A 57,671-nucleotide genomic window follows, 5' to 3' on the forward strand; every position below is an offset into this window, starting at 1 on the left:
CGATCATCCGTGCGGCCACCCGGTCGAGGTCGAGCAGGTTCACGCCGACGTCGACGGTGTCGAGCAGTTCGTCGAGGACGTCGGCCACGAACCGACCGGCGGCGCGCAGGCCGTCCAGCTCGGCGGGGGTGCGGAGTTCGATCATGGGACCATCCTCGCGCGTTTTGCGGACGTGGGTTGCTGTGGCAAGATGGGTAGCCGTGCCCTGGCTGGACTCTGCCACGGGGGAGTCGCCGACACCGGGCACACACCTTCACTTACCGAATTCGATCCGCGGCGACCCGTGTGCGTCCGCAGAGAGTGACCCAATCATGAGCCAGCTCCTCGACCACGTCGACGCAGCGTCGCTGCGCACCGACGTCCCGGACTTCCGCCCCGGCGACACCATCAAGGTGCACGTCAACATCATCGAAGGCACGCGCTCGCGTGTCCAGGTGTTCCAGGGCGTCGTCATCGGACGCCAGGGTCACGGCCTCGGCGAGACCTTCAAGGTCCGCAAGGTGAGCTTCCAGGTCGGCGTCGAGCGCTGGTTCCCGGTGCACTCGCCGATCATCGACCACATCGAGATCGTCACCAAGGGTGACGTCCGTCGTGCGAAGCTCTACTACCTCCGCGAACTCCGCGGCAAGGCTGCCCGTCGCAAGATCAAGGAGAAGCGCGACTCCTGATCGCCTTCACAGTGAGCGTCCGCGAGCCGGACGCCGCTGTCGGCCCCTCGTCCATGTACGGTTGTGCATCGACGGGGGGCTTTCCCTTTTTCGTGGACTCCTGCGGTCCGCGACGGGATCCTGTGGTTGAACGAGAGCGGAAATGACGGACACGACTGACGAAACCGGGCGCCGGCCCCGTGTCGAGAAGAAGCGGAACGGTGTCCTCACCTTCCTCCGCGACCTCGTCATCATCTTCATCGCGGCGTTGCTCGTCTCGTTCCTCGTCAAGACCTTCCTGATCCGGTCGTTCTACATCCCGTCGGCGTCGATGGAGAACACCCTGCAGATCAACGACCGGGTGATCGTCAACGAGCTCGTGCCCGACGTGGTGTCCCTGAAGCGCGGCGACGTCGTCGTCTTCAAGGACCCGGGCGGGTGGCTCACCGGGTCCGAGGTGCCGAGCGTGACGCCGACGACCCAGCCGGCGAAGGCCATCGACTGGCTCCTCACCCAGGTCGGCCTCGGCACCGGCGACAGCGACGACCACCTCATCAAGCGCGTCATCGGCCTGCCCGGCGACAAGGTGTCCTGCTGCAACGACCTCGGGCAGATGTCCGTGAACGGCGTGCCGATCAAGGAGCCGTACCTCAAGCTGCCCACGGGGGAGACCCGCGCCTCGGGGACCGACTTCTCGGTGACCGTGCCGAAGGGCACCATCTGGGTGATGGGCGACAACCGCTACGACTCGAAGGACTCGCGGTACAACGGCGACACCCCGTCGAAGGGGTTCGTGCCGCTGTCCGACGTGACCGGCCGTGCCTTCGTCATCTCGTGGCCGTCGAGCCGGTGGACCTGGCTGGACGACCACCCCGAGGTGTTCGCGGGCGTGGAGGAGCGGGAGAAGTGACCGCCGTCCGGCCGTCGCTCCGGCTCGAGAAGAAGCTCCTGGCCGACGGCCGGGTGACCGTCATCGGGATGGACGAGGTCGGCCGCGGCGCGATCGCCGGGCCTGTCGCCGTCGGGGTCGCTGCCGTGACGCTCGACATCGGCCGGGTGCCGCAGGGGCTCGCCGACTCGAAGCTGCTCACCGCCGCTCGTCGCGAGGCCCTCGACCCCGTCGTCCGCCGGTGGACCCGGACCGCGGTGGGGATGGCGTCCGCCTCGGTGGTCGACGAGCAGGGCATCGTGCCGGCGTTGGGCCAGGCCGGGGCGTCGGCGATCGGGGCCCTCGTGGCGGATGGCCTCTCGCTCGACGGGGCCGTGGTCGTGCTCGACGGCTCGTTCGACTGGCTCACCCGGGCGGTCCCGGCGACGCTCCGGCTGCCGTCCGACCCGCTCGAGGTCGTCGTGCGGGTCAAGGCCGACCGGGACTGCGCCTCGGTGGCGGCGGCGTCGGTCGTCGCGAAGGTCGCCCGTGACGCGCTCATGACGGCCGCGCACGACGAGGCGCCGCACTACGCGTGGGCGTCGAACAAGGGGTACGGGTCGACGGCGCACTACGACGCGATCCGGTCGGTGGGGGCGCACGCGCTGCACCGGAAGAGCTGGTTGCACCAGGCGTCGAGCGTGGCGCTGGACGGGTTCGCCGAGTTGGACGCGCTGGCGGGCTGAGCGCGTTCGGTCGCGCGTCGGGCTGCGGGGCGGTCGCGCGTCGAGCTGCGGGGCGGTCGCGCGTTGTGGTGTGGGGTCGGTCGCGGTGTGTCGTCGGTGCTCCCGTCGCCGTAGACTGTGGGCGCGATGGATGACGACGAATTCGACGACTACGACCGCGAGGTCGAACTGGCCCTGTACCGCGAGTACCGCGACGTCGTGTCGCAGTTCCGGTACGTGGTCGAGACCGAGCGACGTTTCTACCTGGCCAACGAGGTGGAACTCGCCCGCCGTGACACCGAACACGATTTCTACTTCGAATTGACGATGAACGACGTCTGGGTGTGGGACGTCTACCGTTCCGACCGATTCGTGAAGTCCGTCCGGGTGCTGACGTTCAAGGACGTGAACGTCGAGGAACTCACTTCCCGCGAACTCGAACTGCCGAAAGAACTCGCGCTCGACGAGTGATCTTCACTTCTTTTCGGTGAATCTGAGAATCGCCGAGACAATTGTGCCGGAATGCATTCCGCCCGCTAATGTGAAGGGGATTTCCCGTCCCCTGCACAAGGAGCACGTCATGGCACAGAAGGTCACCGTTCAACTCGTCGACGATCTCGACGACACGCCCATCACCGCCGGCTCGGGTCGGACCGTCGAATTCGCCTTCGACGGATCGTCGTACGAGATCGACCTGACCGACGACAACGTCGACAAGTTCCGTGAGGCGATCTCCGACTACGTCGCCGCTGCGCGCAAGGTCTCCGGCCGCCGTTCCGGTGGGACTGCTCCGAAGGCGGCGCCGAAGCGCGGCAACTCGGAAGAGCTCGCCAAGATCCGTGAGTGGGCGAAGGAGAACGGGTACGAGGTCTCGACCCGCGGGCGTATCTCCACCCAGGTGCAGGAAGCGTACGCAGCCGCGCACTGAGTGCCCCTGCTGCAAGACCCCGGACGGCTTCGGCCGACCGGGGTCCTTCCTTGTCCTCCACAGGTCGTCGTCCGCCGATTCCCGTCCACAAATCGTCGAGGTGCGACGTGATGGCGCTTCAATTTCCGGGATCGTCGTGGCGGAGGCAACGACATGGAACGAACACCGCTGCGGAACAGCAGTCTCGGACGATTCGGCGAAGAACAGGCTGCGGAATGGCTCGAACGCCACGGGTTCCGCGTCGTCGAACGCAATTGGCGGTGCGCCCGCGGGGAGATCGACATCGTCGCGTGGCAGTCCTGCACGCTGTGCTTCATCGAGGTGAAGACCCGGTCGGGGAACGCGACCGGCCATCCGTTCGAGGCGATCACGGCCTCGAAGGTCACACGACTGCGCCGCCTCGTGCCGGCATGGTTCGCGGACCATCCCGAGGTCTCGGCGCGGATGATCCGCATCGATGCCGTCGCCGTGCACGTCGACGGTGACCGCGTCGGGGTCGAGCACGTGGCGGGTGTGCTGTGACGACGGACATCGGGCGCGCGTCGGCGATAGCGCTCGTCGGGGTCCAGGGTCGTGTGATCGAGGTCGAGGCGCACCTCACGAGCCAGCTGCCCGGCTTCAGCATCATCGGTCTGCCGGACGCGGCCCTGGGCGAAGCGCGTGAGCGGGTCCGGTCGGCCAGCGCCGTCGCCGGCTGTCCGCTCCCGGCGCGGCGGATCACCGTGAACCTCACCCCGGCGTCGATCCCGAAGCGTGGTTCCGGCTTCGACCTCGCCATCGCCATGGCGGTCCTCGGGGCCGAGGGCATCGCGCCGCAGGTCTCCCGCGACGTCGCGTACATCGGCGAGCTCGGACTCGACGGGCGGGTCCGGCCCGTGCCCGGGGTCATCCCGATGGTGATCGCCGCTCGGGACGCCGGCATCCACACGGTCGTCGTGCCGTTCGGCAACGTCGAGGAAGCCCGGATCGTGCCGGGCGTCGAGGTGATCGGCACACCGTCGCTCCGGGCGAGCGCGATCACCGCCGGTGCGCTCCTGCCGCCGGTCGAGACCGACCCCGTCCTGCAGCCCGCGGTGGCGGAGGTCCGTCCGGACGTGCACGACCTCGCAGACGTGATCGGCAACGCCGTCGGCGTCCGGGCGGTGATCGCGGCCGCGGCCGGAGGGCACCACGTGTTCCTGCTCGGCCCGCCCGGTGCCGGCAAGACGATGCTCGCCGAGCGGCTGCCGGGGCTCCTGCCGGACCTCGCCCCCGAGGCGGCGCTCGAGGTCGCGGCCGTCCGCTCCGTCAGCGGGCTCGGCAACCAGTCCTGGAGCGTGCGACCGCCGTGGGAAGCGCCGCACCACTCGTCGTCGGCGATGGCCCTGATCGGCGGGGGCTCGGGGCTCCTCCGCCCCGGTGCCGTGTCGCGTGCCACGCGCGGGGTGCTCTTCCTCGACGAGGCGACCGAGTTCCCCCGGGCGGTCCTCGACGCGCTCCGCCAGCCGCTCGAGTCCGGTCGGATCACGATCCACCGCAGCGTCGGCAGTGCTGAGTTCCCCGCACGGTGCCAGGTCGTGCTCGCGGCGAACCCCTGCCCGTGCGGCAACGCGGGGACCCGGGGTGGCCCACTGTGCTCGTGCAGCCCGAGCACGGTGCGGAAGTACCTCGGCCGTCTCTCCGGACCGCTCCTCGACCGGATCGACATCCGCGTGGCGGTGCCCCGGGTGACGACGGGCACGATCCGCTCGGCGGAGGGCACCGCGCCCACCACGGCCGAGGCGGCAGCGCGTGTGGCCGCAGCCCGACGTCGGATGGCCGATCGGCTGCACGGCACCGGCTGGGCCTGCAACGCCGAGGTCACCGGGCCGTGGCTCCGGTCGGAAGGTCGCGCGGAGCCGGGCGCGACGGCACCCCTCGACCGGGCACTCGACTTCGGCACGTTGACGATGCGGGGGTGGGACCGGGTCATGCGGTTGGCGTGGACGATGGCCGACCTCGACGACGTCGAGCGTCCGGGCTCCGCCGAGGTCCGGCGCGCGCTGACGCTGCGGAGCGCGCTGTGACCGCGCCGTCCGGCGACGACACCCTCGCCCGCGTCGTCTGGAGCGTCCTCGCCGAACCGGGCGACGCCGTCGCGGGAGAACTCGTCGCGGCGCTCGGACCGGACGAGTCCCTCGCACTGGTCCGTCGTGCGGCTGCGGGCGGCGCGAGCGAACTCCTCGAGCAGGTCGCTGCGGACGCATCGTTCGCCGACGGCCCCGACCGGGTCCGCGCGGCGCTCGAGTCGGCGTTCGACCGGTGGCGACCGCGCCTCGGGGGAGCGGACGACCGCGCCGTCGCGGCCATGGCGTCCGCCACCGCGGTCGGCGCGTGCCTCCTCGTCCCGGGCACGCCTGAGTGGCCGAGCGGGTTGGAGGACCTCGGGCCGCACGCGCCGTTCGTGCTGTGGAGTCGTTCGGAGCTGGACGACCCGGTCGGCGCAGCCGGCTGCCGCGGGGCGCTCGCGATCGTCGGGTGCCGGGCGAACACCGTCGCCGGTGCCGAGGCCACGGCGGAGATCGCCTCCGTCGCGGCGGACGACGGCGTCGAGATCGTGTCCGGCGGCGCGTACGGCATCGACGCGGTGGCCCACCGGGTCGCCGTCGCTGCCGGGACCCCCACGACGGCGGTGCTCGCCGGCGGTGTCGACCAGTTCTACCCGGCGGGCAACCACGACCTGCTGCGCAACGTGCTCGGACGGGGCCGGGTGCTGTCCGAGTCACCACCGGGGACCCGGCCGACGCGGTGGCGCTTCCTGCACCGCAACCGGCTGATCGCTGCCCTCTCCGGGGCGACAGTGGTCGTCGAGGCCGCTGCTCGGTCGGGGGCGCTCAACACCGCCCACCACGCGCTGCACCTCGGTCGTCCGGTGTTCGCCGTGCCCGGACCCTTCGCGTCGGCCGCCTCGGTCGGGTGCCACCGGTTGATCGCCGACGGCACCGCGCAGATCGTCGTCCAGCCCCGCGACCCGGTCGCAGCGGTGTCTGCGGTCGCCGCCCGCGACGCGCCGCCGGTGGCGGAGGTCCTCGTCCTCGGGACCCGGTCGGATCCGCACGTCACGCGGGCGCTCGACGCACTCGACCGGCGGCCGCTCCCGGTGGAGGAGATCGCCCGTCGGAGCGGGCTCTCCGTCGACGACACGGCGGACGCCCTCGCCCTGGCGCAGCTCGAGGGGCTGGTGGTGGCACTGGCCGAGGGATGGTGCCGTCGATGACGGACGTCGGACCTACGCTGGGCGGGTGACGGAACGCACCGGGGAACGGCTCGCAGTGGCGGTGGACGCGTTCCTCGCGCACGCCCGCCACGGCCGCGGACTCAGCGAGCAGACCGTCCGCGCCTACGCCAACGACCTCGAGCAGCTCGTCGCGTTCGCCACCGCCCGCGGAGTCGATCGGCTGTCGGACCTCGGCCTCGAGCTGCTGCGCGACTGGCTGTGGGACGCCGACCACCGGGGCCTGGCTCGGTCCACGATCGCTCGCCGGTCGTCGTCGGTCCGGGCGTTCACCCGGTGGGCGAGCGAGTCCGGGTGGATCGCGTCCGACCCGGGCGTGCGGCTCCGGGCGCCGAAGGGGGCGTCGCACCTCCCGCGCGTGGTGTCGTCCGACCAGGTCCGGACGATGCTCGACGGATTGGCCGCTCGGGCTGCGACCGACGATCCAGGCGCGCTGCGCGACCTCGCGGTCGTGGAACTCCTGTACGCGGCGGGGATCCGGGTGAGCGAACTCGTCGGCATCGACGTGCGGGACCTCGACCGGGGCCGGCTGACCGTCCGGGTGCTCGGCAAGGGCGGGAAGGAGCGCGTCGTGCCGTTCGGGGTGCCCGCACGCGACGCGCTCGAGGCGTGGCTCGACCGTGGTCGCCCGGCGTTGCTCGCCAGCGCGCAGGCGGGTGACGGCCACGCGACGGGCGGTGGCCGCGCGGCGGGCGGTGGCCGCGCGGCGGGCGACGGTGCCCGGAACGCCGCGCCGGCGGCGGACGCGCTGTTCCTCGGTGACCGCGGTGGTCGGCTCGGCGTCCGTGGCGCGTACCGGATCGTCGCTCGGCTCCTGCAGGACCTGCCGGGCGAGGGCCCGAGCGGTCCGCACACCTTCCGGCACACGGCGGCGACGCACCTGCTCGACGGGGGAGCGGACCTCCGTGCCGTGCAGGAGCTGCTCGGGCACGCCAGCCTGGGGACGACCCAGATCTACACGCACGTCTCCTCCGCACGGCTGCGCGAGGTCTACCGCACGGCACACCCCCGCGCCTGACCGGACTCACCCCGTGCAGGCGGTCTCGGGCAGCAGCACCGGCCACGCCGCCGCGGGCAGGTACGGCGTCGGATCGACGTACCGGTCGTCGAGCCGTGCGCCGAGGTGCAGGCACGGGTCCGCTGCCGGACAGTGGCCCTCCGACACCGTGCCCACCGCGTCACCCTGCGCCACGATGTCGCCCGTCGCGACCCCGGGCGCGACGGAGTCCACCGTGCTCCGGAGCCCGCCGCCGTGGTCGATCGTCACGACCCCGCGTCCGGCGACCTGCCCGGCGAACGTCACCGTCCCGTCGTCGACGGCCACCACCACGGTCCCGAGCGGCGCCCCGACGTCGATCCCGCGGTGGCCCGCTGCGTAGTCGTCCGCCGGGGCCTCCCACGGCCGGCCGACCACCCGGCTGCCGGTCGGCCACACCCACGGTGCCTCCGCCGTCGCAGGCGTCGGGCGGTCACGGGCGACGTCGTTCCGGACCGGCGATGACGTGGCGATGGGTGACCCGGTCGCACGGGAGTCGATCCCGTGCTGCAGTGGGCACAGGAGCAGCAGGAACACGACGACGACTGGACCCGGGTGACGGAACGACATCCGCCCAGCATCGCGGTGCGTGGCGTCGACCGCGCCGGAGGTGACCCGTCCTGTGGACGGCGATCCGCGCCTCCTGGACCGTGGAGGGGAAGCGCGAGCGATCCGGACGAGCAATGCGACACTCCACCAGCGGTTCGACGCGCGGAATGTCGAAAGACTCGTGGATCGCACCAACCGGCCACCCACCCCACCCGCGCGCCCGGTTGGCCCCCGCGCCCGATCCGGGAGTACAGTCGGGGCCGCTCCGGAACACGCAACGCCGCTCGGACGGCGAACCAGCCGACCGCCGGGGCACCGTGCAGCATCCCGCACGGCGGCGGGAAACCTGGAGCATCGTGTCGAACGCGACAACGCAGCACGGCGAAGACCGTGCCTTCAAGGGGAAGGTCACGCTGTTCGCCATCGCGGCAGCGGTCGGCGGCTTCCTCTTCGGATTCGACTCGTCCGTCATCAACGGTGCGGTCGAGGCAATCAAGGGCGAGTTCGGCCTGTCCGAGGCCGCGAGCGGCTTCGCCGTCGCCTCGGCACTCATCGGCTGCGCGTTCGGCGCCTACTTCGCCGGCCGCCTGGCGGACCGCTGGGGTCGCACGCGCGTCATGTTCTGGGCCGCCGTCCTGTTCTTCGTGAGCTCGATCGGCAGCGCGTTCGCGTTCGCCACGTGGGACCTCGTGATCTGGCGCCTCGTCGGCGGTCTGGGCATCGGCACCGCGTCGGTCATCGCGCCGGCGTACATCTCCGAGGTCTCGCCGAAGGCCATCCGCGGTCGCCTGGCCTCGTTCCAGCAGCTCGCGATCACGCTCGGTATCTTCGCCGCGCTCCTGTCCGACCAGCTCTTCGCGGTGACCGCCGGCGGCGCCTCGGAGCAGGTGCTCGGCCTCGCCGCGTGGCGCTGGATGTTCCTGGTCGGCGTGATCCCCTCGGTCGTGTACGGCGTCCTCGCCATCACGCTCCCCGAATCGCCACGCTTCCTCCTCGCCAAGGGCAGGACGGACGACGCGCGCGAGGTGATGGGCAAGATCGTGCCGCGCGACACGGTGAACACCAGCCTCGAGGAGATCCAGGACGGCATCAAGAAGGAGGCCAGCGAGAAGAAGGGCTCCATCCGGGGCAACCGCTTCGGGCTCCAGCCGATCGTCTGGGTCGGCATCATCCTCGCGGTGCTGCAGCAGTTCGTCGGCATCAACGTGATCTTCTACTACTCGACGACGCTCTGGCAGGCGGTCGGCTTCAAGGAGGACCAGTCCTTCCTGATCTCGACCATCACCTCGGTCGTGAACGTCGCCGTCACCTTCATCGCGATCTTCACGGTGGACAAGCTCGGTCGGAAGCCGCTGCTCATCGCGGGTTCGACGGGCATGTTCGTGTCGCTGCTCATGGTCGCGATCGCGTTCTCGCAGGCGACGATCGTGAACGGCGAGCCGAACCTCCCCGGTGCGTGGGGCGTCATCGCGCTGATCTTCGCGAACCTCTTCGTCGTGTCGTTCGGCGCCACGTGGGGTCCGCTCATGTGGGTCCTGCTCGGTGAGATGTTCCCGAACCGCATCCGTGCGACGGCACTCGGCATCGGGTCCGCGGCGAACTGGATCGCGAACTTCCTCGTCACCATCACGTTCCCCGTCCTGTCCGGCTTCAACCTGACCGTGACCTACGGCATCTACGCGCTGTTCGCCCTGCTCTCCCTCTTCTTCGTCATCGCGAAGATCCCGGAGACCAAGGGCCGCTCCCTCGAGGAGATGGGCATCACGGCCGAGGGTGACACGGTCGACGCCAAGGCCTGACGCACCAGCGTCACCACCGTCCAGGAGGCGCGGTGCGGGTCCGACCCGCACCGCGCCTCCTGTGCGTCCACCGTCTGCTAGCATCTCCTCAGCAGTGCGCTCCGGCGCGCTGACTTCGCGTGTCCACAGCGCCGTCACCGGCGCGGCACCCGACCATCGGTCTCGCTCTCACGAGCGGGCGGTCGCGTGCCAGGGCACCAGGGACCACGACCGACGGTCGTGATCGACACAACCGCAACAGGTCCGCAGCGACGTGCGAGAGCACGGCTGCGCGCCGAGAAGACAGAAGGAGGACGGCACATGGCCGTCGTCACCATCCGCCAGCTGCTCGACAGCGGCGTCCACTTCGGACACCAGACCCGTCGGTGGAACCCGAAGGTGAAGCGATTCATCCTCGCCGAGCGCTCCGGCATCCACATCATCGACCTGCAGCAGTCGCTGGCCTTCATCGACCGCGCGTACGACTTCGTCAAGGAGACGGTCGCGCACGGTGGCACGATCCTCTTCGTGGGCACCAAGAAGCAGGCCCAGGGCTCCATCGCCGAGCAGGCGACCCGCGTCGGCCAGCCCTACGTCAACCAGCGTTGGCTCGGCGGTCTGCTCACGAACTTCCAGACGGTCTCCAAGCGCCTCGCGCGCATGAAGGAGCTCGAGGAGATCGACTTCGACGACACGACGAAGGGCTTCACCAAGAAGGAGCTCCTCATCAAGAAGCGCGAGCTGGACAAGCTCCACAAGACCCTCGGTGGTATCCGCAACCTCACGCGGACCCCGAGCGCGCTCTGGATCGTCGACACCAAGAAGGAGCACCTCGCCGTCGACGAGGCGCAGAAGCTCGGTATCCCGATCATCGGCATCCTCGACACCAACTGCGACCCCGACGAGATCACGTACCCGATCCCGGGCAACGACGACGCGATCCGCTCCGTCGGTCTCCTCACCCGCATCGTCGCCGACGCCGCGGCCGAGGGCCTGAAGACCCGCCACAACGGTGGCGACGACGAGGCTGCGGCCGAGCCCCTCGCCGAGTGGGAGCAGGAGCTCCTCGGTGGCGAGACCGCCGCGCCGGCCGCTGCGACCGCGACGCCTGCCGCTGCCGAGGCCGAGACCCCGGTCGAAGAGAACGACGCTGACGCGCAGGTCGCCGCGAAGGAGATCGGCGAGCCGATCGCCGACGACGCGAAGAACGCAGAGCCGACGGCCGAGGCCGAGGCCGCTGCGGAGACCACCCCCGCCGAGTGACCATCGGGGGCGTCGGGCCGATCGGTCCGGCGCCCCTGCTCCACTCTCCACAAACGCTCAGTCCAGAAAGGACTCCAGTCAATGGCCAACTACAGCCTTGCTGACGTGAAGAAGCTCCGCGAGGAACTCGGGGCCGGCATGATGGACGCGAAGACCGCGCTCGTCGAGGCCGACGGCGACTACGACAAGGCCGTCGAGCTGCTCCGCATCAAGGGCGCGAAGGCCGTCGCCAAGCGCGACGACCGTGCGACCTCCGAGGGTGTCGTCGTCGCGTCGACCGACGGTGGCGCCGCGACCGTCGTCGAGCTCGCGAGCGAGACCGACTTCGTCGCGAAGAACGAGAAGTTCACCACCCTCGCCGACAAGGTCGTCGCCGCGGTCGCCGCCGCCGGTGCCGCCGACGTCGAGTCCGGCAACGCCGCGCCGCTGGACGGCAAGACGGTCGCCGAGGTCATCGACGAGGCTGCCGCCGCGCTCGGTGAGAAGCTCGCGCTCCGCACGGTCACCCGTGTCGAGGGCGACGCCTTCGAGGTCTACCTGCACAAGACCAGCCAGGACCTCCCGCCGCAGATCGCCGTCGTCATCGCCTACTCGGGCTCCGACGCGGCCGAGGCCCGTTCCATCGCGCAGCACGTCGCGTTCGCGAACCCGACCTACCTCACGCGGGACGAGATCCCGGCCGAGGCGATCGAGAAGGAGCGCGCGACCGTCGAGGCGATCACGCGCGAGGAGGGCAAGCCGGAGGCCGCCCTGCCGAAGATCGTCGAGGGTCGCCTCAACGCCTACCGCAAGCAGGTCGCGCTCCTCGACCAGGACTACGCGAAGGACAACAAGATCTCCGTCGCGAAGGCCGCTGAGAACGCCGGCATCACGATCCAGGGCTTCGCCCGCGTCAAGGTCGGCGCGTAACGAACCCGTGACGGGGCTCGGAACCACCAGGTTCCGGGCCCCGTTTTCGCGCGCCGACACGCGCGAGCACCGACTGGAGGCGCGACCCGCCTCCGCCGGACCGGCTGCGGCCGGGTAGATTCCCACGAGACATTCGACGAAGGGTGCGACCACATGACGAACGAGAAGACCGGACGCCGCCGGGTCCTGCTGAAGCTGTCGGGGGAGGCGTTCGGTGCCGGTTCGCTCGGTGTGAACCCGGACGTCATCAGCACGATCGCGAAGGAGATCGCGGTCGCCGCGCAGGAGGTCGAGGTCGCGATCGTCGTCGGCGGCGGGAACTTCTTCCGCGGCGCCGAGCTCTCCCAGCGGGGCATGGACCGCGGGCGCGCCGACTACATGGGCATGCTCGGGACGGTCATGAACGCCCTCGCGCTGCAGGACTTCCTCGAGCAGGCCGGAGCCGCCACGCGGGTGCAGTCGGCGATCAGCATGACCCAGGTCGCCGAGCCGTACATCCCGCGGCGGGCCGAGCGGCACCTCGAGAAGGGGCGCATCGTCATCTTCGGTGCCGGGGCGGGCCTGCCCTACTTCTCGACCGACACGGTCGCCGCGCAGCGTGCCCTCGAGATCGACGCGCAAGAGGTCCTCGTCGCCAAGAACGGCGTCGACGGCGTCTACACGGCAGACCCGAAGAAGGACGCCACGGCGGAGAAGCTCCACCACGTCACCTACCAGGACGCGCTCCTGAAGGGCCTCAAGGTCGTCGACGCCACCGCGTTCTCGCTCTGCATGGACAACGGCATGCCGATGCACGTCTTCGGCATGGAGGGCGACGGCAACGTCGCCGCCGCGATCCGGGGCGAGCGCATCGGCACGGTGGTCAGCAACTGACCCCGTCCGCTGACTAGACTCGACGCCAGTACCGAAGGAGTAACACCGTGATCAGTGATGTCCTGACCGAAGCCACCGAGAAGATGGCGAAGGCGGTCGAGGTCGCCAAGGACGACTTCTCGACCGTCCGAACCGGCCGCATCAACGCGGCGCTCTTCCAGAAGATCCCGGTCGAGTACTACGGCACGCCGACGCCGCTCGCGCAGCTCGCGTCGCTGCAGACCCCCGAGGCCCGCACGCTCATCGTGACGCCGTACGACAAGACGGCGCTCAAGGAGATCGAGCGCGCGATCGCGACGTTCCCGAACCTCGGCGCCAGCCCGACGAACGACGGTGACATCGTCCGCGTGACGATCCCGGAGCTCACGCAGGACCGCCGCAAGGAGTTCGTCAAGCTCGTCCGGAGCAAGGGCGAGGACCACAAGGTCGTCATCCGCAACATCCGCCGCAAGGCCAAGGACGACCTCGACGCGCTCAAGGGCGAGATCTCGGACGACGAGATCTCCCGTGGCGACAAGGACCTCGAAGCCCTGACGAAGAAGCACGTCGACCAGATCGACGACTCGCTGAAGAAGAAGGAAGCCGAACTCCTCGAGGTCTGATGCACCGTCCGGACCAGGGCGGTGACCGCCCCACAGCAGAGAAGCGTTCCGCCAAGGGGCTGCGTCAGGACTTCGACGCGCGCGCACGAGCCGCACGCACCGACTTCGAGGCGCAGCTCCGGCAGCGGAAGGCCGACTTCGGCGCCCGCAACGAGGCGCTGACGGCGCGCACCGGACGCAACCTGCCGGCCGCGATCGGGATCGCCCTGGCGTTCGCGGTCGTGATGCTCGGCTCGTTGCTCATCTGGAAGCCGTCGTTCATGGTCGTCGGGGCGTTCCTGCTCGGCGTCGGCGTCTACGAGCTCGCGAGCGCCATGCGGTTCGCTGGGCGCGACGTGCCGCGCATCCCGAGCGTCATCGTCAGTGTGGCGATCGTGCCGGCGGCGTTCATCGGCGGGCAGATCCCGGCGCTGTTCACGCTCCTCGGCGGCATCGTGTTCATCAGCCTCTGGCGCCTGGTCGAGGTCGCGATCGAGCGTCCGAAGCCGGCCGCGGGCAACGTGGTGCGGGACCTCACGAACGGCTTGTTCGTGCAGGCCTACATCACGCTCCTGGGCGCCTGCGTCGTGCTGCTGGCGGCACAGCCCAGCGGGCAGCTCTGGGTGATCGGCTTCATCCTCGTGGTCGTCGCGGTCGACACCGGCGCGTACGCCACCGGGCTCAACCTCGGCAAGCACCCGATGGCGCCCCGGATCAGCCCGAAGAAGACGTGGGAGGGCTTCGCCGGCTCGGTCGCCGCCAGCATCATCGTCGGCATCCTCGTCTCGTGGCTCATGCTCGGGCTGCCCTGGTGGACGGGCATCATCCTCGGTGTGCTCATCTCCGGGTCCGCCACGCTCGGCGACCTGACCGAGTCGATGATCAAGCGCGACCTCGGTATCAAGGACATCTCGTCGTTCCTGCCCGGGCACGGTGGACTCCTCGACCGCATCGACAGCATCCTGCCGTCCGCCGCCGTCGCCTACGTGCTGTACCTCGTCGTCAACCACTGAACGGACCCCTGGCCCACGCCCCAGCGCGTCCAGGTCACACCATGGTCCGGTCCTGGCAGAATGTCGCCGTGGCCACCACCTTCCCGAACGCAGACCGCTCCGCCCTCGGATACGACGTCGACGAGGTCGAGCGCTTCCTCGAGGACGCCCGCCGCGCCTACACGGCGAACGACACCGCTCCGGCGATCGAGGCCGCGAAGATCCGGGCCACCGCCTTCTCGATGCGCAAGGGCGGCTACTCCACCGCACACGTCGACGCCGCACTCGAACGGCTCGAGGACGCCTTCGCGGCTCGCGAGCGCGAGCGGGAGATCGCGGACATCGGGCAGAAGGCCTGGTACGCCGAAGCCCGGTCGAAGGCCTCCGACGTCGTGGCGCGTCTCGAGCGTCCGGACGGGCAGCGGTTCGGTCGTGTGAGCTTCCTCGGCACCGGGTACCACCCGAAGGACGTCGACGCCTTCGCGAAGCGGCTCGAGGGCTACTTCCGCGACGGCAAGCCGCTCAGCCTGACCGAGGTCCGCTCGATCGTCTTCCGACCGAAGCACGGCGGCTACCGCGAAGCGCAGGTCGACGCGCTGCTCGACGCCGTCGTCGAGGTCATGCTCGCTGTCCGCTGACGACGCGCTGGTGGCGGGTGCTTCGCTTTCCGTGATCGTTCCGTTATCCTGGTCGAACTCATGGGCAGGCACACGGCAGACATCAGCTCCGACCGCGATACCCGCGAGCACCTCGGCCTCACGGCCGCCGGTGAGCGCCGCGCGGCACTGAACCGAACCCGCACGGCGGAGAACTCGGTCCTCCCGGCGAACCCGACGGTGGTCACGGCATCGGTGCCGACCGCTCCGGCCGTCGCCCCCAAGTCGGTCGCGGCGAACCGCGTGTCGGACACGACGGACGCGCAGGCGTCGGTCGCCCACGCGGTGCCCGCCACCCCCGCCGACCCCCGCATCGTCAAGCAGCGTCGTGCCCGTGCCGTCGCCGCAGCCGCGAAGCCGTCGTCGTCCCCGCAGAGCATGAACACCTTCGTGCGCAAGCGTGCGGCAGTGCCGGTGCTGTCCTTCTTCGCGGTGTCCGGCATCGTCGTCGGTTCGCTGTTCAACCCGCTGCAGCCCGACGTGGCCCAGGCAGCGGTCTCCGCTCCGGTGCTCGTCAAGGCGCCGGCGGCCCCGCAGGAGTACACGGCGCACGGCACCTACGCCGCGTTCGACGTCTCCCGCGACGCGTACGGCGTGACGCTCCCGAAGCCCAAGGTCGTCGAGAAGCCGAAGACCGAGACCGACACCACGGATGCCGACGCGGACACCGCCACGGACGAGACCGCCTCGGTGAGCGCCTCGAACACCCTCGCGGCGACCGCTGCGACGCCGGACCCGGGCAGCGCCCAGGCCATCGCGCAGGAGATGGTGGCCGCGCGCGGCTGGGGGACCGACCAGTACAACTGCCTCGTCTCGCTCTGGAACAAGGAGTCGGGCTGGCGCGTGAACGCGTACAACCCGAGCGGTGCCTACGGCATCCCGCAGGCGCTCCCCGGCAGCAAGATGGCCACGGCCGGCGCTGACTGGCAGACGAACCCGGCGACGCAGATCACCTGGGGCCTCAACTACATCTCCGGCGTCTACGGCACGCCGTGCGGTGCCTGGGGCCACAGCGTCGCGAACAACTGGTACTGATCGGCTGAACGCAGGTGCCGCGGAGCAACCGGCCGCGACGCCCTCGGGGCCGCGGTCCCGAGCAGGACGACGAGCCGACCGGTCTCGACCGGATGATGAGCTCGTGGAAGCGCACCGAGGTGCGCCGCGGCCGTGAGTACCTCGTGCAGCCCATCTCCGCCGCGTCGGCGCAGAAGGAGTACATCTGCCCGGGCTGCGGCGGCACGGTGCTGCCCGGCGTGGCGCACGTCGTCGTCTGGCGTGCCGACGGTGTCCTCGGGGACGAGGCCGATCTGGCGTCCCGCCGCCACTGGCACAACCACTGCTGGAGCATCGCATGACCACCGAGATCCGGTCGAACACCGAGCTGCCGGCCCGACGCACCGACATCGAGCTCGTCACGGACGACCACCTCACCCTGGTCGGTGAGCTCGCCGAGCCGCTGGAGCACGCTGCTCGCGGGACGATCGTCACGCTGCACCCGCTGCCGATCGCGCACGGTTTCATGGACTCGCACGTGCTGAAGAAGGCGGCGGCCCGGCTCCCGGCCCTCGCGGACATCGCGGTGCTCCGGTTCAACTTCCGCTCGGTGACGTCCCCGCGCGGCACGTCCGAGGGCGTCTTCGGCGACGGCGTCTCCGAGGGGTTCGACCTGCGCGCCGCCGTCACGGACGTCGTTCACCGCGGTCTGCCGACACCGTGGCTCGTCGGGTGGTCGTTCGGCACCGAGGTGATCCTCAAGCATGCGCTCGAGCACGTCGAGGCCGGCCGGGTCGCCGGTGTCGTCCTGCTCTCGCCGCCACTGCACCGCGCCACCGACGACGAGATCGCCCGCTGGGCGGAGGTGTCCGTCCCCGTCGTGGCCCTCGTCCCCGAGCACGACGACTTCCTGCAGCCGGACGAGGCGGCGCGTCGGTTCGCCATCGCGCCGAACGTCCGTGTCGTCCCGGTCGAGGGGGCGAAGCACCTCTGGGTGGGGGAGAAGTACGTCCGGATCGTGCTCGACGCGATCGCGGACGTCGTCGTGCCGGGCAGTGCACCGCTGCCGACGCACGTCGCCGACTGACGGACGGGCAGTGTCGCGGGGAACGGGTCGCGTCGATGACGCGGGCCGGTCCGGGAGGCGCGGGTCGCGCCCCCTGGACCGGCCGACGCTCAGCGCGTGGTCGCGTCCTCGTCGTCGGTGACCGTCGCGTCGTCGGTGACCGACTCGTCGTCGGGCTCGATCACGAGCTCGGCCGGCTCCGCGGCGTCGACCGACGGTGCCGTGCCGAGCAGGCCGGTCGCGTTGGTCAGGACCCCGCGGAGGTTCTCGAGGTAGCCGGCGACGGCGTCGCGTTCGGTCCGGATGGCCGCGAGGCGGTCCTCGGACTCGGCGATGATGCCGGCGGTGCGCTCCTCGGCGTCGGCGATCATCTTGTGCACGCGGTCCTGGGCGTCCGCGACGATCGTGCGCGCGTGCTCCTGCGCGTCCGAGGTGCTGGAGCGCTCGAGGTCGTCGGCCTCCTGCTGGAGGCGCTCGGCCCGTTCGCGTGCCTCGGTCGCGCGGCGCGTCGCCTCGGCGAGCTGCAGGTTCGCCTCGTCGAGGTACTTCTGCGTCTCGGTGACGGTGTCGTGGTGCTTCTGCAGGTAGTCCTGCTCGGCGTCGTCGCGTCGGGCGGCGAGTTCCGACTCGAGGGTCGTGCGGGCCTCGTCGCGTTCGCGGGCGATCTCGGCACGGACCTCGTCGCGCTCGCGGGTGAGGTCGGCACGGGCCGTGTCGATCTCCTGCCGGAGCGCCGTGCGCTCGGCTTCGAGCGTGCCGAGCTCGGCGGTGCGGCGGTCGGCGATCTCGGTGTCGACCTCGGCGTGTTCGCGTTCGCGGCGGGCGGCGAGTTCGTTCTCGTGCTCGCGGGCGGCGCGTTCCGCGGTCGCCTCGGCCTCGGCGCGCTCCCGCTCGATGCGCGTCGCGTGCTCGTCGAGTTCGCGGGCGATGCGGTCCGCGGTCTCCTGCACCAGCCGGGCGTTCTCGGTGCGGGTCTGCTCCTCGTCGACGCGGAGCTGGGCGCGTGCGGCCTCGATCTCCTGCTCGAGCGCGGCGCGGGCCGAGGCGAGTTCGCGGTCCCACTCGGCGCGGGCGGCCGCGAGTTCCTCGTCGAGGACACGGCGGCGGTCGGCGAGCTCGGTGTCGAGGTCGGCGCGACGGCGGTCCACCTCGGCGGCGAGGTCGGCGCGTCCGGTCTCGAGCTCGAGCGCGTGGGCCTGCTGCTCGTCGTCGCGTTCGCGGTGCCAGGCGGCGCGACCCTCGGCGATCTCGCGCTCGAGTGCGTCGCGGCGGGTGGTCTCGTCGCGGTCGAGGTCCTCGACACGGCGGGCGTGGTCGGCCTCGAACACGCTGCGGCGGTGCTCGGTCTCGCGGTCGAGGTCGGCGGCGGCGCGACGGGCCTCGGCGGACTCGCGCTGGGTGATCTCACGGAGCTCGGCGACCTCGTGCTCGACCTGGGCGCGCAGCGCGTTCGTCTCGCGGATCGCGACCGAGCGGACCTCGGCCGCCTCGGTCACGGCGGCACCGCGGATCGCGGCGGCCTCGTTGCGGGCGTCCTGCGTCAGGAGCCCGGCCTCGGCGCGGGCACGTTCGACGGTGTCGGCCGACTCGGCGCGGGCACGGGTGAGCTCGTTCGTCGACCGGGTGCGGGCGTCCTCGAGCGTGTCACGGGCTTCGTCCTGCGCCTCGCGCAGGGTGCGGTCGGCCTCGGCACGGCTCGAGGCACGGAGTCGCTGCGCGTCGATGTCGGCCTGGCTGATGAGCCGCGTCGACTGTTCCTCGGCGACGCGGAGGGTCGACTCGAGACGGGTGCCGAGTCCGCTGTACGTGGGGGTGCCGGCCTCGTCGAGCTCGCCCTGCAGCTCGGAGACGCGCGCCTGCAGGAGGCGGATCTCCTTCGCGGCGTCGGCCCGGTCGTTGTTCGACTTGATGAGCTCGCGGCGCAGATCGTTCAGCGAGCGGTCCACGTCTTCGCGGCGGTACCCGCGCAGCTCGGTCCCGAACTCTGCCTCGTCGTTCGCCACGTGTTCGCTCCTGGGTGCTCGGCGGAGGGCACAGGGAAGGCCCGGCACGATTGTAGTGGCGTGCGGAGACGGTGGGCTGTGACCGCGGACAGCGGTGGGGGATGCGCCGTCCAGACTCCCTCGCTATCCTGGAGCGCTGATTCGCGCGCCGACACCCCCACCCCGGCGCGGTAGGGAGAAGATCCGTGCGATTCGTCCTGGCGATCGTCAGTTTCGTCATCGGGCTGCTGCTCGTCGCCCTCGCGGTCGGCCAGCGGACCGTGTTCGAGCCACCGTCGTCGCTCGTCGCGGCATCGTCCTCGAAGAGTTCCGCCCCGGTGACCGTGATCCCGGGGTCGACGCTCAACGCCAACCCCGGCTACCAGCGCATCAACGTCTCCGGCTCGGGCAAGGTGTTCGCGGCCTACGGCAAGACGAGCGACGTCGACGCCTGGATCGGCGACGCGAAGCACACGACGATGCGGTTCGACGCCGAGCAGGCGAAGCTCGTCGGCCGCACGACCGGGTCCGAGTCCACCGTGCCGGACCCCGCGGGAAGCGACCTCTGGTACCAGGAGTACGACAGTGCCGGACAGTTCACGGTCCGTCTGCCCGAGGACGTCAGCGTGATCATCGTCGGCGACGGCACGGCCGCGGCCCCGAGCGACGTCTCGGTCACGTGGCCGCGCGACACCGCGACGCCGTCGGTCGGTCCGCTCCTCGTCGCCGGTGGCGTGTTCCTGGTCGGAGGCATCGTCCTGCTCGTCTGGGCGTTCGTGCACCAGCGTCGTGGTCGCGGACCCCGCCGCCGCAGCGGGGGCTCCCGTCCGCCGCGCGTGCGTGCCTCGCGCCGTGCCGCGGCCGCCGGCGCCCAGGTACCGGTCCGCGGTCGTCGTGGCCGCCGGGCGTTCGTGGCGATCCCGGTCCTGCTCGTCGGGGCCCTCGGTCTCGCTGGCTGTTCGTCCGACTACTGGCCGCAGGGGGCGTCCGCGGCCAGCCCGACGCCCACCGCGACGGCGACCGGGACGGCTGCGCAGACCGAGCCGACCGCCGCCACCAAGCAGCAGATCACCCGGATCGTCCAGCGGGTCGCGTACGTGGCGAAGCGTGCCGACGACGCTCGCGACGCGAAGCTCGCCGAGCAGCGCTTCACCGGTGCGGCCCTCGACCTGCGCGCGGCGAACTACACGATCCGCGGCAAGGACTCGGACGTCGACGCCCCGCCGACGATCTCGGGGGAGCAGGTGTGCGTGGCGCTGCCGCAGCAGACCGACTCGTGGCCGCGCACCGTGTTCGCGGTCGTCGCCGAGGACTGCGACGCGAAGTCGGCCCCGCAGGCGCTGACGCTCGTGCAGGACTCCGCCCGCGACGACTACAAGGTCGCCTACGACGTCTCGCTCGAGGCCGCGGCGAAGATCCCGAGCCTCGCGCCCACGTCGATCGGTGCCGCCCTGCTCGCGTCGAACACGAAGCTGCTCGCCATCGCACCCGACGAGATCGCGAAGGCGTACGGCGACATCCTCTCGAAGGACAAGGACAGCTCGTACGCGTCGCTGTTCCAGGCGGACGGCGACGGCCTCCGGTCGACCATCGGCAAGGCCTACAAGGACAAGAAGTCCGAGTCGCTGCCGGACACCGCGAAGATCGAGTACTCGTCCGAGGTCCCCGACGACAGCGCCGTGGCGATCGCGACGGACGGCGCCGGAGCGCTCGTGTCCGCCGACCTGAACGAGGTCGAGAAGGTCACGCCGACCGCGGCCGGCGCCGAGGTGAACACCGAGGGTGCTGTGAAGGCGCTCTCCGGTGTCGACTCCAGCACGAAGGGCATCAGCGCGACCTACGGCGTGCAGCTGCTCTTCTACGTGCCCCCGGTGGGCACCGATGACAAAGTGGTCCTGCTCGGGTTCACGCAGGGCCTGACAGCAGCGAGTGAGGTGCAATGACCAACGTCCCCCCGACCCCGTCCGGTCTCCGCGGAGCCGTCGACCTGTCGTCCCTGGTGGACCGCGCCCAGCGGCCGCCCCAGCCCGGCGGTGCCGCTACCGGCGGCCCCGGGTCCGGCGTCGCCGCCGGTGCTCCCGGCAGCGAGACCGGTGCCGACCTGACCGTCCCGTCGCTCGTCCTCGACGTCACCGACCAGACCTTCCAGGACGTCCTGCAGCTCTCCACGATCGTCCCCGTGATCGTCGACATCTGGGCCGAGTGGTGCGGGCCGTGCAAGCAGCTCTCGCCGATCCTCGAGCAGCTCACCGCCGAGTACGACGGCCGCGTGCTGCTCGCCAAGGTCGACGCCGACACGAACCCGCAGCTCGTGCAGGCGTTCCAGGCGCAGTCGATCCCGACCGTGGCCGCGCTCATCGGCGGACGCCCCCTCGGGCTCTTCGTCGGTGCGCTGCCCGAGGCGCAGGTCCGCGATGTCTACGAGCAGGTCCTCGCAGCAGCCGCCGAGAACGGTGTCTCCGGCCGCGTCACGGTCGACGGAGCGGCCGCGGCCGACGCCGTCGAGCAGGGCGAGCCCGAGCCGGAGCCGCTGCCGCCGCACCACCAGGCCGCGTACGACGCGATCGAGCAGGGCGACTACGCGACCGCGATCCAGGAGTACAAGACCGCGATCGCGCAGGACCCGCACGACCAGATGGCCGTCGCCGGGCTCGCACAGGTGTCGCTGCTCGACCGGCTGAACGGCCGCACCGCGGACGACATCCGGGCTGCTGCGGCCGCCGGGCCCTCCGACGTCCAGGCGCAGCTCGCGGTCGCCGACCTCGACATCTCGGGTGGGCACGTCGACGACGCGTTCGGCCGGCTGCTCGACCTCGTCCCGACGGTGTTCGGGGACGAGCGCGAGGCGCTCCGCGTGCGGCTCGTCGAGTACTTCGAGCTGATCGGCACCGAGGACCCGCGCGTGGTCGCCGCGCGCCGGCGTCTGGCGAGCGCGCTGTACTGAGCGCCGACGCGTCGGCGCGGGACGCGCCTGACGCGCCAGGCGCGCCGGCGCAGGCGTCGAACCACGAAACCGACGTCGAACCACGGTCGCACCCTGGTTCGACGTCGGTTTCGTGGTTCCACACCGTGGTTCTGTACCGCGGTCGTGGTCGCGTCCGGGACGCGACCACGAAACGGACGGGAGGCACGGTGCCAGCGAGCACCGCGCCTCCCGTCCGTCGCGTGCGCGGGGCTAGCGCGCCAGCTTCAGCCAGACCGCGCCGAGCGGCGGCACCACGAGGTGCGCGGACGCCGGACGCCCCGCCCACGGGGTGTCCTCGGCCGTGACCACGCCGAGGTTGCCCACGCCCGACCCGCCGTACTCCGCGGCATCGGTGTTGAGGACCTCGTGCCAGGCACCGGCCGCCGGCAACCCGAAGCGTCGCTCGACCGGCACGCCGGAGAAGTTCACGAAGACCGCGAGCCGGTCGTCGCCGTCCTTCCGCAGGAACCCGAGCGTCGAGTGCGGTGCGTCGCCACCCTCGATCCACTCGAAGCCGTCGGCCGTGGCGTCGTGCGTCCAGAGCGCCGGCGTCTCGCGGTACACCCGGTTGAGCGAGGACACGAGGTCCTGCACACCGCGGTGCCCCGGGTCGTCGAGGAGCCACCAGTCCAGCCCGCGCGCCTCGGACCACTCGCTGGGCTGGGCGAACTCCTGCCCCATGAAGAGCAGCTGCTTGCCGGGGTGCGCCCACATGAACGCGAGGTACGCCCGCACGTTCGCGAGCTTCTGCCACTCGTCGCCGGGCATCTTGCCGTAGAGCGATCCCTTGCCGTGCACGACCTCGTCGTGGCTGATCGGCAGGGTGAACTGCTCGCTGAACGCGTACACGAACGAGAACGTGATCTCGTCGTGGTGGTAGCTGCGGTACGCCGGGTCGCGCTCGATGTACTGCAGGGTGTCGTGCATCCAGCCCATGTTCCACTTCTGGCCGAACCCGAGCCCGCCCGCGCTGGTCGGCTGCGTGACGCCCGGCCACGAGGTGCTCTCCTCGGCGATCATCACGATGCCCGGGTAGCGCTTGTACGCGGTGGCGTTCGTCTCCTGCAGGAAGGAGATCGCCTCGAGGTTCTCGCGTCCGCCGTGGATGTTCGGCAGCCACTCGGTGCGCGAGTAGTCGAGGTAGAGCATCGAGGCGACGGCGTCCACGCGGAGCCCGTCGATGTGGAACTCCTCGAGCCAGTAGAGCGCGTTCGCGACGAGGAAGTTGCGGACCTGCGGCTGCCCGAAGTCGAACACGTACGTGCCCCAGTCGAGCTGCTCGCCACGGCGGGGGTCCGGGTGCTCGAACAGCGCGTAGCCGTCGAACTTCGCCAGGGCCCACTCGTCCTTCGGGAAGTGCCCGGGGACCCAGTCCATGATCACGCCGATGCCGGCGGAGTGCAGCCGGTCGACGAGGTACCGGAGGTCGTCGGGGGAGCCGAACCGGGCCGTCGGGGCGTAGTAGCCCGTGACCTGGTAGCCCCACGATCCGCCGAAGGGGTGCTCGGCGAGCGGCAGGAACTGCACGTGGGTGAAGCCCGTGTACTGGACGTGGCCGATGAGCTGGTCGGCGACCTCGCGGTAGGACAGCCCCGGACGCCACGAACCGAGGTGGACCTCGTAGACGCTCATCGGACGGTCGTGCGTGGTCGTCCGTGCCCGGTGCTCCATCCACTGCGCGTCGCCGTCGGACCACTCGTGGTGCGACTCGTCGATCACGGAGGCGGTCAGCGGCGGGACCTCGGTCCGGCGGGCGAACGGGTCGGCCCGCTCCACCCAGCCGGAGTCGGTGAGGAGCTGGAACTTGTACCGCTGACCGACGAGGGCGCCGGGCCAGAACAGCTCCCAGACACCGAGGTCGGTCAGGCGACGCATCGCGGTGGTGCGGCCTTCCCAGCCCTCGAAGTCACCGATCACCCGGGCTGCGGTCGCCCGCGGGGCCCAGAGCGTGAACGAGACGCCGTCCACGCCGTCGACCGTGGTGACGTGCGCGCCGAGGTGGTGCCACAGCTGCTCGTCACGGCCCTCGCCGAAGAGGTGCAGGTCGAGCTCGCCGATCGTCGGGGGGAACCGGTACGCGTCGTCGGTCGTCCAGGTGATGTCGTCGCTGTCGGTCGACGGGTCCGGGTCGTAGTCGGCCTCGACCCGGTACCGTCCGAGCTCGCCGGGGGTCGCGCCGGCCCAGAGGCCGTCGCCCTCGTGCGTGAGCTCGACGTCGTCACCGTCCGGTCGGACGATCCGCACGGCGGTCGCGAGGTGGCGGACAACCCGGACGCTCGTGCCGCCGTCGACGGGGTGCGGTCCGAGGACGTCGTGGGGCTGGGACCAGCGGGCCTCGGCGACCTGCTGGCGGAGCCACTCCTCGACGGGGGCGGGACGCGGGCCGGTCGTCTCCGGCGTGGTGTCGGTCGGACGGGAGGCGCGGGTCGACCCCGCCTCGCTCGTCGCGGCGAGCGGGCTGCCGCCTTCGCTGGTCGGCGCGTCCGCCCCGTCGCCGGGGCCGTCCGTGTCGCCCGCGTCGGCCGACGTCGTGACGCCGGTCGCGCCTCCTGTGCCGTCACCGGCGGCCGCGGACCGCTCGACGGACTCGACCGCCTCGACCGTGACGTGGCGCGGGTGGGCCGCGTCGGACGCGTGTCCGGCGAGCGTGGCCGACTCGGCGACGTCGCGGTCCGGCGCTTCCCGTCGGGCCGGGGGTGCACCCGGCAGGTCCTCGCCGGGCGCCGAGACACGCGGCTCGTAGCGGGGGGTCGCAGGCTCCGGCGATGCCGACGGACGCAGTCCTCCGGCTGCCGGCGTCTCCGGTGCGACGTGCTGCGCCGGGTGCGTCGGGCGCGGGGTGTCGGCCGGCATGCGGCGGGGCAGCACGGGCGGCGGGGGCGGCGGCACCGGCGGAACGCTCGGCCCCTGCCCCCGGTCGTTCGGCGCTGCCGTCGGTGCGTCGTCCTCGGGGTGGGTGTCGGTCATCGGTGGGGTCCCTCCACGACGAGCAGGTGCACGGGTTCCTGGAACGCGTCCAGGCGGACGTAGTTCGACGATCCCCAGACCCAGCGCTGGCCGGTCACGACGTCGCGGACGTCGAACGCCTGCTCCGGGTCGAGGCCGAGGGCGGCGAGGTCGAGGTGGACCGTGGTCTCACGGGCCGAGTGGGGGTCGACGTTCGCAACGACGATCACGGTGTCGTCGCGCCCGGAGCGGATGAACCGTCCGGGCAGGTGCTTGGAGTACACGACGATCGCCGGGTCCTCGGCGTCGTGCACGTGCAGGTTCCGGAGCTGGCGGAGCGCCGGGTGCGCCTGCCGGAAGCGGTTGAGCATCGTCACGTACGGCGCCAGGCTCGCACCCTCGGCCTCGGCCAGGGCGAAGTCACGCGGCTTGTACTCGTACTTCTCGTTGTCGATGTTCTCTTCCGAGCCGGGGCGTGCGACGTCCTCGAACAGCTCGTACCCGGAGTACATGCCCCACGTCGGCGCACCGGTGGCCGCGAGCGCCGCACGGATCTTGTACCCGGCGCGGCCGCCGAACTGCAGGTACTCGGTGAGGATGTCGGGCGTGTTCACGAACAGGTTCGGACGCAGGTACGCGCTCGTCTCGTGCGAGAGCTCGTCGAAGTAGTCGGCGATCTCGTCCTTCGAGTTCCGCCACGTGAAGTACGAGTACGACTGCTGGAACCCGACCTCGGCGAGGGCGCGCATCATCGCCGGGCGCGTGAACGCCTCGGCGAGGAACACCGTGTCGGGGTGCTCGTCGCGGATCTCGCGGATGACCCGTTCCCAGAACCAGAGCGGCTTGGTGTGCGGGTTGTCCACGCGGAAGATCCGGATGCCGAGGGCGATCCAGTGGCGCAGGACCCGCAGGACCTCGGCGACGAGCCCTTCGGGGTCGGTGTCGAACTGGATCGGGTAGATGTCCTGGTAGCGCTTCGGCGGGTTCTCGGCCGTGGCGATGGAGCCGTCCGCGCGGACCGTGAACCACTCGGGGTGCTCGGTGACCCAGGGGTGGTCGGGCGAGCACTGCAGAGCGAAGTCGAGCGCGACCTCCATCCCGGTGTTCTTCGCCGTCTCGACGAAGTCGCGGAAGTCGTCCTCGGTGCCGAGGTCCGGGTGGATGGCGTCGTGCCCGCCGTCGGGGCCGCCGATGGCCCACGGGCTGCCGGGGTCGTGCGGCCCGGGGGTGAGCGTGTTGTTCGGACCCTTGCGCGCGGTCGTGCCGATGGGGTGGATCGGCGGGAGGTACACCACGTCGAAGCCCATGCGCGCGACGCCCGGGAGCCGTCGTGCCGCGGTGCGGAAGTCGCCGCTCTTCCACGAGCCGTCGGGGTTCTTCTTCGCGCCTTCGCTGCGGGGGAAGAACTCGTACCAGGCGCCGACACCGGCGCGGGTGCGCTCGACGTCGAGCAACTGCGTGGGCGAGTGCGTCCGGAGCGAGGTGAGCGGCGCTTCTTCGACCTCGCCCGTGATGCGCGGGTCGTCGACGGCGGCGAGTCGTTCGGCCGGGTCGAGGTCGGTGTCGCGGATGCGCGCCGCCGCACGCGTGGCGGCGGGGGAGTCGGTCTCGTCGGCGAGTCGGTCGAGGAGCGCCGCCCCGTCGAGCAGGGTGGCCTCGGTGTCGACGCCCGCGGCGATCTTCAGGCGGGCGCCGTGCAGCCAGGACGACCAGTCGTCGGCGTAGGACTCGACGTGCCACGTCCACACACCGGTGTGGTCGACCTGGACGGTCGCCTCGTAGCGGTCGGTGCCCGGGGCGACGAGCACCATCGGGACCGTCCTGGTGCCGCCGTCCGGTCGTTCGAGGACGAGGTCGGCGCCGATGATCCCGTGCCCTTCGCGGAAGACGGTCGCACCGAACGTGATCACCTCGCCGTCGAACGCCTTGCCGGGGAACCCGTTGGGCGTCGTGGGGGCGAGCTCGGTGATCGGGATGCGCCCGATCTTCGGTCGGCGGGGTCGGTCTGCAGTGGCCACGGAGCCGACGCTACCCGGCGAGCGCCTCCGCGTTCCCCGGAACGTGCCGTCCGTGGAGACCCGGGCGCGCCGTGGCGCTGTGGAGGAGCACCGCGCGACCGTCGTGCCGGAGCCGACCCGCGCCTCCTGGACGGGCCGCCGTCAGGCGATCTCGAACACGTGGATGCCCGGCCCGTACGCCGTGAAGACCTGACCCGCGGGCCGGAGCCGCTCGTGGTCGCGGTGCTTCTCGCTGGACCAGGCGAGCCGGTACCCGAGCACGTCCTCGCGCACGGGCAGCGTCATGTCCCGCGTGCGCCCGCTGCCGTGCACCACCACGAGGACGCGGTCGAACGGCTCGTGCTCCGGCGTCGACTCGACGAAGTACTGCAGCGCGCGGTGGATCGGCTGGTCCCACCCTTCGGCCGTCATCGGGTGGCCGTCGGGCCCGTACCAGGACATCCGGGACGCGCCGGGCGTCTCCTGCCCCTCGACGCCGAACCGGGTCGGCCGGAGCGCGGGGTGCGCGGCGCGGAGCCGTGCGAGTGCCGAGACGGCCTCGGTCATCGCCTCGGCGTCCTCGTCGTCCGACCAGTCGACCGGGGTGAGGTCCTCGGACACCACGTAGGCGTTGTTGTTGCCGTGCTGCGTCCGGCTCCGCTCGTCGCCGGCGGTGAGCATCGGCACGCCCGCGGAGAGCATGAGCGTCGCGACGAGGTTCCGCATCGATCGGCCCCGCGCCGCCCGCACGCCGCGGTCGGCGGTGTCGCCCTCGATGCCGTGGTTGAACGAGCGGTTGTCGTTCGAGCCGTCGCGGTTCTCCTCGCCGTTCGCCTCGTTGTGCTTGCCGTCGTACGACACCAGGTCGAGCAGGGTGAAGCCGTCGTGGGCGGTGACGAAGTTGATGCCGGCGAGCGGCCCGCGTGCCGTGTCGAAGAGGTGGCGCGAGCCGGTCAGGGCCCCGGCGAGCGCGCCGATGCCGGTCGCGGGGGCGCCGTGGCGTCGCTCCTCGGCGATGTCGGTGAGCCAGAACTGCCGCACGGTGTTCCGGAAGCCGTCGTTCCACTCGCTCGTGCGCGCGCCGAACGAGCCCGTCTTCCACCCGTCCGGTCCGACGTCCCACGGTTCGGCGATGACCAGGGTGTCCTGCAGGTCCGGGTGGTTCCGGATCCGCTCGAGCAGCGGGTGCGACGGGTCGAACACGTGGTCGGCGTCGCGGCCGAGCGCCGCCATCAGGTCGAACCGGAACCCGTCGACCTGCACCTCGCGCGCCCAGTAGCGCAGGCTGTCGACGATGAGGTCGGCCGTGGCCTCGACCGAGGTGTCGAGGGTGTTCCCGCAGCCGGTGGTGTCGTAGTACGAGGCGCCGTCGGCGGTCCACCGGTAGCGGTTCGCCCCGTCGATGCCCCGGAGCGAGGTCGTCGGGCCGCCGAGGCCCTCTTCTGCGGTGTGGTTGTAGACGACGTCGAGGACGACCTGGATACCGGCGGCGTGCAGGAGCCGGACCATGCCCTTGAACTCGCGCAGCACCGCGGAGGCACCCTCGGCCCGCGCGCCGGGGGAGGCGTGGGCGGCGTGCGGCGCGAAGAACCCGAGCGTGTTGTAGCCCCAGGCGTTCTCGCGTCCGGCGTCCCGCAGCCACCGTTCGGTGTCGAAGGCGTGCACGGGCAGCAGCTCGAGCGTGGTCACGCCGATCCGGTGCAGGTGCGCGATGGTGCTCTCGTGGGCGACGCCGGCGTACGTGCCGCGGAGGTCCTCCGGGACGGCCGGGTTCGTGGCGGTCAGGGTCCGGACGTTCGCCTCGTAGACGACGACCCGGTCGAGCGGCGTCGTCGGCTTGACCACCCCGCCCCAGTCGAACGCGTCGTCGACCACGACACCCGTCCAGCGTGGTCCGGTGCCGCGCACGATCCCTCGGGCGTACGGGTCGAGCAGCGGACGCTCCGCGTCGAACTCGTCGCGCGGACCGGCGGGACCGTCCACGAGCAGGTGGTACGTGTCCCCGGGTTCGACTCCCGGCACGGCACCCGCCCAGACGTCGCCGGACCGCGTCAGCGGGAACGTGCCGCGGCCGTCGACCACGACCGACACGGCCGTCGCCGTCGCCGACCGCACCGAGAACCGCGGGACGTCGGCGGTCAGGAGGAACCCCGGGGTCTCGTCGATCGCCGTCTCGTGCATGGCACCAAGGGTACGAGGACCGACGAGTATCCTGGAAACGCTCGTTCAGGGGGTGCAGATGCCGGTCTACCTCGACCACGCCGCGACGACGCCGATCCTGCCGGAGGCGCTCGCCGCGTTCACCGCCGCGCTCGGCACCGTCGGCAACCCGTCGTCGATCCACAGCGCGGGGCAGCAGGCGAAGATGCTGCTCGAGGACGGCCGCGCCGCCGTCGCCGCCTCGCTCGACGCCGACCCGGTCGAAGTCGTCTTCACCTCCGGCGGCACCGAGAGCATCAACCTCGCCGTGAAGGGCATGTTCTGGGCGCGGCAGCAGGACCGTCCGCGCCCGCGCATCGTCGTCCCCGGTGGGGAGCACCACGCGACGGTCGACACCGTCGAGTGGCTCGAGCGCCACGAGGGCGCGGTCGTCGACGTGGTCCCGTTGGACGCGCAGGGTCGCGTCGACCTGGTTGCCCTGGAGGCGCGGCTCGCCGACGCCTCGGACGTCGCCCTGGTCACGTTCCTGTGGGCGAACAACGAGGTCGGCACGATCGCGCCGGTGTCGCGGATCGTCGAGCTCGCGCACGCCGCGGGCGTGCCCGTCCACAGCGACGCGGTCGCCGCGTACGGCCAGGTACCGGTGTCGTTCGCCGCCTCCGGGCTCGACGCGTTGAGCGTGTCGGCGCACAAGATCGGCGGCCCGGTCGGCATCGGTGCGCTCGTGCTCGGCCGTCGTGCGAGCGTCGAGCCGCTCATCCACGGGGGCGGGCAGCAGCGCCAGGTGCGGAGCGGGACGCAGGACGCCCCGGCAGCGGCGGCCTTCGGGGTCGCGGCCTCCATGCCGCACGCGGACGTCCGGGCACTGCGGGACCGGCTCGTCGCCGGGGTCCGGGCAGCGGTGCCCACCGCGGTGCTGATGGGGGACCCGGTCGACCGGCTTCCCGGCAACGCGCACTTCACGTTCCCGGGCTGCGAGGGGGACTCGCTGCTCTTCCTGCTCGACGCCGCCGGGGTCGCGGTGTCGACCGGTTCGGCGTGCCAGGCCGGCGTGCCCGAGGCCTCGCACGTCCTGCTCGCCATGGGGCTGTCGGAGCAGGACGCCCGCGGTGCGCTCCGGATCACGCTCGGGCACACCACGACCGACGCCGACGTCGACGCGTTCCTCGCCGCGCTGCCGGACGCGGTGGCGCGCGCCGGAGCCGCGGGGATGGCGTCGAGGGAACCGCTCCTGGGACGCTGACCGGTCCACGGGGGCCGAGCCGCGCCTCCGGGGCTGGGAAGCACCGGTAGGATCGGTGATCATGGTCGAACTGGACTTCACCGAGCAGCTCTCCGCCCTCCGCGAGACCTTCGGCAACATCCGCTCGGTGGTCGACGTCGACCGCCTGCAGCGTGAGATCGCCGACCTCAGCGAGCAGGCCGGGGCCCAGGACCTCTGGGACGACGTCGAGCACGCGCAGCAGGTGACGAGCGCGCTCTCGCACCGGCAGTCGGAGCTGAAGAAGATCACCGACACCGAGCGCCGCATCGACGACCTCGAGGTGTTGGTCGAGATGGCGAACGAGGCCGACGACCAGGACTCCGCCGACGAAGCTGCCGCCGAGCTCAAGGCGATCCAGAAGACGATGGGCGACCTCGAGGTGCAGACGCTCCTCGACGGCGAGTACGACGACCGACCCGCGGTCATCACGATCCGTGCCGGTGCCGGTGGTGTCGACGCCGCGGACTTCGCCGAGATGCTGCTGCGCATGTACCTCCGCTACTCGGAGCAGCACGGCTACAAGACCACCGTGATGGACACGTCCTACGCGGAAGAAGCGGGCATCAAGTCCGCGACGTTCGAGGTCGACGCCCCCCACGCCTTCGGCACCCTGTCGGTCGAGGCCGGCACGCACCGCCTCGTCCGGATGTCGCCCTTCGGCGCCGCGGGCAAGCGGCAGACGTCGTTCGCCGCGGTCGAGGTCATCCCGCTCATGCCGGAGACCGAGTCGATCGACATCCCCGAGAACGACATCCGCGTCGACGTGTTCCGCTCGTCGGGCCCCGGTGGGCAGTCGGTCAACACGACGGACTCCGCGGTCCGCCTGACCCACATCCCGACCGGCACGGTCGTCTCGATGCAGAACGAGAAGTCCCAGATCCAGAACCGTGCCGCCGCCATGCGCGTGCTGCAGTCGCGCCTCCTGCTCCTCAAGAAGGAAGAGGAGAACGCGAAGAAGAAGGAACTGGCCGGCAACATCACGGCGAGCTGGGGCGACCAGATCCGCTCGTACGTGCTGGCGCCGTACCAGATGGTCAAGGACCTGCGGAGCGAGCACGAGGTGAACAACCCCTCAGCCGTGTTCGACGGTGACCTCGACGGGTTCATCAACGCGGGCATCCGCTGGCGCAAACAATCCGACGATTCCTGAGCCGCGCGCCTCGGTTGATTTCCGGGCGACGCGACCTACCCTGATCCGGTCATGATCAAATTCGACCAGGTCACCAAGGTGTACTCGGGCAACCCGAGCCCCGCCCTCGACGCCATCTCCCTCGAGATCCTCAAGGGGGAGTTCGTCTTCCTCGTGGGCGCGTCCGGGTCCGGCAAGTCCAGCTTCCTCCGCCTCGTGCTGAAGGAGGAGAAGCCGTCGCGCGGGCAGATCCACGTGCTCGGGCAGCGGCTCGGCGCCCTGTCGTCGCGCAAGGTCCCGTACTTCCGCCGCAACCTCGGCGTGGTCTTCCAGGACTTCCGGCTCCTGCCGAACAAGAACGTCTTCGACAACGTCGCGTTCTCGCTGCAGGTGATCGGCAAGAGCAAGGGCTTCATCAGCGAGGCCGTCACCGACGTGCTGAAGCTCGTGGGTCTCGCCGGCAAGGCGACGCGCATGCCGCACGAACTCTCCGGTGGTGAGCAGCAGCGCGTGGCGATCGCCCGCGCCGTCGTCAACAAGCCGGCGATCCTCCTCGCCGACGAGCCCACCGGCAACCTCGACCCGACGACCTCGGCCGGCATCATGGCGCTCCTCGAACGCATCAACCAGGGAGGCACCACCGTGCTCATGGCGACCCACGACGCCAGCATCGTCAACCAGATGCAGCGTCGCGTCATCGAGCTCTCGAACGGGACGATCCTGCGCGACGAGCAGTCCGGCGGCTACCAGACCCAGGCCGTGCCGATCCAGCGCGCGGGCGTCTCGAACACCACCGGCATCCAGACCATCCCGGGGATCATCCGATGAGGCTCGGGCTCGTCATGTCCGAGGTCGGCTCGGGCCTGCGGCGCAACGCGTCCATGGTCGTGTCCGTCGTCCTCGTGACCTTCATCTCGCTCACCTTCGTCGGCACCGCGATCCTGCTCCAGATGCAGATCAACCAGATGAAGGGGTACTGGTACGACCGGGCGCAGGTCGCGGTCTACCTCTGCACCGACACCGACACCACGGGTAACTGCACGGGCGCCAAGGCCACCGACGACCAGCGCAAGCAGGTCCAGGAGCAGCTCGACTCGTCGACCCTCAAGCCGTACATCGAGAAGACGTACTACGAGGACCAGGACCAGGCGTACGACCGGTTCAAGCAGCAGTTCAAGGACTCGCCCGCGACGGAGTTCGTCAAGCCCGAGTACCTCAACGAGACGTTCTGGGTGAACCTGAAGAACCCGTCCCAGGCGGACGTCCTCGTCGAGAGCCTGTCGAAGGTCGCCGGCGTGCAGAGCGTGGTCGACCAGCGCGGGTACCTGCAACCGATCTTCAACCTGCTCAACGCCTCGTCGTACACGGCGATCGGCATCGCGGCGCTCATGCTCGTCGCCGCCGTGCTGCTCATCGCGACGACCATCCGGTTGTCCGCGTTCAGTCGACGGCGAGAGCTCGGCATCATGCGCCTGGTGGGGGCGTCGAACCGGTTCATCCAGACACCCTTCGTGCTCGAGGGGGTGATCGCCGCTGCCATCGGGGCCGTCCTGGCCGGTGGCGCGATCACTGCGGTGGTCTGGTTCTTCGTGCGGAACTACCTCGCGCAGCGGTTCTCGGGCACGGCGTTCATCGGCATGGGGGACGCGGCCGTCGTGGTGCCGTTGGTGATCGTGATCGGCATCGTGCTGGCGGGACTCTCCGCCTTCGTCGCGATCCGCCGCTACCTGAAGGTCTGACGCCCGGCCGGTGTCCGGCACCGGGCGGCGCGCCGGGAAGGTGCGGTGGGTGCCGCGCGTTGGGTAGTCTGTAGGGCTGCGCATCCGCAGCGACCGCACGGAAGGAGACACGCATGGCGAAGGAACGCGGCGAGAAGATCGTGGCGACGAACCGTCGCGCGCGTCACGACTACCTGATCGAGGACACGTACGAGGCCGGCATGGTGTTGTCCGGCACCGAGGTGAAGTCCCTCCGCGAAGGGCGCGCCTCGCTCGTCGACGGGTACGCCTTCATCGACGGCGGCGAAGCCTGGCTCGACGCCGTGCACATCCCCGAGTACACCGAGGGCACGTGGAACAACCACGCTCCCCGGCGCAAGCGGAAGCTGCTCCTCCACAAGCAGCAGATCGTGAAGATCTCGCACAAGACGGCGCAGGGCGGCTACACCCTCGTGCCGCTGCAGATCTACTTCCACGACGGCCGGGCCAAGGTGGAGATCGCGGTCGCGAAGGGCAAGCGGGAGTTCGACAAGCGCCAGGCCCTGCGCGAGAAGACGGACAAGCGCGAGGCCGAGCGGGCCATGCGCACCCGGAACCGCGTCGGCGAGTAGCGCCGTCGCACCTCGGTCGGCTAGACTGAGGGACTGCTCCGATCGGAGCATTGGCAACTCAAGAGCGTGACAGCGGTTCGCACGTCCGGCCCGCATGGGGATGATCGGTTTCGACATTGCCTGTGTGCCGACGGGAAGCGGGCCGAGGACCCACGGTCATCTCGTCAACGATCCGTGGAAAACAACAAGTGCCAATTCCAAGCGCACTGACTTCGCTCTCGCTGCGTAAGCAGCCCAGCACATGAAGTCCGTCGGCCAGGTGATCGTCTTCTAACCTGAGTTCCGGCGTCATCCAGAGGACTTGCTGCACGGTTGCGCCTCAGGGCCGTGCGGGACTTGCACTGAGACTGGGCCCGTCGTCCTAGAAGCCGGTAGCAAAGGACGGGGCCGAGCAGAACGAACCATCCGGATACGCCCGTAGAAGACGTCGAATTGCAGCGATGGACGGGGGTTCGATTCCCCCCATCTCCACCATTCGCCGGATGCCGCACCGCTGTCACGCACTGCCACACCGAACGCCCCGACACCGTCCCCGGACGATGCCGGGGCGTTCGCTGTCCCGCCACCTCCGAGGACTACGATCCGCAGCAGGCGCGGGAACACGCCCGTGCCCACGAACGGGAGGTCCACGTGGTGCAGGAGATCGCGATCCGAGTCCGACTGCGAGAGCAGGAGCGAGTGGTGCTCGCCGACTACGAGCGGGCGGTGGTCTCGGTCGCGACCGTCGCTGCGCTGGCCGCGTGGCTGCCGACGCCGGACGCCCGGTTGGTCATCCGCGGGCGTGGAGCCGAGCCGGTCCGCCTCGAGACGGTGACGTACGGCTCGGTGATCGAGATGCTCGTCGTGCTCGACCAGCGATCCGCAGCCGTCGAGCGTGGGGCGGCCGCGATCGCCGCGCTCATCGAGTCCGTGCGGCACGAGCACGTCGAGGACGACGTCTCCGGTGTGGCCGGCGAGCTCGACCGCCTCGACCGTTCGGCGCCGCGGGGTCGTTCGGTCGTCGAACGGTCGCTCCGTGCCTTCCTCGAGGGTGCCCGTGCCGACGTGCTCGCCCGGAAGACGACGACCCGCGTCCGGGCAGCCCAAGCGCTCGTCCGGCTCGCCGAGGACGGTGCGTCGATCGTCGTCGAGCGGGTGGAGGACGCCCTCGCGCCGACGCTCGAGGAGCACGAGGTCGACGTCCTCGCCGACACGGGGAGCGCGGTGATCGTCGAACCCGTCGACGGCGTCGAGTCGCCCGAGCCCGAGCCGGACAAGAAGGGCAAGCAGAAGTCCGACAAGAAGAAGTCCGGCAAGAAGCAGGACGCGAAGAAGAAGTCGGACAAGAAGCACGACGACAAGAAGAAGTCGGACAAGAAGAGCAAGAAGAAGCACGACAAGAAGTAGCCTGAGGGCTTGTACAGCACGTTTGTTTCCATTGTGTTAAACAATCCGACCAAAGTGCTGTCACGGTGCCAGAGTCGATGAGCGCAGCCCCCGTCCGAGGGGCGGCGCTCATCGACAGGAGCAACAGTGGCTACAACGACACAGGCGCTGCCGGACTCCGGCCTCAAGCGCAACGTCGGCTTCATCGGGCTCATCTGGGCCTCGACGGGGTCGATCATCGGCTCCGGCTGGCTCTTCGGTTCGCAGGAGGCCCTGAAGACCGCCGGGCCCGCCGCGATCATCTCGTGGCTCATCGGTGGCGTGGCGATCCTCGTCCTCGCACTCGTGCACGCCGAGCTCGGCGGCATGTTCCCGATCGCGGGTGGAACAGCGCGGTTCCCCCACATCGCCTTCGGCGGCATCGCCGGAGCCTCCTTCGGGTGGTTCTCGTGGCTGCAGTCCGTGACGGTCGCCCCGATCGAGGTCGAGGCGATGATCAAGTACGCGCAGCACTGGCAGTTCGCCCACCCGTGGCTGCACACCGTGGTCATCGAGGGTGAGACCCAGCAGTTGCTGACCGGCGCCGGGATCGCGGTGGCGATCGTCCTGATGGCCGTCGTCACGGTGATCAACATGCTCAGCGTGAAGATCCTCGCGAACACGAACTCCGCGGCGACCTGGTGGAAGGTCGCCATCCCCTTGCTGGTCATCATCGTCCTGGCGTTCAGCGGGTTCCACGGCTCGAACTTCACCGCGGCGGACGGCTTCATGCCCGAAGGTGCGAAGGGCATCCTCGCCGCGGTGTCGACGTCGGGCATCATCTTCGCGTTCCTCGGCTTCGAGCAGGCGGACCAGCTCGCCGGCGAGGCCAAGAACCCGAAGCGCGACATCCCGCGCGCCGTCATCGGCTCGGTGCTCATCGGGCTCGTGATCTACCTGCTGCTCCAGATCGTGTTCCTCGGCGTCCTGCGCTCCGACGCGATCCAGGGCTCGTGGGCGACCGCGGACTTCACGAAGTACACCGGACCGTTCGCCGACATCGCGATGGCGGCCGGCATCACCTGGCTCGCCGTGGTCATCTTCATCGACGCGATCATCTCGCCCGCCGGCACCGGCCTCATCTACGTGACGGCCACGAGCCGCATCTCGTACGGGCTCAGCCGCAACGGGTACTTCCCGAAGGCCTTCGAGTGGACGACGAAGCAGGGCGTTCCCTGGGTCGGCCTCATCGTGGCGTTCGTCGTCGGGTGCGCGTGCTTCGCACCGTTCCCGTCGTGGCAGGGGCTGGTCAGCCTCATCACGAGTGCGTCCGTCCTGATGTACGCGGGTGCACCGTTGGCCCTCGGCGCGTTCCGGAAGCGGATCCCCGAGGTCGAGCGCCCCTACCGGATGCCGGCCGCGACGCTGCTCTCACCGATCGCGTTCGTCGTCGCGAACCTCATCATCCTCTGGACCGGGTGGGACACCGACTGGAAGCTCGGGGTCGCGATCCTCATCGGTGCCGTGGTGATCATCCTGAACAACGTGTTCCGCGGCGCCTCGAGCGTCCGCCCGCGCTGGGACTGGAAGGCGGCCCAGTGGCTGCTGCCGTACCTGATCGGCATGGGGCTCATCGTGTTCCTCAGCGACTTCGGTCCGCTGACGCACCCGGTGTTCCCGCTGTGGATCGACATCGTCGTGGTGGCGGTGTTCTCCCTGGTGATCTACTACTGGGCGATCAACTCGGCGTCCGACCGCGACGAGATCCTCCGCACCGCCGAGGACGTCCGCGACGTCGAGGAGAGCGGCGTCGTGGAGCCCGTCCACCACTAGGACCCGCGCCACGGGGCGCGCGGTCTCAGAAGTCGAACAGGTTCTCCCGGATGCCTCCGGCGCCGTACTCCCGTCGCAGGAGCCCACGGCGCCGGAGCACCGGCACGAGGTCGCCGAGCATCCGGTAGACCTGCGCCGGGTGCAGGTCGCCCGAGAAGATGATGCCGTCGTTGTCGGCGTCCGCGCCGAGCTCCTCGATGAAGTCCGCGAACTCGTCGGCGGTCCCGACGAAGCCCTCGCGCGAGGACACCCGACCCTTCCGGGCCTTGCGTTCGAGGAGCGTGCGCAGCGGTGCGTCGGGGGTGTCGCCGACGAGGCCGCGGATGGTGCCGGCCGAGACGTGGTCGCCGAACGTCCCCGCCGGTATCGGCGCATCGAGGTCGAGCGCGAGCAGGTCCGTCTCGGAGTCGCTCGACCACGCGATCGCCGCGGTGCGGAGGTCGTCGTCGGACGGGTGCCGGGAGGCGGCGACGACGCGGTCCGCCTCGGCCGCCGACGACACGATCTCGGGCTTGAGCACGAACAGGATCCGCAGCGCGTTCGCGGTGCGTCCGGCGTCGGCCGCGGCGGAGAGCACCCGCGCGCGGTAGTCCCGCACGGCCGCCGCGGACAGCGGTGCGAGCGCGAGCTGCACGTCCGAGTGCGTTCCGGCGAACCCGAGCCCCCGGCCGGAGCCGCCGGGGGAGACCACGATCGGGTCGGAGTCGAGCGGGAGGGCGTTGAGCGGGCCGTCCGCGGTGAAGTACGCGCCCTCGTGGTGGAACGCATCGAGGGCGTCGCCGTCGGCGAAGTGCCAGTCGGAGCGGTCCCCGACGTACCCGGAGCCCCACGAGTGCCAGAGCCGCCGCACCAGCTGCAACCACTCCTCGGCGCGGTCGTACGCGGCGTCGTGCGGGAGCGGAGCGATCCCGGCGTGCCGAGCGCTCCCGGTGTCCGTCACGACGTTGACGCCGAAGCGGTCGCCGGAGAGGTGCGCGAGCGTCGCGAACTGCCGTGCGGCGAGGTACGGCGGGGTGAACCCGGCGTTCACGGTCGGGGCGAACCCGATGTGCGAGGTCGCGGCGAACAGGTACGGCGCGAGCAGGAGCGGGTCGTGCTTCGGGCCGCCGTACGCCTGCCGGATCCGCAGGTCGAGCGTCGACGGGTTGCCGAGCGAGATGGCGTCCTCAGCGATGACGAGGTCCATGCCGGCCTGCTCGAGGGCGCGGACGGACTGCTGGTACAGGTCGGGCTTCGTCCAGTCGTGCCCCCAGTCCCAGTCGGACCGGCCCCACGCCTGCGGGCCGAACCCGCGCGAGAAGAAGTACCCGAAGTGCTGCAGTCCGGCCATTGCCTAGAGTTCCTCCGCGATGACGTGGTTGCCGGGAACGGCGTGTTCGAGGGAGGCGAGCTCCGAGTCGGAGTCGACCCGCGCCTCCTGGCCCGCCCTCGCGCCGCGCAACGCGGCGAACCCGCGCGACAGGTCGCGGACCAGGTCCGCGACGTCCTCGATGCCGACCGACAGGCGGATGAGGCCGTCGTCGATGCCCTGGTCGGCGCGCTCCTGGGGCGTCTTGCCGGCGTGCGTCGTGGTGGCGGGGTGCAGGATCAGCGAGCGGACGTCACCGAGGTGGGTCATCCGGCTGAACAGCTGGACGCTGTCGATGAAGGTCCGCGCCGCGGCTTCGCCGCCGTCCAGCGTGAACGCGAAGACGGACCCGGCACCGCGCGGCAGGTAGCGCTGGGCGAGGTCGTGGAACGGGCTGGAGGCGAGACCCGCGTAGTCGACGCTCGTCACCTCCGGCTGCTGCTCCAGGAAGGACGCGACAGCCAGCGCGTTCGCGCTGTGGCGTTCCACGCGCAGCGACAGCGTCTCGATGCCCTGGCGGAGCAGGAAGGAGTTGAAGGGGGAGGGCGTCGGGCCGATGCGCGAGGCGACGACGTCGCGTGCGAAGACGACGAACGCGCGGCTGCCGTAGCGCTCGAAGTAGCTCTCGCCGCCGAGCGACCGTTCCGGGCTGGTCAGGTGCACCCAGCGGTCCGGGGACGCCGACCAGTCGAAGGTGCCGCCGTCGACGACCACGCCGCCGAGCCCGGCACCGTGGCCGGAGAGGAACTTCGACGCCGAGTGGACGACGATGTCGGCGCCGTGGTCGACCGGACGCACGAGGTACGGCGTCGCGAGGGTGTTGTCGACGATGAGCGGCACACCCGCACGGTGCGCGGTGTCGGCGACGCCGGTGATGTCGAGGACGTCGTTCTTCGGGTTCGGGATCGTCTCGGCGAAGAAGGCCTTCGTGTTCGGGCGGACGAGTCGCGCCCACTCGTCGAGGTCGCGCTGGTCCGCGACGAAGTCGACCTCGATCCCGAGGCGTCCGAGGTTCTGCACGAGCAGGCCCTTGGTGCCCTCGTAGATGCTGCGCGCCGCGACGACGTGGTCGCCGGCCTGCAGGATGCCGAGGAACGCGACGGTGGCGGCGGCCTGCCCACTGCCCACCAGGATCGCCTCGACGCCGCGCTCGAGCAGCGCGACCCGGCGCTCGACGTCGGCGTTCGTGGGGTTGCCGAGCCGCGTGTAGGTGTAGCCGTCGTCGGTCCCGGCGAAGCGGTCGCGGGCCTGGTCGAAGTCGTCGAACAGGAAGCCCGAGGACATGTGGATCGCGGGGACCCTCGCTCCGTGGCCCTGGTCGGGCTGGAACCCGCCGTGCACCTGCTCGGTCGCGAAACCGTGCGCCTCGTCCGTCACGGGACACCTCCTGCCGTCGTCGTGCCGGTACTCTCGCAGGCTTCCCTCCGCGGTTCCCGTTTGCGGCGTTCCGTTACGGCGGGTCCCGCGCACACCCGGTGCGGTCGGACTGGCAGGGTGGGGGCATGGTGGACGAGGACGCGACCCTGATCATCCGCGACGTGCGACCGTGGGGAGGGGAACGGGCCGACGTGGTCGTCACCGGCTCCCGCACCACCGCGGTCACACCCCCGGGCACCGTCCCGGCCGGCAGCGCGACCGAGGTGCAGGGTCGTGGGCAGCTCGCGCTCCCCGGGCTGGTGAACACGCACGCGCACGTCGACAAGAGCTGGTGGGGCCACACGTGGGAGTCGTACGGCGGCGAGGGCGGGACCCAGGGCAGGATCGCCCACGAGCGCGCCCGGCGTGACGCCCTCGGGATCCCGGGCGAGGCCGTCGCGACCAGGGTCCTGCGGGAGTCGCTCCGCACCGGCACCACCCGGGTGCGCACCCACGTGGACGTCGACCTCGGCGTCGGACTCCGGGGCATCGAGGCCGTCCGCGCCGCGGGTGCTGCGCTCGACGACGCGGTCGAGCTGTCGATCGTGGCGTTCCCGCAGGACGGGGTGCTCCGGCGCCCCGGCGTGCTCGACCTGCTGCGCCGTGCGGCGGAGGGCGGAGCGGACCACATCGGCGGCCTCGACCCGTCGCTCATCGACCGCGACCCCGTCGGTCACCTCGACGGCCTGTTCGACATCGCCGCCGACACCGGGTGCGGGATCGACGTCCACCTGCACGAGCCCGCCGAGCTCGGGGCGTTCTCGTTCGACCTGATCCTCGACCGCGTCGAGCGGCTCGGCATCGCGCCCGGCAGGATCAACGTCGCGCACGGCTTCGCGATCGTCGACGTCGACCCGGTCCGGCGCCGCGACCTGCTCGCCCGGATGGCGGGCCTCGGGGTCACGATGACGACGGTCGCGCCGGTGCGCATGAAGCAGCTGCCGCTGCACGAGTTCGACGACGCGGGGGTGCGGTTCGGCTTCGGCACCGACGGTATCCGCGACCTGTGGAGCCCCTACGGCGACGGCGACCTGCTCGGCATCGCGTGGCAGTACGCGCGGGCCGGCGGGGTGGTGCGGGACGAGGACCTGGTGCGGGTGGTCGAGATCGCGTCGCGCGACGGCGCACGGTTCGTCACCGACGAGGAGCACGACATCGTCGCCGGTGCGCGTGCGGACGTCGTCCTGGTCGACGCGGAGAACCCGATGGACGCGCTGGTGCGCCGCGTGCCGCGGTCCCTCGTGGTGGCCGGTGGGCGGGTCATCGACCCGGCGGAGCTGGCGCAGCGCCCCTGGGAGTAGCGCGGCGGGCGGCGGGCGCGGCGCAGTTCGCGCGGCGATCGCGACACTGCACCCGTCGATCGACGCGTGTCACGTCGGAAGGTGCGCACGCACCGGACTGGAGGCGCGGGTCGGCGCCGACCCGCGCCTCCAGTCCGGTGTCAGTCGCGGTGCGCGACCGTGGCGACCACCGCGGCCAGGCGTGCGGGCAGCCCGGGCGCGAGGCCGTCGGGCAGTGCGTCGAGGGCGAACCACCGGACGTCGTCGCTCTCGTCGCTGACGGTGGTCGCCCGAGCGGGATCGACCACGGCGACGAAGCCGACGTCCCAGTGCGCGGCGCAGGCGAAGCCCCCGTGCAGGTCGTGACGGTCGAGGTCGGCCACGGAGGCGTCGAGCAGGTCGAGGTCGGCGATGCCCGACTCCTCGCGGGCTTCGCGACGGGCGGCCTCGGCGAGGTCGCGGTCGCCCGGTTCGAGGTGCCCACCGAACTGCACCCAGAACCGGCCCTTGCGGTGCAGGCACAGCAGCACGCTCCCGAGGTCGGGCGAGAACACGAAGCACGACGCGGTGAGGTGCTCCGGGCCGCCGTCGCGTCGGAGTGCCGCGTCGCCGTGGGTCCGCACGAACGCGAGGAAGCGGTCGCGGTGCGGGGCGGTCGTCGCGGCGAGGGCGGTGGTCACGTCGTCGAGGTGCATCGTCGTCATCCTCGCAGCGTTGTCGCGCGCGCGGGGTTGCGACAACGTCGATGTCGTACGACAGCGGGCTCGTCGTTGCCGCGCGTGCGCAACTGTTGCGCGCGCGGGGGTGCGACGACGTCGATGTCGTACGACAGCGACGATGTCGTTGCGAGTCAGCCCGCAGCCCGCAGCCCGCAGCCCGCAGCTCGCAGCCCGCAGCTCGCAGCCCGCAGCCCGCAGCCCGCGGCCCGCCGCCCGCCGCACGCGTCAGAACAGCGCGCGCACCCCGTCGGAGACGGTCGCCCACACCTCGAGCAGCGGACCACGCGCAAGCCACACCGCGGCGGCGTTCACGGCGACGAACAGCACGAACCACACCGTCGCCGGCACCCGCATCTCGGCCGCGGCGATGTGGAAGTCGGTCTGCACACGGGCCCCGGTCGCGAGCCACCGGGCGACCTGCACCACCGAGCGCAGCCCGTCCACGACGAAGAACGCCCCGACCGCGGCGACGACGAGCACGGTGGTCTCGGACGGGCGCAGGGCGACCCAGAGCGCGAGCGCGTCGAAGCCGAGGACCACGAGGATCCCGAACCAGTTCCGCACGAACGCGAGCGCGACGAGCCCGACGACGCCGAGGACCACGACGGGCACCCACCTCGACCCGTGCAGCACCCCGGTCACGAGCAGCACGCCGGCCCAGAGCGGCGCGCTGTAGCCGGCGTACAGGTTCACGATCCGCACGAGCCACCGGATCGCACCGGGGACCCGGCCGAGCTGGACCCAGGCCTCGCCCGAGCCGTCCGGGTGCAGCTCGATGCGCTGGATGCGTCCGCCGAACGGCACGACGACGACGGCGTGCCCGACCTCGTGCGCGATCGTCGCGGCGATGCGCGCCACCCGGCAGACGAACGGCACGAACGGCAGGACCGCGCCCACGAGGAGCGCGACGACGACGAGGGGCGGGGCTGCGGTGGTCAAGGGACCAGGATCGCAGCACCGCCCGTGACGAACCCGGCAAGACCCTGGGGGAGCAACGACGGCACCAGCGTCGCGGCGATCACGATGACCGTCGCGACGATGGCGAGCGCCGTGAGGACGGCGAGGAACACCGTCAGGCGGTTGAAGCGCGTGTGCCTGGCTATTCGACCGTCACCGACTTGGCGAGGTTCCTCGGCTTGTCCACGTCGCACCCCAGCTGGAGCGCGAGTTCGCGGGCGAGCATCTGCAGCGGGACGACGGCCTCGAGCGGACCCCACGGTGCGGTCGCCCGACCCCAGGCGAGGTCGCCGACGATGCGACGGCCGAGTGCGGGGATGTCCGACCCCTCGCCGCCGATCGTGATGACGAACCCGCCGCGGGCACGGACCTCGGCGATGTTCGCCTGCAGTCGGTGGTCGCCGTGGTCGATGACGACGACCGGGGTGCCCTCGTCGACGAGGGCGAGCGGGCCGTGCTTCAGCTCGCCGGCCGGGTAGGCCTCGGCCCAGCGGTAGCTGAGCTCCTTGAGCTTGAGCGCGCCCTCGGCCGCGTAGGGCAGCCCGGCGCCGCGGCCGAGGAAGAGGAAGCCGGTCGCGTCCTTGACGCTCGAGACGAGCAGCGGGATGCGGTCGGCGGCGATCGCGGCGGCGTGGTCGATGCGGGCGGGGAGGTCGGAGAGCTCGCCGACGAGCGCGGCCGCGCGTTCGCCGTCGATCCGACCCGAGGCGACGAGCGCGGAGATCACCGCGGCGACGCCGACGACGACCTGCGCGGTGAACGTCTTCGTCGCGGCGACACCGATCTCCGGGCCGGCGTGGCAGTCGAGCACGGCGTCCGCCCGGCGGGCGAGGGACGAGTGCACGTTGTTCGTGAGGGCGAGCACCGGGTGCCGGTCCTCGAAGCGGTCGAGCGCGCGGAGGACGTCGGCGGTCTCGCCGGACTGGCTGATGGCGACCACGAGCGTGTCCGGGCCGAGCACCGCCTGGTCGGCTTCGCTCGCGACGACGATGTCCGTCGGCACGCCGCCGATGCCGCGCAGCGCGGTGGCGATCACCTGCCCGGCGTTGAGCGAGGTGCCGCACGCGACGATCGCCAGTCGGTGGAACCCGGGGAGCCCCAGGCCGACCCACATGCTGCCGTCGGCGGCCCGGCGGGCGACCCGGTCGAGGATCGAGGCGACGACCTCGGGCTGCTCCTCGATCTCCTTCGCCATGTGGTCCGGGTGGTCGCCGAGGTCGAGCGCGGTCGCGGCGAACGGGGACGGCGTCGGGAAGGGGACGGGGACCGTGACGCCGGAGGACGACCACGTCCAGGCCTCGCCGAGTTCGACGACGTCGCCGTCGCGGAGCGCCACGAAGGTCTCGCACCACTCGGCGATCGCCCCGATGTCGCTCGCCACGAAGTCGCCGCGGGCGGACCGTGCGACGACGAGGGGGGAGCGCTCGGCGGCGACGACCATGCGGCCGTCCCGGGCGTCGAGCACCACGATCGCCCACGAGCCCTCGAGCTGCGCGGTCGCGATCTGCACCGCGAGCATGAGGTCCGGGTCCACCGCGAGCGCCCGCTCGACGAGGTGCGCGATGACCTCGGAGTCGACGTCCGACGAGAACACGTGGCCCTGGCGCTCGAGCGTCGCACGGAGCCGGTCGGCGTTCTCGACGATGCCGTTGTGCACGATGCTGATCCGGCCGGAGCAGTCGGCGTGCGGGTGCGCGTTCGCCTCGCGGACCACGCCGTGCGTCGCCCACCGGGTGTGCCCGATGCCGACCCCCGTCAGCGCGTCGCCGGAGCGTGCGGCGACGAGCGTGCGCAGGTCACCGACGCGCGACACGGACCGGATGGTCTCGGTGCCGCCGTGGGCGGTCCGGACGGCGATGCCCGCCGAGTCGTACCCGCGGTACTCGAGTCGTTCGAGTCCGTCGAGCAGGTAGGGGGACGCGTCGTCGGTGACGCGGGCCGCGATGATGCCGCACATCTGGTTTCCCTTCGGGTGGGAGGAGCAGCTCGGGTGGGGGAGGGAGGAGCCTTGCGGCACCGACCGCCGTCGGGTCTGCCGTGCGTCCGGTCCGCCGGCCCGGGCCGCCGCCCGTCCTCGGATCAGGCGAGGACGGACGACGGCGTTCGTGGGCCGACGGTTCGGGTACCGGACGGGGTACCACGGGCGGGCTCCCGGAGGAGCACGGCGGTCGGTGCACGAGAAGCATCACCCGCCGGTCGGTGACACGGCAACGGTCGTCGCCCGCTCTTGCGGTTCACCGCGAGCGGTCCCCCGTTCGGAGGACAGGGCGTGCGGAGTCCCGCAACCCGCATCCACGGCCCGCACCGACGACGAACGGGAGGCGCGGTGCCAGCTGGCACCGCGCCTCCCGTCCGGTGGTGGGTCGCGTCTCGACTACGTGAGCAGCGCGACCAGGTGCGAACGCGAGCGCGCTCCCACCTTGCGGTAGATCTGCGTCAGCCGCAGCTCCACCGTCCGCTGCGACATGAAGAGCGACGAGGCGATCTCGCGGTTGCGGTACCCCTCCGTCACCTTCTGCACGACGGCGCGCTCCTCCGCGGTGAGCGAGGTGAGCACCGCCGAGGCGTCCGGCGCGCTGCGCGGCGTCCCGGGCATCTGCGCGGACAGCACCGGCGCGGACCGGAGCGACGTCGGCGCGCCGAAGACCGGCATCGCGACCGTCGCGGCCGGGGTGGCCAGCGGACGACGGAGCCCCGCCGCCTCGTACGCCGCCGCAGCGGCCGCACCGAGGCGCGGACGCTCCGTCGGGGTCCCCACGGCAGCGAGTGCCGCGAAGGTCCGAGCACGTTCGAACTGCGAGTCGTGCGGCTGGAACAGCTCCAGTGCACGGCGACGCGCGGTGTCACGGGTGGTGTCGTCCGCGACCAGCGCGAGGCTCCGCGCCAGGACGAGGGCGCCCCAGCGCGACGGGCGGGCGTGGTGGTCCGCCGCGAGCCGTGCGGCGATCGCCCGGGCGTCGTCGATCCGGTCGAGGCGCGAGTACGCCTCCACCAGGTCGCCGAGGTGCCGGAGCACCGCCGGGTTCCGCAGCGAGCGACCGATGGCGTCCGCCGCCTCGAGCGAGGCCGCGGCCTCGTCGAGCCGACCGTCGAGCAGCAGGACCCGACCGCGCAGGGCGTGCAGCTTGGCGGTCGCACCCCACAGACGGTTCGTGGACCGCTGCGCGAGGCACCGGTCGAGGACCTCGAGTGCCTCGGGGGAGCGCCCCTCGGCGAAGTGCCGCCAGGCGAGCGCGATGGCACGGGACGGCTCACGGAGCCGCTCGACCACCGACGATCCGGCTTCCCACACGTCGATCGCGCGGAGCGCCTGCCGGAAGTTCCCGGAGCGCACCTCGTTCTCGGCGGACAGGTAGCGGGCGGCCTCGGTCCAGACCGGCATGGCCTCCTGTCCCCGGGCGAGGACGAGGGCGAACACGCGGCGGGCGCTGCGGTACCGCTCGGCGATGCTCAACGCGTGGGCGAGGAGCAGCAGCGCCGGGTCGGACATGCCCACCAGCGTCGTGGTGGAGAGTCCGTCGTGGAGCGCCGTGTCGGCCGGGAGGGTCCCGTCGACCGCGGCGATGAGCTCGTGCGCGGTCTCCGTGATCTCCAGGGTGTGCTGCGACGCGGACCGCTTGAGCGGCTCGGCCCGGGCGAGGAGGTCCCTGGCGTGGTCGAGCTCCCAGGCCTCGGCCCGGAAGCACGCGACCATCGCGAGGAGCCCACCGAGTGCGTCCGCCTCGGCGGCGTTCTCGGGGTCGACCGGCACGAGGAGCTCGTCCGCGTGCACGGCGTCGCCGCTGAGGTACTGCACCGAGTACGACAGACGGAGCCGACGGGTCTCGTCCGCCGTGGAGCGGAACGGCCGGATCGCGGCGAGGTACCGCGCGGCGAAGCCGAGCAGCCGGTTCGCCAGCAGGGCCTCGGCGACACCGAGGAGCGCAGCGTGCTCGTCCTCGTGCCCCGAACCGATGTGCAGAGCGCGCTCGGTGAGCACGACCGCGGCCTGGGCGTTGCCGTCCACGACGTACGAGCGGGCTGCACGGAGCAGCGCGACCACGTCCGGGACGTCGTCGACGAAGCTGCGGTGCCACGCGGCCGCACGCGGGTCGGACTCGGCGCTCGCCGCGGCGAGTTCCGTGTGCGCGGCCCGTCGGTCCCGTGCCGGCATCCGCCAGTACAGCGCGGAACGGACCAGGGGATCGCGGACCGAGACGGTCTGACCCTTGACGGTCGTGAGTCCGGCGTGTGCCAGGTCGTCGAGCTCGTCGCGGTCCCAACCGGTGGTCTTCGCCACGGGGACGAGGGCCAACCGCGCCAGGACGTCCAGATCGCGTCCTGCTGCGGAACCGAGCACCAGGGCCGCGATGGCCTCGGTGGTCGGGGTCGGTCGGAGCGGCAGCACGAGCGGCTCGGAGCCGTTCAGCTGCTCGCGACTGAGCACGGCGAGCTGCTCGCGCAGTGCGCCGGGGTTGCCACCGGTCTCCTCGGCGAGGACGGCGAGGACACCCTCGTTCGCCTCTTCCGGAGCCATGTCACGGGCGAGCACGAGTGCTTCGTCCGAGGGCAGCGGTTCGATCCGGAGCGTCGGCAGGGCCGCGAGCGGTCCGGCCGGCGGCACGGTACGGACCGTGGCGACGACGCGCAGTGCGGTGCCGGCGAGCCGCGACGCGAGGAACGCGATGAGCTCCTGGCTCTCCACGTCCATCCGGTCGAGGTCGTCGATCAGCACGAGCGTCGGCGGCAGGGTGAGGGCGTGCACGGCGTCGAGGAAGTCGTGCGCCGCCGCCAGCCCCGGCGTCTGCCGGTCGACGGGTGCGCTCCCCTGGAGGAGGTGCGCGATGTGGGCCGTCGCACGGGGATCGTCGAGTGCGGTGAAGAGCGAGGTCACGCCGGCCAGGGGCCAGTGGGACTCACTCCCGTTCACTCCGACGCGTACGACGGGGAGGGAGACGCGGTTGGACACCGCGTCGAGGACGCTGCTGCGTCCGGAACCAGGGTCGCCGACGACGACCATCGCGGACTCACGAGGGAGTACAGCGAGGGTCGCGATCCGGTCGACCTCGAGACGGCGACCGGTGAGTGCCATGACTCACCGGCCTCCGGGCCCGGAAGCGGATGCAACGGAGGAGAGGGACCGGTCGGAGGCACGGCGGGTGACCGCGCGCAGAGCCGGACGTGGGGCACGCAGGGAAGAACGCGTGCCGGAGCTGTCGGAAACGGAATGCGGATGACGAGTGAGGGTGCACTCGGTTCCGCTCGGGAACGATGAAGTCATCGTCTGTATCACCCCTCGGGTTAGGGTCTTCGGACGAAGCACGACCGGTCTGGCATCCCGTTCGGAGCTAGGGACTCCGAAGCGGCACCTGACCTGTCGCCTGAAAGCAAGATAACTCAGGTTCTGGCTCGGATGGCCGGTCTCCGCAATCCGATGTCCACCCGCGGTGTCCCCAGTCCGGGGGGCCACGTGCCCCCCTCGGGGGGCGTTCCGGGATCGGCTGCGGCGATTCGTGGTACGAAACCGGGGTACAGGCGGTGTCCGCCGCAGGGCCGACCCGCGGGGTGGGTTGCCGGTCGAGTGTTCGTGCCGACTCGGAACGACAACGCCGATGTCGTACGACGTCGATGGTGTCGCTTCCGCGCGGCCGCAACGGTTGCGCGCGCGGGACTGCGACGAGGCCGCTGTCGTACGACGTCGACGATGTCGCACCGCGGCGCGTGCAACAGTTGCACGCGCCGGGCGTCCGGGGCCGTCAGCGGCGGATGACCTCGACCACGGCGTCGTGCACGAGTCCGTTCGTCGCGAGGGCGCTGCCGTGCCAGGGGCCGGGATCGCCGTCGAGCGAGGTGAACCGGCCACCGGCCTCCTCGACGATCGGCACGAGCGCCGCCATGTCCCACGGCTTGAGGTCGGGCTCGCCCGCGACGTCGAGGACGCCCTCGGCCACGAGCATGTACGACCACATGTCGCCGTAGGCCCGGGTGCGCCAGACCTGCCGGGAGAGCGTCACGAGGGCGTCCAGGCGGTCGTCGTCGTCCCACTGCTGGATGCTGTTGTAGCTCAGGCTGGCCTCGGCCAGGGAATCGACGCCGGAGACGTGCAGGGGACCGTCGAAGGAGTGCGCGCCGAGCCCCTCGGCCGCCCACCAGCGCTTGCCGAGGGCGGGTGCGCTCACGACGCCGAGAACCGGGCGCCCGTCCACCGCGAGCGCGATGAGGGTGGCCCAGACCGGGACGCCGCGGAGGTAGTTCGCGGTGCCGTCGATGGGGTCGACCACCCACTGGCGGTGGCCCTCGCTGACGGCCTCGGCGCCGGTGTCGGCGGTGGTCTCCTCGCCGAGGAAGGCGTCGTCGGGACGCTCGGCACCGAGCCGTTCGCGGAGCGCTCGTTCGACCGCCTGGTCGGCGTCGGTGACGTGCGTGCTGTCGGCCTTCTTCGACACGTGCAGGTCGGCGGCGCGGAACCGCTCGAGGCTGATCGCGTCGGCGGTGTCGGCGAGGGAGCGGGCGAAGTCCAGGTCGGCGCTGAGGTCCACGGTCGCCAGCGTAGCGGGGGCTACGCCGCCACGACCTCTTCCTCCTCGAGGGCGGTGACCTCGCGCTCGCGGGCGATGCGGGCCCGGTGGGCGACGAGACCGTGCACGACGACGCAGAGCAGCACGGCTGCGGCGAGCCACAGCGCCAGCACGAGCGACGACCGACCGAGCGAGGCGCCCGGGAAGTACTGCAGGTCCTGCGCTGCCTGCAGCCAGGCGGCGCCGCTCCAGAACGTGTTGAGGCCGGCGAAGAACCCCGGCTGGAACGCCGGCTGGAAGATGCCACCGGACGACGTGAAGTTGAGCATCACGAACAGCATCGTGAGGATCGGCGTCGTCCACCGGCCGAGCAGCGGGTGGAGGCCGACCCCGAGCGCGACGATGATCGCGTCGTACATCCAGGCGAACAGGAAGATCTCCCACCGGTTCGTCGTGATGATGCCGTACAGCGGACCGGCGATGAGGATGCCGATGCCCGCGACCACCCCGGCCGTCGCGAGGCCGGTGACGGCGGTCCAGAGCGGTCGCAGCCGGGTGGCGAAGGCGGCCACCGCGATCGCGGACGCGTAGCCACCGACGCTCAGGGCGACGAGCAGGAAGAACAGGCCCTGTCCGGTGGTGTCCTCGTCGCCGGAGGGCACGACGTCCTGCACCGTGAAGGGCAGGTGCGACCGGTAGGCGATCGGCATGAAGATCTTCTGGGCCGCGCTCGCTGTGGTCTCCGACGCCGCGGTCGAGACGTAGAGCGTCGCGCCGGTCGCGGTCGGAGCGTAGACGGCGGCGAGGTCGCGGTCACGGACCTGGCGCTCCGCCTCGGCGGTGGAGGACACGACGTGGGTGACGAGTGCGCCGTCCGACTCGTCCGTGACGGTCTGCGCGAACACCTGGGTCGCCGCACCCTGTCCGACGATGCCGACCGGGAGGTCGTGCGGCGTCGGGGCGTGGAAGGCGCCGAGGTAGGCGAGACCCATGCCGATCGCGAGGAAGAGGGGCACGAGGATGTGCGAGCCGAAGCTCAGCAGGGTGCGAACGAGGCCCTGCGGACGGGGCGTCGACGGGCCATTCGGCTGACGCGGGGCCCTGGAGGCCCGAGACGCGGCGTGCGAGTGGGTGTGGGCGGAGGTGGTGTGCACGTGCGACGTCGTTGTCGTCATGGGGGAGGACGGGGCGTCGACGGCGGGGGTCGGCGCAAAGTTGTACTTTGCAACTTCAGACACGAAGGGCAACTGTACAACGTCGGTGCACACCTGTCGACCCGGGTGCCGCCGCGCACGGTGCGGTGCCGGCGCCGGAGTGTGCGAGCCTCCGCACACCGTGGGAGGGCGCCGGCGTCCCACCGAGCGCGGAACCTCGCACACTGCGCGAGGCGCGAGGCGCGTCGGCGCCCCGCGCTACTCCGTGCCCGGGTCCTCGGCGCCCATGCCGGTCAGCAGCGCGCGGAACGAGTCGAGCCGCTCGACCCCGGTCGACCCGAGCTCGCCGGCCTGCACCCGGTCGACGATCTCCCAGTCGTGCGCCTGGGAGAGGGGGATCCCGTCCACCGGCTCGCGGACGGGCACGGCGTGCGAGGCGAAGGCACGGAACACGTTCGCCGGGTCGACGTGTCCGAGCCCGAACGACCGGACACCCGGGGTGTCGATGATCCACCCGCCGTCCCGCACCTGCAGCGCGATCGACGACGACGAGGTGTGCCGTCCCCGACCGGTCACCGAGTTGACGACCCCGGTGGCCCGGGAGGACCCGGTCAGCGCGTTCACGAGCGTCGACTTCCCGACGCCCGAGTGCCCGACGGTCACGGTCACCTTGTCGTCGAGGACCTCGTGCAGGGCGTCGAACGGCACGTCGTCGGAGCGGCTCGTCACGATGCGCAGGTCGAGGCAGGCGAAGTGCGCGAGGAACTCGGTGGGATCGGCGAGGTCGGTCTTCGTGATGCAGAGGATCGGGTCGAGGCCGGCGTCGAACGCCGCCACGAGGTACCGGTCGATCAGTCGGGTGCGCGGCTCGGGGTCGGCGGCGGCCACGACGATGAGCATCTGGTCGGCGTTCGCCACGATGACGCGCTCGACCTCGTCGGTGTCGTCGGCGCTCCGGCGCAGCAGCGTGGTGCGCTCGGCGACCTTCACGATGCGCGCGAGGGAGCCCGGTTCGCCGGAGACGTCGCCGGCGAGGTGGACCGTGTCGCCGGTGACGACGGACTTCTTCCCCAGCTCGCGGGCCTTCGTGGCCGTGATGACCCGGTCCCCGACGAGCACGCCGAAGCGCCCGCGGTCGACGTTCGTCACCCACCCCGTGGGGGCGTCCTCGTACGTCGGACGGACCTTCGTGCGGGGGCGGTTGCCCTTCGGGTTGGGTCGGACCCGGACGCTCGACTCGTCGTACTGCCCGTACGGCTCGTCCGCGTCGGAGTCGTCACCGTCGACGTCGTCCCACCAGCTCATCGCGTCAGACCCCCATGGCCCCGGTCGCGACCAGGGCCGCCCACAGCTCGGGGAACTGTGGCAGCGTCTTCGCGGTCGAGCCGATGTCGTCGACGGCGACGCCGTCGACGACGAGACCCACGACCGCGCCGGCCGTCGCCATCCGGTGGTCGTCGTACGCGGCCCAGTCGCCGCCGTGGAGCGCGGCAGGCTCGATGCGCAGGCCGTCGTCGAGTTCGTGCACCGCGCCTCCCGAACGGTTGACGTCCGACGCGAGCGCGGCGAGACGGTCCGTCTCGTGCCCACGCAGGTGGCCGATCCCGGTGATCTCGGACGGGCCGTCGGCCAGGGCCGCCAACGCGACCAGGGCAGGCGCGAGCTCGCCGCCGCGGCTGAGGTCGAGTTCGAGACCCGGGAGGGAGGCGCCACCCCGGACCCCGACGCCGCCGTCGAAGACGAGGTCGTCGCCGTCCCGCGTGACGGTCGCGCCCCACAGGGGGAGGAGCCGCTCGAGGTCGGCGCCCACCTGGGTCGTCGCGGTCGGCCAGGTGCGGATGCGGACGGTGCCGCCGGCGACGAGCGCCGCCACGGCGAACGGCGCGGCGTTCGACAGGTCGGGTTCGATGGTGACGTCGCGGGCGGCGATGGGTCCGGGGTGCACGACCCACTCGCCGACCGCGGGCTCGTCCACCCGGACACCGCGGGCACGGAGGGCGGCGACGGTCATCTCGATGTGCGGCATGCTCGGCAGGCGCTCGCCGACGTGCGTGAGGTGCAGGCCCTCGTCGAAGCGCGGGGCGGAGAGCAGGAGCCCGGAGACGAACTGCGACGAGGCGGAGGCGTCGATCGAGAGCGATCCGCCGCGGACCGAGCCGGTGCCGGTGAACGAGAACGGCATCGCGCCGCCGCCGTCGTCGGTGACGTCCACGCCGAGGTCGACGAGCGCCTGGATGATGGCGTGCATCGGCCGCTTGCGGGCGTACGGGTCGCCGTCGACCGTGACCGGCCCGACCGCGAGGGCGGCGAGGGGCGGCAGGAAGCGCATCACGGTGCCGGCGAGTCCGCAGTCCACCCGGACGTCGCCGTGCATCGGCGCCGGTGTGATCCGGAGGTCGGGGCCGTAGGGGTTCGGGGTCGCACCGGGCGCCGGCGGGACCTCGTCGATCCCGACGCCGAGCTGCCGGAGCGCCTCGACCATGAGCGCCGAGTCGCGCGAGTGCAGCGGCAGCCGGATGGTCGACGGACCGTCGGCGAGGGCGGCGAGGACGAGTTCGCGGTTGGTGAGCGACTTCGACCCGGGCAGCGACACGTCGCCGTGCAGCGGACCCCGCGCGAGCGGGGCGATCCAGGGCTCGGTCCGGGACTGGGAATGCGTCGTGACTGCCATCGGTTCACAAGGGTACTGAACGCACCGGGAGGATCAGTGGCGACAGCGACACTCGCACGACCGCGGACGACTCTGCCCGCCGTGCCGACGACGCTCGGGAGCACCGTCGGCCTAGACTCGACGGCGATGACGACCGACGAACCGCACGCAGCACCGCACGACCTGGTCGAGGAGACCGAGGCGCAGCTCGACGCGGTGTCCGAAGAAGCAGCACTGCGCGAGGACGAGGCCGGCGACCGCGAGGACGAGGCCAGCGACCGCGAGGACGAGGCCAGCGACCGCGAGGACGAGGCCAGCGACGACCAGGCCACCGCGGTCGACGTCGTCGACGCGAAGACCGTCTCCGAGGCCGAGCTCCGCTCCCTCTTCGAGGACCAGGCGCTGCCCTTCATGGACCAGCTCTACGGCGCCGCGATGCGGATGACCCGCAACCCGGCCGACGCGTCCGACCTCGTGCAGGAGACCTTCGTCAAGGCCTTCGCCGCGTTCCGCCAGTTCAAGCAGGGCACGAACCTCAAGGCCTGGCTGTACCGCATCCTCACGAACACGTTCATCAACACGTACCGCAAGAACCAGCGCAACCCGTACCAGGGCACGATCGACGAGCTCGAGGACTGGCAGCTCGGCGGCGCGGAGAGCGTGACGCAGTCGATCTCGGCGCGCTCCGCCGAGGCCGACGCCATCGACCACCTGCCGTCCTCCGCCGTGAAGGACGCGCTGCAGGCCATCCCGGAGGACTTCCGGATGGCCGTCTACTTCGCCGATGTCGAGGGGTTCTCCTACCAGGAGATCGCCGACATCATGAAGACCCCCGTGGGGACGGTCATGAGCCGCCTCCACCGTGGCCGCCGGCTCCTCCGCGGGCTCCTGGCCGACCACGCACGTGAGACCGGCATCGTCCCGGACGCAGCGTCGACGGCGACGATGCGCGGACGAGGCCGGAAGGTTGCCGCGGCGTCGAGCCGCGTCGAAGGGAAGGAAGCGCGATGAGCGGCTGCGACTGCTCGAAGGCGAAGGCCGAGCTCGAGGAGTTCCTGCACGGGGAGCTCTGCCGCGAGGACGCGGCGGACATCCGTGAGCACATGGACGACTGCGAGGACTGCACGACCGAGCACCGCGTCGGCGTCGTCCTCATCGAGACGGTCCGTCGTGCGTGCAAGGAGACGGCACCCGAGGAACTCCGTACCGAGATCCTCGCCCGCATCCGCCTGGAGCAGGCCACCCACTGAACGTCCCGGCGGGAACGTCCTGGCAGCCGTCGTCACACGCACGGCGCTGTCGGTAGTGTCGCGGGCATGACCCTCTCCGTCGAGTCGATCACCACCTGGTCCGACACGGACGTCGCCGACGTCGCCGCCCTCGTCCGACTGCTCGGCCACGAGGTCGACGACGCCGCCATGCGCGCCCGCCTCGAACGGCTCACGCCCGAGGCCGGACACCGCACCTGGGTGGTGCGGGACGACGACGGTCGTGCGATCGCGGTCGCCGGCGCGCAGGTCACGTGGGCGTACGCGAGCGACGAGCCGACGGCGCAGCTGCTGCTGATGGTGGTCGACGAGTCGGCCAGGAGGCTCGGCACCGGTTCGGCGCTCATCGGCACGTTCGAAGCATGGGCGGTCGAGCAGGGCGCACGTCGCCTCAGCGCCGTCAGTGCGGCGGCCACGGACAGCGCGCACCGGTTCTACCAGAAGCGCGGGTACCACGACGCCGGGGTGCGCTACACGAAGATCGCGTAGCGCACCCCGGCGTCGGGCGTCAGCCCAGCGCTCGCGTGATGACGTCGGTCGCTTCCTGTGCGGAGCGCTTCGAAGACCCCGTGGCCGGTGCGGCACTCGCCGGACGGGCGGCGACCGACAGCGGCCGACCGTCGAGGTGCGGCGACAGGTTCATGCACACGAACGGCCAGGCGCCCTGGTTCTCCGGCTCTTCCTGCGCCCACACGACGTCGGCGCCCGGGTAACCCGCGAGCACCTGGAGGATCTGCTCGAGGGGGAGCGGGGCGAGCTGCTCGAGCCGGACGAGGGCGACGTCGGTGGCACCGCGCTTGTCGAGCTCGGCACGCAGGTCGTGGTGCACCTTGCCGGAGTGCAGGACCACCCGGCGCACCGCCGACTTGTCGGTCACGCGGTCGTCGTCGAGGACCTCCGAGAAGGTGCCGCTCGTGAACGCGTCCACCGGGCTCGTCGCCTGGCGGAGGCGCAGCATCGCCTTCGGGGAGAACACGATGAGCGGCTTCTGCGGCCGCTCCCACGCCTGGCGTCGCAGCAGGTGGAAGTAGGACGCCGGGGTCGACGGCCGGGCCACCACCATGTTGTCCTCGGCGCAGAGCTGCAGGTACCGCTCGATGCGCGCCGACGAGTGGTCCGGTCCCTGGCCCTCGTAGCCGTGGGGGAGCAGGAGCACGAGGCCCGAGCGCTGTCCCCACTTCTGCTCGGCGGAGGAGATGAACTCGTCGATGACGGTCTGGGCGCCGTTCGCGAAGTCGCCGAACTGCGCCTCCCACAGGACGAGGGCCTCGGGTCGCTCGACCGAGTACCCGTACTCGAACGCCATCGCCGCGTACTCGCTGAGCAGCGAGTCGTAGATGTACAGGCGGGCCTGGTCCTCGGTGAGGTTCGCGAGGGGCAGCCACTCCTGGCCGTTCACACGGTCGTGGAAGACGGCCTGGCGCTGCACGAAGGTGCCACGGCGGGCGTCCTGCCCGGCGAGCCGGACCGGCTTGCCCTCGACGAGGATCGACCCGATGGCCATGAGCTCCGCCATCGCCCAGTCGACGCCGCCGTTGCGGGTCATGTCGGTGCGCTTGGACAGGAGCTGCTGGAGCTTCGGGTGCACCTGGAAGCCCGCGGGCGGGTTGCTGTGCGCGTCGCCGATGGCCCGGACGAGTTCCTCGGACACAGCGGTCTCGTGCACCTCGACCTCGGAGTCGTCGCGCTGCGCTGCCGGTCGCTCGAGACCCTGCACGGCGCCGTCGTCGTCGACCGTGATGACCGGGATCGTGCCGGTCTGCGCCTCGTGCGTCTCGGCGAAGGCGCGTTCCAGGCGGTCCTGGAAGTCGCGGTGCGCCTCGTCGTACTCCTCTTGCGTGATGTCGCCGCGGCCGACGAGGGCCTCGGTGTAGAGGGTGCGGACGGAGCGCTTCGCCTCGATGAGGTTGTACATGAGCGGCTGCGTCATCGACGGGTCGTCGCCCTCGTTGTGTCCGCGGCGGCGGTAGCAGATGAGGTCGATGACGACGTCGCGGTGGAACTCCTCGCGGTAGGCGAAGGCGAGCTCGGCGACGCGGGCGACGGCCTCGGGGTCGTCCCCGTTCACGTGGAAGATCGGCGCCTGGATCGTCTTCGCGACGTCGGTGGAGTACACCGAGCTGCGGGCCGACTCCGGCGGGGTGGTGAACCCGACCTGGTTGTTGATCACGAGGTGCACGGTGCCGCCGGTGCGGTAGCCGCGCAGCTGCGACATCTGCAGGGTCTCGACCACGACGCCCTGACCGGCCATCGCGGCGTCTCCGTGGACCAACACGGGCAGGACGCCGAACGTGCCGGGGGCCTGCCGGTCCTGCTTCGCGCGGACGATGCCCTCGAGCACGCCGTCGACGGCCTCGAGGTGGGACGGGTTCGCGGCGATCGTCACCGGGATGGCGGTGCCGTCGCTGGCGCGGAACACACCCTCGGTGCCGACGTGGTACTTCACGTCACCTGAACCCTGGCCCGAGACGGCGCCGGGGAGCGACGACCCCTCGAACTCGCGGAAGATCTGGCCGTAGGTCTTGCCGGCGATGTTCGTCAGCACGTTGAGCCGGCCGCGGTGGGCCATGCCGATCGCGACTTCTTCGAGGCCGGCGGTCGCCGCGCGCTGGATGAGCGAGTCGAGGAACGCGATCGTGGACTCGCCGCCCTCGAGCGAGAAGCGCTTCTGGCCGACGTACTTCGTCTGCAGGAAGGTCTCGAACGCCTCGGCCTCGTTGAGCTTGCCGAGGACCCGGAGCTGGTCGTCCTTCGACGGCTTCGAGTACGGGACCTCGATGTGGGCCTGCACCCAGCGACGCTGTTCCGGGTCCTGGATGTGCATGTACTCGATGCCGACCGTGCGGCAGTAGGCGTCGCGGAGGATCCCGAGCACGTCGCGCAGCGGGGCGTTCGTCGTGCCGGCGAGCCCACCGGTGACGAACTCGCGGTCGAGGTCCCAGAAGGTCAGCCCGTGGCTCTCGATCTCGAGGTCGGGGTGGGTGCGCTGCCGGTACTCGAGCGGGTCGATGTCCGCCATGAGGTGCCCGCGGACACGGAAGCTGTTGATGAGCTCCTGCACACGCGCCGTCTTGTTCACCCGGTGCGCGAGGTCGACGTTGATGTCGTTCGCCCACTGGATCGGCTTGTACGGGATCCGGAGCGCCGCGAAGATGCCCTCGTAGAAGCCGTGCTCGCCGATGAGCCGCTCGTGCACCTTCTTGAGGTACTCGCCCGACCCCGCACCCTGGATGACACGGTGGTCGTAGGTGCTCGTCAGCGTGATGGTCTTGCCGATGCCGAGTTCGACGAGGGTCTTCGCCGCCGAGCCCTGGAA

The 57,671-nt window shown here is 71.3% G+C and carries 50 protein-coding genes and 1 other RNA gene (2 of these 51 cut by a window edge); 33 read left to right on the plus strand and 18 right to left on the minus strand.

Annotated elements, in window-relative coordinates; all coding sequences use genetic code 11:
• Positions 1-145, minus strand: the 5' end (the start) of a protein-coding gene (gene map, locus BIV03_RS14160) for a type I methionyl aminopeptidase (RefSeq protein WP_071296156.1). 647 nt of this gene lie to the left of the window's left edge; the window shows 145 of its 792 coding nt (coding positions 1-145); it begins with the start codon at positions 143-145; its stop codon lies beyond the left edge, outside the window.
• A 166-nt stretch (positions 146-311) separates the two neighbouring features.
• Here map and rplS point away from each other — a divergent pair, with 166 nt between their 5' ends.
• The 9 genes from rplS (at position 312) to BIV03_RS14205 (ending at position 7,439) form a co-directional block, all read left to right on the plus strand.
• Positions 312-668, plus strand: a complete 357-nt coding sequence (gene rplS, locus BIV03_RS14165; RefSeq protein ID WP_022905818.1) for a 50S ribosomal protein L19 — start codon at positions 312-314, stop codon at positions 666-668.
• A gap of 142 nt (positions 669-810) precedes the next feature.
• Positions 811-1,557: a signal peptidase I gene (gene lepB, locus BIV03_RS14170; protein ID WP_070416400.1), complete on the plus strand. Its 747-nt coding sequence runs from the start codon at positions 811-813 to the stop codon at positions 1,555-1,557.
• Positions 1,554-2,261 carry a ribonuclease HII gene (locus BIV03_RS14175; protein ID WP_071296157.1) on the plus strand — a complete coding sequence of 236 codons (708 nt, stop codon included), beginning with the start codon at positions 1,554-1,556 and terminating at the stop codon, positions 2,259-2,261. Before lepB ends, BIV03_RS14175 begins: the two co-directional genes overlap by 4 nt.
• Positions 2,262-2,387: 126 nt before the next feature.
• Positions 2,388-2,711, plus strand: coding sequence for a DUF2469 family protein (locus BIV03_RS14180; protein WP_070419101.1), 324 nt, complete (start codon positions 2,388-2,390; stop codon positions 2,709-2,711).
• A gap of 16 nt (positions 2,712-2,727) precedes the next feature.
• On the plus strand, positions 2,728-3,168 hold the full coding sequence (locus BIV03_RS14185; protein WP_368073386.1) for an Lsr2 family protein: 441 nt from the start codon (positions 2,728-2,730) through the stop codon (positions 3,166-3,168).
• A 153-nt stretch (positions 3,169-3,321) separates the two neighbouring features.
• A complete protein-coding gene (locus tag BIV03_RS14190) occupies positions 3,322-3,690 on the plus strand; it encodes a YraN family protein (protein WP_070416397.1) in 369 nt (122 codons plus the stop codon).
• On the plus strand, positions 3,687-5,213 hold the full coding sequence (locus tag BIV03_RS14195; protein WP_083403452.1) for a YifB family Mg chelatase-like AAA ATPase: 1,527 nt from the start codon (positions 3,687-3,689) through the stop codon (positions 5,211-5,213). Before BIV03_RS14190 ends, BIV03_RS14195 begins: the two co-directional genes overlap by 4 nt.
• Entirely contained in the window at positions 5,210-6,403 is a 1,194-nt protein-coding gene (gene dprA, locus BIV03_RS14200; protein WP_071296158.1) for a DNA-processing protein DprA, read from the plus strand. Before BIV03_RS14195 ends, dprA begins: the two co-directional genes overlap by 4 nt.
• Before the next feature lie 25 nt (positions 6,404-6,428).
• A complete protein-coding gene (locus BIV03_RS14205) occupies positions 6,429-7,439 on the plus strand; it encodes a tyrosine recombinase XerC (RefSeq protein ID WP_071296159.1) in 1,011 nt (336 codons plus the stop codon).
• A gap of 6 nt (positions 7,440-7,445) precedes the next feature.
• Here the strand turns inward: BIV03_RS14205 and BIV03_RS14210 are convergent, their stop codons facing one another.
• Positions 7,446-8,027, minus strand: coding sequence for a M23 family metallopeptidase (locus BIV03_RS14210; protein ID WP_083403453.1), 582 nt, complete (start codon positions 8,025-8,027; stop codon positions 7,446-7,448).
• A 335-nt stretch (positions 8,028-8,362) separates the two neighbouring features.
• Between BIV03_RS14210 and BIV03_RS14215 the strand changes: the two genes are divergently transcribed.
• From BIV03_RS14215 to BIV03_RS14260, 10 genes are all read left to right on the plus strand, one after another.
• Entirely contained in the window at positions 8,363-9,805 is a 1,443-nt protein-coding gene (locus tag BIV03_RS14215) for a sugar porter family MFS transporter (protein ID WP_071296160.1), read from the plus strand.
• 300 nt (positions 9,806-10,105) lie between these two features.
• Positions 10,106-11,047 (plus strand): 30S ribosomal protein S2, encoded by a 942-nt coding sequence (gene rpsB / locus BIV03_RS14220; protein WP_070416392.1) that lies wholly within the window; start codon positions 10,106-10,108, stop codon positions 11,045-11,047.
• 81 nt (positions 11,048-11,128) lie between these two features.
• A complete protein-coding gene (tsf, locus tag BIV03_RS14225) occupies positions 11,129-11,956 on the plus strand; it encodes a translation elongation factor Ts (protein ID WP_071296161.1) in 828 nt (275 codons plus the stop codon).
• Positions 11,957-12,109: 153 nt separating this feature from the next.
• Complete coding sequence (pyrH, locus tag BIV03_RS14230) at positions 12,110-12,829, plus strand: UMP kinase (protein WP_070416390.1); 720 nt, start codon at positions 12,110-12,112, stop codon at positions 12,827-12,829.
• Positions 12,830-12,876: 47 nt separating this feature from the next.
• The gene (frr, locus tag BIV03_RS14235) at positions 12,877-13,431 is read left to right on the plus strand and encodes a ribosome recycling factor (protein WP_070416389.1); all 555 of its coding nucleotides are present in this window, start codon (positions 12,877-12,879) and stop codon (positions 13,429-13,431) included.
• Positions 13,431-14,423: a phosphatidate cytidylyltransferase gene (locus BIV03_RS14240; RefSeq protein ID WP_175475875.1), complete on the plus strand. Its 993-nt coding sequence runs from the start codon at positions 13,431-13,433 to the stop codon at positions 14,421-14,423. The genes frr and BIV03_RS14240 overlap by 1 nt, the downstream gene beginning before the upstream one ends.
• A 68-nt stretch (positions 14,424-14,491) precedes the next feature.
• Positions 14,492-15,040, plus strand: coding sequence for a DivIVA domain-containing protein (locus BIV03_RS14245; protein ID WP_070419098.1), 549 nt, complete (start codon positions 14,492-14,494; stop codon positions 15,038-15,040).
• Positions 15,041-15,100: 60 nt separating this feature from the next.
• Positions 15,101-16,093 (plus strand): transglycosylase SLT domain-containing protein, encoded by a 993-nt coding sequence (locus BIV03_RS20140; protein ID WP_254790907.1) that lies wholly within the window; start codon positions 15,101-15,103, stop codon positions 16,091-16,093.
• A gap of 14 nt (positions 16,094-16,107) precedes the next feature.
• Positions 16,108-16,413: a hypothetical protein gene (locus tag BIV03_RS14255; RefSeq protein WP_070416388.1), complete on the plus strand. Its 306-nt coding sequence runs from the start codon at positions 16,108-16,110 to the stop codon at positions 16,411-16,413.
• Positions 16,410-17,138, plus strand: a complete 729-nt coding sequence (locus tag BIV03_RS14260; protein WP_071296162.1) for an alpha/beta hydrolase — start codon at positions 16,410-16,412, stop codon at positions 17,136-17,138. The genes BIV03_RS14255 and BIV03_RS14260 overlap by 4 nt, the downstream gene beginning before the upstream one ends.
• Before the next feature lie 89 nt (positions 17,139-17,227).
• Here BIV03_RS14260 and BIV03_RS14265 read toward each other — a convergent pair whose 3' ends face one another.
• Positions 17,228-19,120 (minus strand): hypothetical protein, encoded by a 1,893-nt coding sequence (locus BIV03_RS14265; protein WP_071296163.1) that lies wholly within the window; start codon positions 19,118-19,120, stop codon positions 17,228-17,230.
• 185 nt (positions 19,121-19,305) lie between these two features.
• On the opposite strand from BIV03_RS14265, the gene BIV03_RS14270 reads away from it, so the two are divergent.
• Both BIV03_RS14270 and BIV03_RS14275 read left to right on the plus strand, forming a co-directional pair.
• Positions 19,306-21,042: a hypothetical protein gene (locus BIV03_RS14270; RefSeq protein WP_071296164.1), complete on the plus strand. Its 1,737-nt coding sequence runs from the start codon at positions 19,306-19,308 to the stop codon at positions 21,040-21,042.
• The gene (locus tag BIV03_RS14275) at positions 21,039-22,043 is read left to right on the plus strand and encodes a tetratricopeptide repeat protein (protein WP_071296165.1); all 1,005 of its coding nucleotides are present in this window, start codon (positions 21,039-21,041) and stop codon (positions 22,041-22,043) included. The genes BIV03_RS14270 and BIV03_RS14275 overlap by 4 nt, the downstream gene beginning before the upstream one ends.
• A 231-nt stretch (positions 22,044-22,274) precedes the next feature.
• Here BIV03_RS14275 and glgB read toward each other — a convergent pair whose 3' ends face one another.
• The 3 genes from glgB to BIV03_RS14290 form a co-directional block, all read right to left on the minus strand.
• Positions 22,275-24,845, minus strand: a complete 2,571-nt coding sequence (glgB, locus tag BIV03_RS14280; protein ID WP_071296335.1) for a 1,4-alpha-glucan branching protein GlgB — start codon at positions 24,843-24,845, stop codon at positions 22,275-22,277.
• 182 nt (positions 24,846-25,027) lie between these two features.
• The gene (locus tag BIV03_RS14285; RefSeq protein WP_175475877.1) at positions 25,028-27,028 is read right to left on the minus strand and encodes an alpha-1,4-glucan--maltose-1-phosphate maltosyltransferase; all 2,001 of its coding nucleotides are present in this window, start codon (positions 27,026-27,028) and stop codon (positions 25,028-25,030) included.
• Between the two features lie 141 nt (positions 27,029-27,169).
• Positions 27,170-29,188: a glycogen-debranching protein gene (locus BIV03_RS14290; protein ID WP_071296166.1), complete on the minus strand. Its 2,019-nt coding sequence runs from the start codon at positions 29,186-29,188 to the stop codon at positions 27,170-27,172.
• Positions 29,189-29,246: 58 nt separating this feature from the next.
• Between BIV03_RS14290 and BIV03_RS14295 the strand changes: the two genes are divergently transcribed.
• From BIV03_RS14295 to BIV03_RS14330, 8 genes are all read left to right on the plus strand, one after another.
• Positions 29,247-30,410, plus strand: coding sequence for a cysteine desulfurase family protein (locus tag BIV03_RS14295; protein ID WP_071296337.1), 1,164 nt, complete (start codon positions 29,247-29,249; stop codon positions 30,408-30,410).
• Between the two features lie 61 nt (positions 30,411-30,471).
• The gene (gene prfB, locus BIV03_RS14300) at positions 30,472-31,581 is read left to right on the plus strand and encodes a peptide chain release factor 2 (protein WP_070419094.1); all 1,110 of its coding nucleotides are present in this window, start codon (positions 30,472-30,474) and stop codon (positions 31,579-31,581) included.
• 51 nt (positions 31,582-31,632) lie between these two features.
• The gene (gene ftsE, locus BIV03_RS14305; RefSeq protein WP_070416382.1) at positions 31,633-32,388 is read left to right on the plus strand and encodes a cell division ATP-binding protein FtsE; all 756 of its coding nucleotides are present in this window, start codon (positions 31,633-31,635) and stop codon (positions 32,386-32,388) included.
• Positions 32,385-33,299 (plus strand): permease-like cell division protein FtsX, encoded by a 915-nt coding sequence (ftsX, locus tag BIV03_RS14310; RefSeq protein WP_071296167.1) that lies wholly within the window; start codon positions 32,385-32,387, stop codon positions 33,297-33,299. Before ftsE ends, ftsX begins: the two co-directional genes overlap by 4 nt.
• A 113-nt stretch (positions 33,300-33,412) precedes the next feature.
• Positions 33,413-33,889 carry an SsrA-binding protein SmpB gene (gene smpB, locus BIV03_RS14315; protein WP_022907777.1) on the plus strand — a complete coding sequence of 159 codons (477 nt, stop codon included), beginning with the start codon at positions 33,413-33,415 and terminating at the stop codon, positions 33,887-33,889.
• Positions 33,890-33,985: 96 nt separating this feature from the next.
• Positions 33,986-34,363: a transfer-messenger RNA gene (gene ssrA, locus BIV03_RS14320) on the plus strand.
• Positions 34,364-34,570: 207 nt separating this feature from the next.
• A complete protein-coding gene (locus BIV03_RS14325; protein WP_139201992.1) occupies positions 34,571-35,275 on the plus strand; it encodes a hypothetical protein in 705 nt (234 codons plus the stop codon).
• A gap of 126 nt (positions 35,276-35,401) precedes the next feature.
• The gene (locus BIV03_RS14330) at positions 35,402-37,066 is read left to right on the plus strand and encodes an APC family permease (protein ID WP_070416379.1); all 1,665 of its coding nucleotides are present in this window, start codon (positions 35,402-35,404) and stop codon (positions 37,064-37,066) included.
• 25 nt (positions 37,067-37,091) lie between these two features.
• Here the strand turns inward: BIV03_RS14330 and BIV03_RS14335 are convergent, their stop codons facing one another.
• On the minus strand, positions 37,092-38,396 hold the full coding sequence (locus BIV03_RS14335) for an LLM class flavin-dependent oxidoreductase (protein ID WP_071296169.1): 1,305 nt from the start codon (positions 38,394-38,396) through the stop codon (positions 37,092-37,094).
• 3 nt (positions 38,397-38,399) lie between these two features.
• Positions 38,400-39,791, minus strand: coding sequence for an O-acetylhomoserine aminocarboxypropyltransferase/cysteine synthase family protein (locus BIV03_RS14340; protein ID WP_071296170.1), 1,392 nt, complete (start codon positions 39,789-39,791; stop codon positions 38,400-38,402).
• A gap of 125 nt (positions 39,792-39,916) precedes the next feature.
• On the opposite strand from BIV03_RS14340, the gene BIV03_RS14345 reads away from it, so the two are divergent.
• Positions 39,917-41,131, plus strand: coding sequence for an amidohydrolase family protein (locus BIV03_RS14345; protein ID WP_071296171.1), 1,215 nt, complete (start codon positions 39,917-39,919; stop codon positions 41,129-41,131).
• Positions 41,132-41,271: 140 nt separating this feature from the next.
• Here BIV03_RS14345 and BIV03_RS14350 read toward each other — a convergent pair whose 3' ends face one another.
• The 9 genes from BIV03_RS14350 to aroA form a co-directional block, all read right to left on the minus strand.
• Positions 41,272-41,814, minus strand: coding sequence for an NUDIX domain-containing protein (locus tag BIV03_RS14350; RefSeq protein ID WP_254790912.1), 543 nt, complete (start codon positions 41,812-41,814; stop codon positions 41,272-41,274).
• Between the two features lie 240 nt (positions 41,815-42,054).
• Positions 42,055-42,768, minus strand: a complete 714-nt coding sequence (locus BIV03_RS14355; RefSeq protein WP_071296172.1) for a M50 family metallopeptidase — start codon at positions 42,766-42,768, stop codon at positions 42,055-42,057.
• Positions 42,765-42,899, minus strand: coding sequence for a hypothetical protein (locus tag BIV03_RS20255; RefSeq protein ID WP_302847773.1), 135 nt, complete (start codon positions 42,897-42,899; stop codon positions 42,765-42,767). The genes BIV03_RS14355 and BIV03_RS20255 overlap by 4 nt, the downstream gene beginning before the upstream one ends.
• A 29-nt stretch (positions 42,900-42,928) precedes the next feature.
• Positions 42,929-44,743 carry a glutamine--fructose-6-phosphate transaminase (isomerizing) gene (glmS, locus tag BIV03_RS14360; RefSeq protein ID WP_071296173.1) on the minus strand — a complete coding sequence of 605 codons (1,815 nt, stop codon included), beginning with the start codon at positions 44,741-44,743 and terminating at the stop codon, positions 42,929-42,931.
• Between the two features lie 417 nt (positions 44,744-45,160).
• A complete protein-coding gene (locus BIV03_RS14365) occupies positions 45,161-47,857 on the minus strand; it encodes a LuxR family transcriptional regulator (protein ID WP_071296174.1) in 2,697 nt (898 codons plus the stop codon).
• Between the two features lie 664 nt (positions 47,858-48,521).
• On the minus strand, positions 48,522-49,304 hold the full coding sequence (locus BIV03_RS14370; RefSeq protein ID WP_083403456.1) for an inositol monophosphatase family protein: 783 nt from the start codon (positions 49,302-49,304) through the stop codon (positions 48,522-48,524).
• Positions 49,305-49,324: 20 nt separating this feature from the next.
• On the minus strand, positions 49,325-50,299 hold the full coding sequence (locus tag BIV03_RS14375; RefSeq protein WP_139201993.1) for a hypothetical protein: 975 nt from the start codon (positions 50,297-50,299) through the stop codon (positions 49,325-49,327).
• A 396-nt stretch (positions 50,300-50,695) separates the two neighbouring features.
• On the minus strand, positions 50,696-51,742 hold the full coding sequence (rsgA, locus tag BIV03_RS14380) for a ribosome small subunit-dependent GTPase A (protein WP_071296175.1): 1,047 nt from the start codon (positions 51,740-51,742) through the stop codon (positions 50,696-50,698).
• A gap of 4 nt (positions 51,743-51,746) precedes the next feature.
• Positions 51,747-53,108: a 3-phosphoshikimate 1-carboxyvinyltransferase gene (gene aroA, locus BIV03_RS14385; protein WP_071296176.1), complete on the minus strand. Its 1,362-nt coding sequence runs from the start codon at positions 53,106-53,108 to the stop codon at positions 51,747-51,749.
• 126 nt (positions 53,109-53,234) lie between these two features.
• Between aroA and BIV03_RS14390 the strand changes: the two genes are divergently transcribed.
• From BIV03_RS14390 to BIV03_RS14400, 3 genes are all read left to right on the plus strand, one after another.
• Positions 53,235-54,098, plus strand: a complete 864-nt coding sequence (locus BIV03_RS14390) for a sigma-70 family RNA polymerase sigma factor (protein WP_071296341.1) — start codon at positions 53,235-53,237, stop codon at positions 54,096-54,098.
• Entirely contained in the window at positions 54,095-54,337 is a 243-nt protein-coding gene (locus tag BIV03_RS14395; protein WP_070416370.1) for a zf-HC2 domain-containing protein, read from the plus strand. The genes BIV03_RS14390 and BIV03_RS14395 overlap by 4 nt, the downstream gene beginning before the upstream one ends.
• A gap of 66 nt (positions 54,338-54,403) precedes the next feature.
• Positions 54,404-54,844 carry a GNAT family N-acetyltransferase gene (locus BIV03_RS14400; protein WP_070416369.1) on the plus strand — a complete coding sequence of 147 codons (441 nt, stop codon included), beginning with the start codon at positions 54,404-54,406 and terminating at the stop codon, positions 54,842-54,844.
• A 19-nt stretch (positions 54,845-54,863) separates the two neighbouring features.
• Here BIV03_RS14400 and BIV03_RS14405 read toward each other — a convergent pair whose 3' ends face one another.
• Positions 54,864-57,671, minus strand: the 3' portion of a protein-coding gene (locus tag BIV03_RS14405) for a multifunctional oxoglutarate decarboxylase/oxoglutarate dehydrogenase thiamine pyrophosphate-binding subunit/dihydrolipoyllysine-residue succinyltransferase subunit (protein WP_175475879.1). It continues 942 nt past the right edge of the window; 2,808 of the gene's 3,750 nt are visible here — the last part of the coding sequence; its start codon lies off the right edge, out of view; its stop codon occupies positions 54,864-54,866.

This window comes from Curtobacterium sp. MCBA15_016, assembly GCF_001865105.1.
Lineage (GTDB): Bacteria > Actinomycetota > Actinomycetes > Actinomycetales > Microbacteriaceae > Curtobacterium.

Bases quoted from the DNA above. Each gene is read 5' to 3' on its own strand.
- BIV03_RS14400 (WP_070416369.1), top strand. From the start codon at position 54,404: ATGACCCTCTCCGTCGAGTCGATCACCACCTGGTCCGACACGGACGTC.
- rpsB (WP_070416392.1), top strand. From the start codon at position 10,106: ATGGCCGTCGTCACCATCCGCCAGCTGCTCGACAGCGGCGTCCACTTC.
- pyrH (WP_070416390.1), top strand. From the start codon at position 12,110: ATGACGAACGAGAAGACCGGACGCCGCCGGGTCCTGCTGAAGCTGTCG.
- ftsE (WP_070416382.1), top strand. From the start codon at position 31,633: ATGATCAAATTCGACCAGGTCACCAAGGTGTACTCGGGCAACCCGAGC.
- rplS (WP_022905818.1), top strand. From the start codon at position 312: ATGAGCCAGCTCCTCGACCACGTCGACGCAGCGTCGCTGCGCACCGAC.
- ftsX (WP_071296167.1), top strand. From the start codon at position 32,385: ATGAGGCTCGGGCTCGTCATGTCCGAGGTCGGCTCGGGCCTGCGGCGC.
- BIV03_RS14345 (WP_071296171.1), top strand. From the start codon at position 39,917: ATGGTGGACGAGGACGCGACCCTGATCATCCGCGACGTGCGACCGTGG.
- BIV03_RS14350 (WP_254790912.1), bottom strand. From the start codon at position 41,814: ATGACGACGATGCACCTCGACGACGTGACCACCGCCCTCGCCGCGACG.
- glmS (WP_071296173.1), bottom strand. From the start codon at position 44,743: ATGTGCGGCATCATCGCGGCCCGCGTCACCGACGACGCGTCCCCCTAC.
- BIV03_RS14390 (WP_071296341.1), top strand. From the start codon at position 53,235: ATGACGACCGACGAACCGCACGCAGCACCGCACGACCTGGTCGAGGAG.
- BIV03_RS14240 (WP_175475875.1), top strand. From the start codon at position 13,431: ATGCACCGTCCGGACCAGGGCGGTGACCGCCCCACAGCAGAGAAGCGT.
- BIV03_RS14295 (WP_071296337.1), top strand. From the start codon at position 29,247: ATGCCGGTCTACCTCGACCACGCCGCGACGACGCCGATCCTGCCGGAG.
- BIV03_RS14190 (WP_070416397.1), top strand. From the start codon at position 3,322: ATGGAACGAACACCGCTGCGGAACAGCAGTCTCGGACGATTCGGCGAA.
- BIV03_RS20140 (WP_254790907.1), top strand. From the start codon at position 15,101: ATGGGCAGGCACACGGCAGACATCAGCTCCGACCGCGATACCCGCGAG.
- aroA (WP_071296176.1), bottom strand. From the start codon at position 53,108: ATGGCAGTCACGACGCATTCCCAGTCCCGGACCGAGCCCTGGATCGCC.
- BIV03_RS14365 (WP_071296174.1), bottom strand. From the start codon at position 47,857: ATGGCACTCACCGGTCGCCGTCTCGAGGTCGACCGGATCGCGACCCTC.
- BIV03_RS14275 (WP_071296165.1), top strand. From the start codon at position 21,039: ATGACCAACGTCCCCCCGACCCCGTCCGGTCTCCGCGGAGCCGTCGAC.
- BIV03_RS14210 (WP_083403453.1), bottom strand. From the start codon at position 8,027: ATGTCGTTCCGTCACCCGGGTCCAGTCGTCGTCGTGTTCCTGCTGCTC.
- BIV03_RS14260 (WP_071296162.1), top strand. From the start codon at position 16,410: ATGACCACCGAGATCCGGTCGAACACCGAGCTGCCGGCCCGACGCACC.
- rsgA (WP_071296175.1), bottom strand. From the start codon at position 51,742: ATGAGCTGGTGGGACGACGTCGACGGTGACGACTCCGACGCGGACGAG.
- BIV03_RS14335 (WP_071296169.1), bottom strand. From the start codon at position 38,396: ATGGCCGGACTGCAGCACTTCGGGTACTTCTTCTCGCGCGGGTTCGGC.
- BIV03_RS14290 (WP_071296166.1), bottom strand. From the start codon at position 29,188: ATGCACGAGACGGCGATCGACGAGACCCCGGGGTTCCTCCTGACCGCC.
- BIV03_RS14395 (WP_070416370.1), top strand. From the start codon at position 54,095: ATGAGCGGCTGCGACTGCTCGAAGGCGAAGGCCGAGCTCGAGGAGTTC.
- BIV03_RS14180 (WP_070419101.1), top strand. From the start codon at position 2,388: ATGGATGACGACGAATTCGACGACTACGACCGCGAGGTCGAACTGGCC.
- smpB (WP_022907777.1), top strand. From the start codon at position 33,413: ATGGCGAAGGAACGCGGCGAGAAGATCGTGGCGACGAACCGTCGCGCG.
- prfB (WP_070419094.1), top strand. From the start codon at position 30,472: ATGGTCGAACTGGACTTCACCGAGCAGCTCTCCGCCCTCCGCGAGACC.
- tsf (WP_071296161.1), top strand. From the start codon at position 11,129: ATGGCCAACTACAGCCTTGCTGACGTGAAGAAGCTCCGCGAGGAACTC.
- lepB (WP_070416400.1), top strand. From the start codon at position 811: ATGACGGACACGACTGACGAAACCGGGCGCCGGCCCCGTGTCGAGAAG.